A 57,671-nucleotide genomic window follows, 5' to 3' on the forward strand; every position below is an offset into this window, starting at 1 on the left:
ACCATTGCCGTACCGGAGGCTTCCACTTCGGACGAATCCCATTCGGACGGTCAGCTTCCCGCCGCGACTGGAGAAGTCTCCTCGTACCGCGCTCCGCACGGAATCGGGCAGGGGCGTGGCTCGGTGGAGTTCCACGACGAAGCGGCGACCCTCCGGTGGATCGCCGGGTCCATCGCGGCCGAGGTCAACGACCGGCACCGGACGCTGCAGCCCCGGAAGACGTTCCTGGACAAGGTGATTTCGGCGATCAGGGCGGCCGTCCGCGCGGCGACCGCCACGCGGGCGGCACCGGTGAGCACCGCCGAGTTCAACGAGCGGGCGATCGCGGACCTGTTCGGCCCGGATGCGGACAGGTCGCCGAAGAGCGCGCTGGACGCCATGCTCAACGGCGGCCTGACCGTGCGCGTGCAGGTGCGGACCCCGCTGGGCGTCGTCGGTCAGGACGTCGTCGTGCGGGCGACCCTCGGCCCCGGCGCCTACCGGGGCGCCCGGCGCGGGATCCGGCAGTCCGCGCCGACCTCGCAGAGCTGGTTCACCAGGCTCACCGCAGGACTGTTCGCGGCGAGCTCCGGCCCCAGCACCGCTGCGGATGCCGAGGTCGTGACGGAGGAGCTGGCGGAGTTCAGCCACGACCTGCGGATCAACCTGCACGCGCCGGAAGGCGAGTTCAGCCGCGAGGTGGTCATCCCCGGCGCGGTCGACTCCGCCGTCGCGGCAGCGGAGGCGCTCCCGGCACCGGCCGTGGGCGAACCGGTGCGCGTCGGGCCGAAGCCGCTCCGCAAGGCGCGCACGGGAGCCGGGGTCAGGCCGTCAGCCCACATCGCGGCCACCCCGGCACCCGCCGTGGAACTGCACCGAACCCTGAACCGGATCTTCTACCCGGCGGACCCGCCCGGCCGCGACGGCAGGACCCGGCCGCCAGCCGGAGTCCAGAGCATCCGCCGCGCGATGGATGCCACCGATCCCAGCCGGTTGTGGCAGCACCTGCGCGAGGCCCTCTCGGCTCGGGGCTACGTCATCGCGGGCAAGGGGGCGCTGTCGGAGCTGGCGGTCAAGGTCGATCTCCACGACCGGCAGCTGCTCGGATCGTTCGAAGCACCGGACGGCAGCACCCGCTACCGCGTCCGCGCCACGCCCACCTGGGAGGTCACGCCGTCCTACAAGTCCTGGCCGGACAACGCGAAGTGGTCCACGACGCTGCGCAGCGAGCCGGACCAGCCGGTCGAGCTGGAGGTCGACGAGGAAGGACTCGTCGACCTCGGACTCGCTGAGACGACGGATACCGGCGAGGTGAGTCCGGCCGCGGACGTCCTGCGCGGAATGCCGGACTACCTCGTCGACGGCGAGGGATTGGGCGAAGCCGTCCAGTACCTCCCGGTCGACGGGATCGAGGTGGGCCCGGCGTTCCGCAGCATGCTGCCGCCGCGGCCGCGGACGCTGACCAAGTCGGCACCCGGCGGTGGCGGAACGCACCGGCTCCGAGGCCTGCGGCACGTCCAACGGGCCATGCGGAACGAGGTGGCGAGCCTGCTCGGCGACGGCCGCCGGTTCGGCGTGAAGGTCGACGGCAAGCCCCACGAGCTGATCGTCCGGGCCCGCCTCGACTGGGACGAAGCAGTTGCACTGGAGGGAAGACCGCGCTGGACCTATCCGCCGGAGACCCGCTACCGGCGCTTCCACGAGGCGCATTCCGAGTACTCGGCGGAACCGTCGGCCACGGTGCCGGTGCTGATGACGGCGTCGCCGCCGATGGTGTTCCTGGCGACGTTGTCGGGCACCACCAACGTCAACCGCCAGACCCAGCGGGACGTTTCCGAGGAGCACAAGCGGGCCGCGCTCGTGCTGGACCTGGACGTGCGCAAGTCCGAGGCCCACGTGTCCTACGAGCTGGAGCTGCGAGACGCGCGCGGCACGGTCGTCGGCACGACCGGGCACGGGGAACAGCCCGGGCTGCGCGGCAGGTTCCGATTCGGGCATCCCAAGACCGCGCGGTCCAACTCGGGGCAGGGGCTCAAACCCGTCGCGTCGGCCCCGCCGAAGGACTTCGCACTCGAAGAGCTGCTCGTCGACACCCCGGCGGGCTCGTCGTTCTTCGACCAGGTAGCGCGGATGCTCCCGGAGCACGTGACTGCGATCGGCGCGCCGGGTCGCGAGGCGCTGCAGGAATTCCTGCACCGGACGAACATCAAGGCAGAGCTGACGGGCATGGTCGCGGCGGACCCGGCCGGCTCCCCGGACAGCGGCTGGCGGCGCTCGCAGCCGCTGTTCGCCGGGCCGGACAGCCCGCCGGTGGACCAGCTGCGCAACGGGTCGGTGGTCGAGATGCGCGCGGTGCCGAGCCGCGTGGAGATCATCGAGGAGACCGACGACGCGCCGTACCTGCTCGACTGGGACAACACGAAGACCGCCCGCACCGACGGCAAGAAGGCCAAGCGCCGCACCGGTTTCAGCCTGTTCTACGGCGGATTCATGACCATCGGCGCGTTCCTGGTGACGCTGGGCGGCGCGATCGACTTCAGCCACCAGCGCATCTTCGGCAGCCGGTTCAAGCGGGAGACCGGCATCCGCTTCGAGCACGACTTCACCGGCCGGCTGGTCCGCTACCGGACCGTCTACCGGCTGCAGGTCCGGGTGATCGGCCGGCCGCCGGTGTTTCTGGAGGGCGATCTCAACGGCTATCAGTGGGCCACCCGCGAGCGGGCGCTGGCTTCGGGCCTCATCGACCCGGCCGGACCGGACGAGCACGCACCCGAGTACCGGCCGAAGGACGCGCGCGAGCGGTACGCGCCTGCGCACCTGGAATCCGGCCTGTCGACCGCGGGCGCCAAGATCCACGCGTTCCGGGGCCGCGACCGGATCTACGCGGCGATCGCCGACACGCTGCGCAAGGTCCCCGACCACCGCCTGTACCACTTCAGCTCGTCGGAGTTCATCAAGCATTTCGACGACCCGGACCTGGCTGCCGGCCTGAAGCCGCTGATCAACGACATCACCCGGCGCCAGCGCAAGGCCAAGTCCCGGATGTCGGACAAGCAGCTGATGCAGCTCGTCGACCGGATGCTCGGGCCCGGCCTGGTCATCCCGCTGGTCAAGCAGGGGACCTTCACCGACACCGTGGTCACCGTCCGGCTCAAGGCCACGATGCGGGACCTCGTCGACGGCGATCTGCAGATCGGCGTGCACGACTCCACGACGGAGACCAGGACCAAGGAGTACGAGACCCGCGGGTTCTCCGCGAACAGGTCGACCGCCGCGGGCATCGGGCCGCACGGCCGGCTCACCAACGTGCTCGGCAAGGCCACGAACATCCTGTTGGCCACCGTCCGCCTCGGCCGGACCTGGTCGAGTGCGGTGGACGTCGGCAACGACACCGGGAAGGTCACCGAGCACAAGCACGGCGGCACCTTCGGCCCGACCGGTGGGCAGGGCGAGACGCCGCTGCGCCACTTCAAGGCCGACCTGGTGATCACCCCCGAGCTGGACTCGCACACGCGCACCACGAAGCTCCTGCGCCGCCTCACCCCCGGCCGCCCGGGACGGGACCGGCTCGACGTCCGGCCGGTTCGCCTGGTGGGGGAGCACCGCGGCCTGGGGCCGGACCACGAGCAGCGGGTACCGGTCGAGCTGCTGGTCCCCGATCACCTGACCACCGCCGAGGCACCCGCCGAGCTGGTCGTCGAGCCGGCCGCGGTCGAACAGCTGCCCACCGGCACGCTGATCGACGAGCTCCCGAAGGGCGATCGCGCGTTGGAGGGGGCCGACGTGCTGACCGTCGCCGGCACCGAGCACCTCGTCGACGCCGCCTACCGGATGCTCGGGCAGGCCACCGGCGACGAGGTGTTCCTGGACCGCGTGGGGTCTAACGCCGAGCTGATCGAGGAGAAGCTGTCGCCGGAGGCGTTCCGCAAGGATCCGCGGATGTTCGGCAGGCACACCATCGAGGGGCTGCACCACGACCGCCGCCGCGCCGACACCCACGCCCGGATCGGCGTGACGCTCAAGCCGATCCGGCCGCGCAGGCTCGGGCCCGAGGAGTACCAGCGCACCAAGAACACCACGGTTGGCGGCACCTCGGTGGCGGCGTCGAAGGGCGGCCAGGTCACGTTCGAGCCCGACGTGACGAACTTCGACCTGATCAGCGGCGATGCCGCCCAGCTCTCGGACGACATCAAGGGCGCGCCCTCCGGGGTGTTCATCTTCCGGTTCTCGCCGTGGAACGCGCGGTGGGGCAGCCAACGCGCCCTGGCCCTCCGCGGCACGTCGAAGACGCACTTCACGCCGCTGCCGTCGAGGCGGTTCCTGTTCTCGGTCGGTGTCGAAGCGTCGGTGGTGGCCGAGTCGCAGGCCCGCGGCAACGTGGACACCTTCGAATTCGTGGGCCGCGAACCGGTGAGCTCGGCGGGCGAGCGGTTCGAGCTGCCCGACTCCGTGCTGCTGTGGTTGACCCAGGAGCAGGCCGACGCGCTGGCGGACATCCCGCGCGAGGCCCGGAGCCCGGCGCCCGCCGAAGGGGGAGAAAGCCGCGAGCTGCCTCCGCCGCCATCGCTGGTGGGCAACGGCGTCTCGCTCGGCATCGGTGCGGTCGACGGGCACCTCGACATCAGCGAAGTCCTGCCGTTGCTGCGGGAGCAGGTCGTCACCGCGCTGGGCCCGGAAGCCGCGGACGAGTTGCTCCCGCGCTCGCCGCTGACCAGCGCCCACGACAACACCAGGGTCGCCGACGAGCAGTTGTCCAATGTGGACAGGATGTTCGCCGCGGTGATGAACGGCGGCTCGTCAACGCCGCTGCGCCTGGAACTCCGCTTCCGCGGCCGCACCTACGTCCTCAGCATCGAGGGCGGCTGGGCCGAGCCGCCCGCCGGGGGCCGGGTCGAGATCGTCCGCAAGCTCGCGGCCCGCGACATCGTGTCGATCGAGGAGACCGGGCAGGAGCAGTCCGGCCGGAACATCCTCGACGTCACCGGGGTGCTCCGCGGTCAGGGCGAGTTCAAGCAGGCGGACTCGTCGCCGAGCTCCGGCGTGCTGGCCCCGGGCGGCTCGGTCGGGTACGTCCACGTGTCGCAGGATCACTCCGAGACGTCGGTGCAGAACCACACCGCCGGTTCCTACGGCGCGATCCGCGGCCCGGTCGGCGTCTTCGACGGGAACGTCCAGGTCACCGTCAAGATCGTCCGCAAGCTCGGCTTCGACGCCGAGCAGCTGACCGACGTCCACGGCGAGGAGATCGCGAAGGTCGTCGTCGCGCGGCCGGTCGAGGTCCGCAAGATGGCGGAGGAGACGTTCCTGCCGCCGGGCAGCACCGAATCCCTCGGCGCCGAGCACGGCATCCGGGCGCTGCCCGCCGCGGCCGGGAATCCCGACGACCTCGCGAAGTGGCGGCAGGACGCGGAACGCAGCCTCTCGCTGCCCGGCTCGGGCGACTACTCGATCGAGCACTACTTCGGCATGGTCAAGACGCTCCGCGCAGCGGCGAAGCTGGCGCTGGTCGACTCCGGGGTGAGCATCGACACCCGGATCGCGCTCGCGGTGGACAACGCCATCACCCCGGCCACGGTGAAGGCGGGCCTGCCCACCATGCGGTCGGGGCGCTTCAGCTTCCCGGTCGCCGGTCTCGACCGGATCGTCGAGCTGCATGCCCGCCTCAAGCCGGACCCGAAGCTGGCCTCCGCCAGCGGACGGGTCGAGATGGACAGCTTCCTCGGGGAAGGCGAAAGCGACGCGGTCGGACTCAGCGCCGGCAGCACCTACTCGTCCACCGTGTTCGCCCGCGGCGGAGGCGGCTCCGAGCACCCGCAGGGCGAGCAGGAACCTTTCGGTTCGGTGCAGGTGGTCGGCGTGGCGGAGCGATCAGGCCCGGCGACTCGGCCGGATCTGGTGCTCAACGCTTCGGCGACCACCGAGAGCACCACCGGCCGCGATCCCAAGGCCACGCACCGCGTGACGCACCCCGACCTCACCACCCGCGGCCTGCTGGCCGACGTCGAATTCCGCGCCGTGGCGAAGAAACCGGGCGGCGGCTCGGAGACCGGCGTCGCCGAACTGGCCGTCGACAACGCCTACCTGGTCCGCATGCGGGACGCGGCGGCCGAGCAGCTGGCCGGGAAACTCCCGTCGGCGCTGGCGAAATCCGTCGCCGACCTCGCCCGCGCGAGCAAGGCGTGGGCGGACGCGGTCGACGCGGTCGAATCGGCGCTCGCCACGGGCGCGGACGTCGCACAGCTGCGCGCGGCGGCGGGCGAGGCGGAAACCGCTTGGTGGGCGGCGAAGGCGAAGTACCACGAGGACCTCGCGGCCGCGCAAGAGCTGGAGCGGCACTCCGCGCTCGATCTCGCCAGGTCTCAGCAGTCCGCGGAAGCGGAGGAACGCTTCCAGGGTGTCACCGGCGCGATCCGCCCCATCGTCCCGCCGCCGTTCCTGGCCGGCCTGGACCACCGCGACCTCGCGCCGGACCGGCAGGTGGCCTTCTTCGAGGCGCTCGACCTCGGTCGGCCCGCTCCCGAGCGCAACACCGTCGCGCCTGCTTCGCGGCCGGACACCGTCGTTGCGACCGCGGACCGCGAGCTGGTGAAGGCCGTCCACGTCCCGATGCTGGGCGGGCCGGTTGTCGACGAGACGACGTGGGAGAACCTGGAGATCACCGCGCGAACCGCGCGCGAGCAGGGCTGGACCCCGGTGCTGCTGACCGACGTTCCCCGCGAGTTGTTCGCGGCGGCCAGGACGGTCGCCACCGAGCTGGACGCCATCCGTGCCATGGACCGGCGCGCGCACGAGCTGGGTTTCGTCGTGGTGAACGTCGACGAGATCTTCAGCAGCGAGTCGCCGATGTCGGCCCAGGACGCGTTCTCGGCGGCGCTGGACAACGAGGTCGACGCCGGACGCGATCTGGCGCGCTCGCTCCTCGCCACCGAGGTGCTGCGGCGCTTCGGCGGCGTGGTGGCACCCGGCGAGTACGCGATCGGGGACCTGTCGTCGCTGGCCGCGGCGGTGGACACGACCAAGGGCTTCAAGATCGCCGCACCTGCGGCGGACACGGCGCCGGTGGTGATCGCCGCATCGCAGGGCAACCCGTTCGCCGACTTCTTGGAGCGCGAACTCCTCCGCGCCGCCCGCACCGGCCGCGCGCAGACGGCGGTGGAATCGGCCGTTGCCGCCGCGACGAGACTCGGCGACCTGGCAGTGGCCGACGGCGCCGAACACCGCGCGGCACCGCAGGAACCCGACCGCGTGCCCACCAAGGAAGACCTCGACACCCTCGTCGGCGAGGTCGTGGAGACCTTCGCGCGAGGTCTGCGGGCACGCGGGGATCTGGACTTCGCGGGTGTGAGCCGGTTGTTGGGCGACCATCCGCGCGGGGCGGTCGTCCTGGAGGCCGCGGTGGCCACCGTGGCGCGGAAGGCGGCGTGGCGAGACGCCATCCGCACGGTCACCTTGCCCGTTCGCGCCGACGGCGCGGCGAACGTGTCGACCGAGGCGGAGAAGTGGCTCGCGATCCTCCCGGAGTCCCGGCTGACCGACCGGGGCCTGGTCGCGGGAGCGAGCTTCCACCCGGATCCCTCGCACGGCGACCTCGAATCCGGCGCGCTCGATGCCGGGCCGACGCTGCGCGACCGGGCGGCGGAGCTGGCCGTGCTGGTCCAGCACGCGCCCGAGGACCGGGCCACGAGCTTGCGTTCCACCGGCCTGATCCCGGAGTCCGACGCCGAGGGCACGCTGGTTCTGGCGTTGCGCATCCGCGCCGAGCTGCGCGAGGACATCGACCGGGCGGGCGAACTCCGGCTGGACAAGGTGGTGTCGCTGGCGAACCGGCACGCCGAGCCGGGCCTCGTGCTGCGCGCCGCGGTCGCGGCCATCGCCGCCGACGCCGACTTGGCCGAACGCGTCAGGACCGTGGCGATCCTGCCGGTGGGGAACAGCCCCGTCATCGAACTGCTGGACATGCTGGTCTTCGCCGGGGGCCGGCCGGGCGACTTCTGGTTCGATGCCACGCTTGTGCCAGCCCCGGAGCAGCACGCGCAGTTCCCCGGCTCGCGGCGCTCCGTGGCGCACGACTTCGATCCGGGCACGACCGCGCCGGCGGACCTGGATCGGCTGAACACGCAGGCCGAGCAGATCGCGGATGCGATCCTCGCCCGGCACCGGGCCGGGCTGGCCATGCCGGTGGTCGTGGTCGAGGGCGGCGGCCCGGAGCTGGGGCGCGCTCGCCGCGAGGCCGCGGCGGCGGTGCTGGCCCTCGCGATCGACCACAACTTGGCGGCGGCGCAGGCGGATCTCGACCCGAGCGCGCGCATCGGCCGCGGCCAAGTCCGGTTCGGCATTGCGGTCTCGGCCGCCTCGGTCCCGGCCGAGCAGGTGATCGTCACCGTCGACGGTTCCCAGGCACCTGAGCAAGCGGCTCCGGCGGACGTCGCGCGGCCCCGGCGGGTCAGGTTCGCCGACGAGGCCGAGCAGCACCCGGCGCCCGTCCCGGAACCGCCGGAGACACCTTCGATCGCCGCGGAGCTGGTCGTCGAGTTCACCGACGACGGTGACGTCGACTCGCCCGCCGTGGACGAGTTCTTCGCGCACCTGGTGACCTCCGGTGCGACGGACCTGCTGGTTCGCGGCGGCGGTGACCAGGGCGCGGCGCGCCGCCAGAACGTGGCCGCCGCGCTGACGGCGGCGCTGAACCAGCGGCCGGGTTCATCGCCCGGCAAGCCGAGCGTGACGATCGATCCCGCGACGGTTGAAGGACCGGTCACCGTGTTGGCCATCCCGTCGACCGGCCGCGAGATCATCCTCCGGCGAGACGCGACCCCGCCGAGCACGGATGGTTCGCCCGACGTGGTGCTTGCCGACTACCTGACCGCGCACGCCCGGCTGCGGGCGGCTCGCGGCCTCGGGCGCGACCTGGTGTCCCTGGTCGTCGCGGCCCCCGAACCCGGCGGCCGACCCGACACCGCCCTGTCCATTGAGGACGATTCCGAGGATGTCGACATCCGCACCGCGCTGGCGGATTTCGAGCGAGCCGAACACGATCTCCACGAGTCGGGCTACCGCCCCGCAAACACCAGCGGAGCCTTCTCCTCCGACGGGGTCGTGCCGGACATCTCCGGCGGCAGCGGCGTTGCGCGCGATGGCAGGCCGCGGCACTGGCCCGAGGACATCGGCGACACCCGGGCATGGCTGGCGATCGCGGAGCGCCTGCACGACGTGCCGGCGCCCGAGCAGGCGGCGGAGCGAGCCGGGCGGATCGTCGCGATCTACCACGGCGAGCGCGTGATCGACTACCACAACCCCACCGAGCACGACTTGGTGTACGCCCACATCGTCAACCTCGTCGCGCACCAGCTCACCCTCGACGCGGATTCGGCGAGCCCGGAGCGCAACGCCGTTCAGCTGGCGATCTACCTGCGCGGGGCGTTCGGCCCGCTGAACATCAACCGCGACGAGTCGGGCCCGGCCCAGTACGCCACGCCGGAACAGGAGGTCCTCCCGGCACTCGACGCGGACGGCGAGCTCAGCTACTTCGCCACCGGCCAGCTCCGGAGGCGGCCGCTGATCGACAGCAGCGGTCGCGTCCTCGGCGTCGGGTTCGCCCGTGCCGACGACGGCGCGACTGAAGGGTTCCAGCGTCTTCTACAGAGCCCAGGCAAGCCGTACTACGTGGCGCGCGCCTCTGATACCAAAGAACCCGTTTCCGACGAACACCTGCTGAGCGTGCCTGCGCCGCAACTGAAGACGCACGACTGGGGAGAGGTCTTCGCCGTCGCCACCCACGGGAGCCCCCCGGGAGACCGGTTCCGCCTCGCGGAGATCATGGTCGGCGAGGGCGACGAGCCGACGGCCCAGCGGAAGGTCGGTGTTCGAGGTGCCGTGCTGGCCAAAGCCGTGCTGTCGACGCCCGAATTCCAGGCGGTGGCCGGGCTCGGCGGGCTGAGCACGATCAACCTGCTCGTCTGCCACGCGGCACGCGACCGCGATTCCGGTGTAGCGGCCGACTTCTACCGGACGGTGCGTTCGCTGTTCCCCCAAGTCGTTGTCAACGCGTCAACGCACACGGTCGGCGACTTGTCGTACGCCGGAGGCGGCCACGCGCTGCTCGAATCAGCAGGTGGGCTCGTCATCACGTTCGGCGGTTCCTCGCCGGGGCAGAGCCCGACGCTGCAGGACGTCCTGCACGCGATGGTGACCTGGCGGTCCAAGCACGAGGACTTGCGCAAGCATTACGCGGCCGAGCTCCCGCTGTTCAACGTGGTGGATCGCGCGGTGAAGATGCACGACGCGCTTCTTCCGGACCTTCGCGACGACGGCGTGCTGAACCTGCTCCGCGTGCAAGAGCAGGTGAAGGCCGAAGTCGCGGCGTCGGGAAACAACAGCCTGTCGTGGGTCGCCGCGATGTTGTCCCTGCGGCGCACGGCTGCCCTGCGACCCCCGCACACCTTGGTGTACGGCCAGGTGGATCCGGAGACCGGCCGAGCCGTGTCGGTCGCGATTCCCAGGAGCGCGGCGCGCTTCCTGAAAGTCGGATCTTCGAGCCGCCGCCCGGACGGGCACCTCGTCGCAGACGTCCAGTGGGAGCTGAAGGGCATCGCCACCGAGCGCGAGCACAACCCCACGCTCGACGCCGTCCTGGGTGAACTGCGGGCGTGGGGCGCTCTGCACGAGGACATGCGGAAGCTCTACGCGGCCGAGCTTCCGCTGCACAGCGTGGTGGACCGCGCGTTCACGACCTACCACGCATTGCTCCCCGGCCTGCGTGAAAACGGCGTGCTGAACCTGGTCGACATGCACGAGCTGGTGGCAGGCGGGGCTGCTGCGGGGCACACGGACTTGGTCTGGGCCGCCGTGCTCACGGCTTTGCGAGGCACGTCTGGTGTACAGCCGCTGAGCGCCGTGGTGGTCGGTCGAGTGGCGCCGGACACCGGGCTCTACGTGCAGGCGGAGGTGCCGGGTGGCGCGGCGGAGCTGCTGGAGATCGGCCCCGCCGAACTGGATGCGAACGGCTACGGCCTCGCCCCCGCAAGTTGGGCGAGCAGGGCGGAATCCGCCGCCGCATCGGGACAGGAGGGCCCGGTCGGAGCGGAATCGCTTGGTGAGCCGGGGAATGAACACCAGGACTCGTCCGCAGTTGCGGTGAGTTCCGCCGCATTCGATTCGGTCCGTCGGCCATCGCCGGGACTCCTGGACGAAGCGCTGGTTCTGCTGCGCGACGAGGATGTGGTGCCGAATCTCGCCAAGCAGCGCGACGGATTCCCCGCGACGGCCGACGAAGCGTGGGCGAACTACAAGGACGCCTACGCTTTGCTGCGCGAGTCGTACGGTCTGCCCGCCGACACCGCGGATCCGGGATTCGGCGGTGTCACATCGGACTGGACCGGACCGTCGGTGGTTCTCGGCTTCCGCCGGGCGGACGCCGAGGCCCGCAGGTGGGGCTTCGATCCGGCGAACCCGGCCGACGTGGAGGAGCACCTCGCCGCCGAGGCACGCGAAGCAGGCATTGAGCCCGAACCGGTCGATGGGGAAGCGCTGAGCGCTGCCCAGGCCGCGCTCGACGCGAACGAGAGCTGGCGCGAGCGGGAGAGTGAGGCCGAGCAGGCCCAGCGCGCCTTGGAAGCCCAGGAGGCGGACCGAGCTCCTCTCGACGAGGCGCTTCGGAGCGCGGAAGCGGACCTTGAGCGGGCCCGCGCCGCCAGGGTGGCCGCCGCAGACTCGCTGACCGACGCGGAGAACCACCACCAGGACCGGATGGCGGCGCTGGCGGACGCAGAGGCGGACATCGACCGCCGCTTCAAGGAAACGGCCGACCTCGATCCGGCCACGCTCGACGACCTGGCCCGCGAGCTGGACCAGGTCCGGGCCGAGCGGAGCGAATCGGCCGCCGAACTCGCCACGGCGCGGGCGGAGGTGGAGGAAGCCGACGCGCACGTCGACCGGTTGCGTGCCCGGGTGGACCAGGCGGCCCGGGATCTCGCTCCGTCCCAGGACCGGATCGCCGACCTGGTGGCGGAAGTCGAGGACACCCGGCGGTCGGCCGAGGGCGCCCACGCCGCGTGGCGGAACGCGGAGCTGGATCTGCAGCGGCAGATCTCCGATCGCGCGGGCACGTCCACTGTGGACTTCGATGTTCCGCCAGATGGCAACGAGGTGCGGTCGCCGTCCGGGTTCGTCGTGCCGCCCGAGCGGATCGAGGCACTGCGCGAGACCTACAAGTGGGAGCGGACCGCCTTCGACGACCTGCCGTCCGAGCAGCGAGCCGCCCTGATCACCGAAGCCTCGGACGAGGTCGCGCACGTCGCGCAGTTGCCGAAGTTCGACGAGACGGCCTACACGTCAGCGGACCGGAACTACCAGGCGCTGTACGGGCTGGTCGTCCGCTCGGTCGCGGCGAAGTCGCTGGCCCTGCGGAAGGGCGAGCCGGAATCCGCGACCTCGATGACCGAGATCGCGCGGGAGATCGCGCGCACGCTCGGCATTCGCCGGACCAGCGGAGGCATGCCCCCCGGCCGGGGCAGGCGGCCCGACGCCGCGCCGCCGGGCATCGCTCCGGTGGAGGTCGTCTTCGCCTCCGGCGTGATGAGGCTGCGCGAGCAGCCGGCGGACCTCCAGCGGGTGCGGGAGCTCGCCCGGGAGGTCGCCGAGGCGGCCATCCGCGCGGCAGGTGCCGGCCGGCCGCTTCCCCGGATCACCATCACCGGGCATTTCGCGCCCACTCCCGGCAACGCCGCCGCCGAATCCATGCGAAGCCGGTTCAAGGACGTGGAGAAGGAGTTCCGCAAGGAACTCGAACGGGAGCTCGGAGACCGGTCGCGGCACGGCGTTTCCGCCAAGGACATCGCCATCCGGGATCACGCGAGCCAATCCGGCGCCGGCTTGGCCGACCCCCGCCGGACGGTGCGCATCGACGTCGAGGAACTCCCGGCCGTAGTCCCGTCGACGAGCACCTACCGGCCCTGGAGCGGAGAAGCCTGGACCCGGGCTCAGATCGTCTACTCGGAGCGCGCTGCGGAGTTCGAGAGCAGGCTGGCGCGTGTTCTCTCCGGCCTCGACAGCGTGAACCGAGAAATGGGCAAGCTCGTGCGACTGGTGTGGGACGACGTGCCACCCCGGCAGCGACACCTCCTGGCCGGAGGCCGAAAGAACCAACCAGGTGCGGTCCCGCTCACGGTCGAGCACCTCGAAGCCGTGGTCCGCAACGGGAACATCCGGGAACGGATGTGGTTGCTGATGAGGCGCACACGGCTGGTCAACGAGTTGGGTGACTCGGTGTCCAGCGTTCCGCACCGTCTGCAGGAAAAGGCGCAGCACCAGCAAAACGACCGGTACGACGAGCTCGTCAGCATCCTGGGCGACCGAACCCTGAGTCCCCGGGTGCGGAATGCCGCACTCCAGGAGCTCGACAAGATCACCGGCGACCGTCCCCGTGCGGACGAGGTCTTCCCGCCGTTGAGCGAGGCCGAACGGTCCGTCGGGGTGCTGTTGCCCGATGGCACGCTCAACTGGCATGCGGCGCGCCTGGCGAAGCCGGTCATGCTGGGCACCGCCGACGACCAAACCAGCCTGCACCGCCTCGGCCAGCGGTCTGGCGCACTGGTGTGGACCGGGACCTCGGGCACCTCGCTCCGGATGGCGCAAATCATCGAGCAGGTGGCGGCGCGTGCGAACGTCTCCGTCGACTTCGGCCTGCTCCGCCTGGCGAGGCTGGCCACTTCCTTCCCCATGGGAGCGCACACGTTCCACGAGACCATGCGCGGATTCGGCTTCGCGAGGCCCGAACTGGAGTACCGCGACAACTGGGGCCGGTATCGCACACTGCACCCGCTGTCCGAGGACTTCCTGCGCCGCAACGTCGCGGTGGGCGGCAAGTTCCCCGACGAGTACGCGATGGAGGTGCTCGACTGGGCCCAGATGCGGGAGATCACCACGCGGCCCGCGGTCACCTGGCTCTCGGGGACCGACGACCTCGGCGGCGAGCACCGTTTCACCGCGGAACAGGTCCGCTCGATGGAGGTCCCGGCCGCGGACGGATCGATGGTGGGGCTGTCCTTCGGCGACTGGCGGTCGGCGGGTACCGCGGTGGACTGGGCCGCTTCCGAAGGGCTGCACCGCACCCTGCGGCTGGCCCCCGGCGCCACGCCGGCCCGCCCGGGCAGGTGGGCCGACATCGCGTCGCCCTGGACGTACGGGTCGTTCGCGGACACGCGTCCGTTCGTCGTCGACCTCCGCGGCTACGACGGGCACGTGTCGATCCCGGGGCAGCACGAGGACCTCCGAGTCGCGATTTCGCCGGGCACGCTCGCCTCGGCCGTCCTCGGTTCCGGCGCGTTCCGGCGGGCGCTGGCGGATACCGGCGCGCCGCTGGATTCGATCGTCCTGCTCGTCGACGAAGGCATGGGCGGAACGGATTCGCCGAGCCCCGCAGCGGCATTCGCGAAAGCCACGCGGCGAGCGGGTTACGAGCTGTCGGTGTGGGTGCCGACGACGGGTGTGGCGCTGTCGAGCCGGCGGTCGCCGTTGGGGCTCCTGCCACCGGCCGCGGTCATCCGCGGCGGTGGCGAGTGGATGCACACCGGCCGCCCCGCCGACATCTACCAGGTGATGGCGGAGTTGGCCGACCCCGGCACCGTGGAGCTGCCCGAACACCTCCGCCCGGTGGTGCGAAGCGTCCGCGACGCGGTCGATGCCCTGTGGACGACGGTGCGGGAGACCGGGAACCTCGACCTGACGTCCATCTCGTGGGGGCCGGGGCGAGCCGCGAGCTTCCGCTGGACCGCGCTGATCGGTCACCTGAGCGCCGATCCCGAGTTCCGCCGCGCCGTCCGGTGGATGACCGACATGGGCCGCGACGCGAACGGGAACTGGCGGGCGGTCCGGCTCCCCGATGCGGCTCGCGTCCACATCGTCGTCCAAGGCAAGGGGTTCTGGCGGCGAGACGACCACGACGAGGTCATGTCGGTGACGCGCCCGGCGCGGCTGCTCGAACCGGGCCAACCCGAGACGACGCAGGTGAACTTCGCCGGGTTCATCGCGCAGCCGGTCAACGCGACCTTCCAGTACGAGGGGGGAACCGGGTACGAAGTCCGCCCGTCGCAGGAGCTGAGCGCCCTCGCCGAGTGGCTGCTCGAAGCGACGATCGAACTCGGCGTGGACGGATACCACCCGCCCGCGGCCTCGATCACGGCTTACGGCAACGCATCGACGTCAGCGGAGCGAGCCGGTGAGTGGTGGGCCGGTCTGGTCCAGGAACACCTGCGCAAACTCATCGCGCAGAGCGCCAGGCGGTTCGCGATGGACGGCAACCTGCCGACCATCAACGTCTGGCAGATGGTGCCCACCTCCGGAATCACCGGCGGGCAGGTCACCTCGACGCAGGCGTGGGCCACCGTTTCGGCGTCCGTCGCCCCGCAACCCCCGCGCGAACAGCTGTCGGAGGGCTCGTACCCCGCCGTCGATCCGAGGCTGACGAGGCAGTGGGATCACACGTTCCAGCGCGCCAGACGAGCAGTCGACGCACTGCCGCAGCACATGCGCGACCACGTCCTGAGCTCGGCGGCGGGCATCATGGCGCCCCGCCACCAGGCCCCGCCCGTGGCGCGGACGGAGTTGTCGCCCAACGAGGCCGCCTACCGCTGGCTCTACGACCAGATGCTCTACGTGGTTGCCGACCAGGTGTCGTTGTCGGTCGCACACGGGCAGCATCCCTGGCAGGGGCGGGCAGGTGCGGTCTCCGAGGAGCTGCGCGGGATCTTCCGCACGCAACGGACGCGCGGGGCCCCCGGCGCCGGCCGCAGGTCTGAAGCGGACCTGGGGTCGCCGGATGCGGGACCGTCGACCGCCGCGTCCGACTGGGACCTGGCCCGGATCCGGTACTCGGAGGCGGCGCAGGTCTACGAGCGGCGGCTCGCCGCCCACCTGGCGACGTTGCCCGCGGTCAACGCCGAACTGGGCAAGATCGCCGGCCTGATCTGGACGACGACCCCCGAGCGCGACCGCGCCCGGCTGCTGCGCGGCGGCTCACCGTTGCTGCCCGGCAGCGGTCCCCGGACGATCGAACACCTGCGTGCCGTGGTCGAGAGCGGAAACATCCGGGAGCGGGTGCTCTTGCTCTTGAACCGGGCGAGGGTGTTCGCCTACTTCGGCGAGTCGACAACGCGGCTCCCCGGCCGTGCCATCGAGAACGCGCAGCGCCCCATCGACGCCGGCTACCAGGAGTACCTGAACATCCTGGGAGACCCGGAGCTCGACCCCGAGACCAGGGCGCAGCGGCTGGCACGAGTGGACCGCGCCTTCCTCGACAGCCGGATCCACCCCGACGACGTCGAGCCGCCTCTCAGCGCTGCCGAGCGATCCCTCGCGCTGGGGCCCGATGGATACCTGAACTGGCAGATCGGCTTCCTGCTGAAACCGATCCGCATGAAGGAGTCCCTGCAGCAGACCGGTCAGCGCACCGGCGCGCTGGTGTGGACCGGCACGTCGGGGACCACGGACTTCATCGTGCAGGTCGTCGCGCAGATCGCGGCCAAGGCGGGCGTGCCGGTCGACTTCGGGCTGCTGCGGCTGGCCCTGCTGGCGGTGCTCATCCAGACCGGCGGCCACACGTTCCACGAGGTCATGCGCGGCGCCATGTTCGCCCGGCCGGAGCTGGACTACCACGACGACTGGCGCAGGTACCGCTCGCTGGCCCCGCTCACCGAGCAAGAGCTGCGCGAGCACGTGGCGGTGGACGGCAAGTTCCCGGACGAGCACCTGCTGGAATCCCTGGACCTCCCCGACGTGCCCGAAGCCGGCCCGAGCAAGCCGCCGGTCGGCGACATCGGCAGGCACCTGTCCGGCACGGACGAAAGTGGTGCCGAGGTCGGGTTCCTGGCGCACGACGTCGTCTCCGCCGAGCTGGCGGGCGTGGACGGCTCGACCCGCGGCATGACCTTCGGCGGCGCGCCCGAGATCCGGCAGGCCGCCGACTGGATCTCCTCGACAGGTGCGGACCGCACGATCGTCCTCCCCGCGGACTCGGTCCCCGACCGAGGTTCCGGCTCGCGGAGCGAACCGTCACCCTGGACCTACGCCGGGTTCGATCCGATCAGGACGTTCGTGGTCGACCTGCGTGGCGTGAACGGCAGCGTCGAGGTCCGCACCGGCGCGGGGTCGCGGCGCATCCGGCTCGGCCTCGAATCGATGCCCTTGGTGGTCCTCGGTTCCGCGGTCTTCCAGCGCGCGCGGACCGAGGCGGCCGACGCGATCAAGGCGGTCGTCCTGCTCCTCGAACCAGGTGGCCCGGACTCCGCGACCGTGGCTGCGGTGTTCGCCGAGGGTTTCCGGCGGGCCGGCACGCCCCTGACGGTGTACGTGCCGTCGACCGGCGTGGTGTTGTCCGGACCTGACCTGCCGTTCGGGAACCTGCCGCCCGCCGCGGTCGTCGTGGACGGTGGTTCCTGGGTGTCTGCGGGCGAACCGACGGATCTGGACGTCGTGCTGTCCGCACTGGTGTCGCAGGAGTCCGAGCCGTCCGGCGACCTCGGCAACGTCGTCCGGAGCACAAGGAAGATGGTCGAGGGACTGACCTGGCGGCTGGGCCGCAACGGAGGCGCGCTCGACCTCGCGGCCGTGGACCACTTCAACGCGCCGACGGAGGACCGCTCCGCCAGGCTGGCCTGGACCGCGACGCTGATGTACCTGGCGGCGCGGCCGGACGTGGTCGCCGCCGTCGGCGCGGTGATCGACCGCTCGCCGCAGAGCGGCCGCTGGGTTCCCGTCCGCCTGCCAGAGGCCGCCGAGGCCCGGCTGGAGTTCACCGGCAAGGGCAACTGGAAGGCGTCCTCCAACGGTTCCCAACCGGGAGCGTCCCGGCCGGCGCGGTTGTTGCCGCCGGGTGAGCACCGGTCCGCCGCCGCGATTCCGGGTGGCTACGCCAAACCTCAGACGACCGTCCGCTTCCTGGGGACCGAAGTGCGCGTGTCGCGGGAGCTGAACAACCTGGCGACCTGGATAGCCCAGGCCGCGCTGGAACTGGCCACGGACGGCCACGCCCGGCTGCGGGTCGAGATCGAGGGAACCGGGCACGGTTCGCTGGGCCGTCGGCAGACGTCGGGCGTGGAGACCGGGATGAAGCGCGCCACTGCCGTTCGCGACTACCTGCGGGAGCGGATCGAGGACGAGCTCGTGGCCTTCGGGCCTCCGGCCGGGACGGTGCATCGCCCGGTCGACCTGGGCCTGCTGCTGCCGACCGACGCGCTTTCCGGGCGGTACGTGCCGGAGGCCGGCGAACCGGTGGGCGCGACGGTCTCCGTCCGAGTGGTCGCCGCGGACGATCCCGCCACGGTTCCCAGGCGATCCACAGTGGACTACCCGGCCGTCGACCCGGCGGTGGAAGAGCGGTGGGCGGACTCCTTCGCGCTGGCCAAGGCCGCCGTGGACGCCGAGCCCGACAGACAGGACCTGATCGGGCTGGCGGGCCGGATCGTGGCCGAGCGGCACCAGGCACCACCGCACTTCGTGGAGACAGCGCCCGTGTACCACCGCGTGCTCACGGGGATCACCTACCTCGTGGCGAACCGCCTGCGCCTCGACGCGCAACGCCCGGCCACCGAACGGCTGGCCAACGCCCGCGCGGTATCCGAGGAACTGCGCACCGCCTTTGGCTCGCGCCGAGTCAGTGGCGCGACCGGCGGCGCCCGCCTCGACGACGTCGCGGAATCGGAGACCGCCTTGTCGGCTCCGGACCAGGCTCATCCGGAGGAGCGAGACGGCCTTGCGTCCGCCGCAGTTGCTGCGCGACCTGCCATTCGCGCCAAGGTCGACGTCATCGACATGTTCCGGACGGCCGCCCCGCTCAACCAGGTGCGCACGGACGACCCCCGGGGCCCGGTGCGCCTTGACGTGCGACGGATGGAGGTGCGGCCCGAAGCCTGGGTCCGGGAGTTCACCCTCCGGCTGTCCGCGGAATTCGACGCGCAGATTTCCCAAGAGCAGCGGGGAGTGTTCTGGAGCAGACTCGCCTCAGGCGTCGAGGACATGTTCAACAAGCGGACCCGGTTGCCTGCCAGCGGGGATCAGGTGCGTGTGCAACTGATTCCCGTGGAGAAGCGCGATGATGCGCACGCCCACGTGTCCGTCCACCCGGATGGCGCCGTCGGATCCGCCGACCGCACCGCTTGGCGGCTCGACGAGAGAAGGCACGTGCTCGCGCAACACGTCGCCGATCTGCTGGGAGCGTTCGACCACACCGCCGCCGAGCCGTGGTCGGGTGCTTCGTTGACGTCGCAGCAGGTTGCGGCGCTCGAGGACCTCGAAGTCGAGGGTGGGCTGAAGGGCCTGCGGCTGGACGACGTGCAGATCGACGAAGACCAGACCTGGGTTTCGGGGCGGGACGCCGTTCGCACCACCCGCCGGTTCGCCGTCGACCACGTGGCTCGCACGCCCGTGCTGCGTGACGGCGAGCTCGTCGGGACGCTGTTCACGCAGGTGCCGTGGACGCGCGAGTGGATCTCGCTGCGGCAGCGTTCGACCGCGTTGTTCCTGCGGGAATCGGCATCCCGGCGGGAAATGCAGGCCCGGCTCGCCGGGCTGGACGACGATTCCACTTTGGTCTTCGCGTTCCACGGCACCCCCGACGCCGGCAGCATCGAGGTCGACGGCATCGGGAAGGTTCACGTCGAAGCGCAGGCCTTCGCCGACACGCTCGTCGCCAGCGGGATGCTGCGAGACCTCGCGGACGGCGCGCTGGTGGTGCTGGTTTCCTGCTCGACCGCCGGGCACCGGATGGGCGGGTTCGCCCACGACGTCGCGATGCTCCTCCACGCCAGGAATCTCAAGGCCCGGGTGGTGGGCAGCACGCGGGTCATGGAGCTCTGGCCACCACGGCGGGGGCTGCTCGACGGCAGGACGCCGTCGCTCGTCGTCGCCGATGGCGGGCACCTGAACGTCTACGGCGACGCGACCGCCGCAGATGACCGGCTGGTCGTGACCGAGCTGGTGGCGGCGCTGAACATGGGGTGGAGGTACGCGGCGTCGGATCCGGCCCCGGCGGGCCAAGTCGTCCGGCTCACCAGCCGGCATGCGACCCTGGACCTGCTCGGCTCTACTGTGGACGGGCTGCGGCGTCGGCTGCACGAGGGCCACGGAAACCTCGACCTCACGTCGCTCAACGAGGAACTGTCAGGCCGGCACGAACGGCCGGATGTCCTGGTCGCGGCAGCGCTGGTCTACCTGGTGACCCACCGGTTGGACTTCCCCCCGTTCCGGTCGGTGACGGGCCAGGTGTCGCGCGGACAGCGCAGCCTGTGGCAACAGCTGCCGCTGTCCGAGCTCGCTCCACCGTCCTCCCCGGCTCACGACGAGGACGAGTTCGTGCACGACGGCTCCACCGTCCCCACGCACGTCTACTTCGACGAGAACGGCCAGCTCACCCCGGAATCCGAGAGCGTGCTGGACCTCCGTGCCAGCACGCTGGCCGAGCTGGTGATGCGCCTGGTGGGCGCCGGCCGCCCGTTGCCCGCCGCGGGGGTCACCGGATTCTCCTGGACCGCGTCGAAGGCGCCCGCGGACGTCGAGATGGCGAAGCTCGACGGCGAGGTGCGCGCGCACCAGGTGCGGGGTCTGCTCATGCAGAAGGTCGCAGACCACCTGGAGACCCTGCCGCCGCGAGGCATCCGCCTGGTCGACGTGAACAAGCTCGTGCCCGGCACCCTGGTTTCCGGGGAGCTGGAGGCCGCACCCGGCCGCCCCGGGCGGGAACGACGGGTCACGATCACCATCGAGTTCCCATCCGCAGGGCCGGAAGCGCCGTCCGCGGATAGCGCCGGCCCCACGACCTTCGCCGATGTTCCAGCGGATGAGCTGCTCGTGGCCGACGAGGCGACTGAGTCCGTGGCGGAGACCGGCGCCACCACCTTCCCGGAGGTGGCGGTCACGCTCGTCGGCACCGCCGATGGCCGGCACCACGAGTTCCAGGTGGGTGATGTGCGGTTCCGGCAGGTCACCGGCGAAGACCAGCGCATCGGCGGAGTCGCCTTCGGCGACGAGACGTCCGCCGCGCAGCTGGCGGCGTGGCTCGACTCGGGCGGCCTGGACCGGACGATCGTGGTCGGCCGGGTCGACGGCGGGCTGGCGCCGAAGCTCGACATGCCATCGCCCTGGACCTATTCGATGGCGACCGGTTCGCGCGCGTTCGTGGTGGACCTGCGCGGGTGGGACGGCGAACTCTCGGTGGAGATCGACGGCCGGATCGAATCCGTCGAGGTCGACATGCAGACGCTCGCGCGTGCGGTCGTCAAGTCGCCCGCACTCGCCCGGGCGAGCGCGGAGCCCGGCGCCCCGCTCAGGGCGATCGTCCTCCTGCTCGACGAGGGTTCGTCCGAGGCGGCTTTGTTCGCGGATGCCGCCGCGGACGAGGGCCTGCGGGCAACGATCTACGCGGCATCCGCCAAGTTCGAGCCGTCCACGGGGGCACCGGGTTCGGCGCTTCCACCCGCGGCCGTCATCACGGACAACAACTGGCAGTTCTTCGGTGCGGTGTCCGACCTGGAAGCGGTGGCGGTGGCTCTCGCCCGTCCGCAGACCGGCGAAGGCCGAGCCGATCTGGCCCGGGTGATCGATATCGCCCGCACCATCGCCAAGCGGTCGCGGGAGCTGGTGGTCGGCTCCGGCGTGCTGGACCTCGCGAAGGTCGACCGGGAGCTCGGTCGCACTGGGCTGAGCGAGTCCGAAGCGGAACTGGCCTACTCGGCGGCACTCCTGTACCTGTCGGCGCAAGCGGGCCTCCGCGCGGTCGTGCGGGCCGTGGCCGACCGGTGGCGGCACGACTCCGGCTGGATCGAGGTGCCGCTGTCCGGCATGGCGAGATCGCTGCTGAAGATCACCGGCAAGGGCGAGTGGACGAACCGGCTGACCCGCACGGCCCGCTTGGTCCCCTGGGGAGCGCAGGGCGTGACCAGGGTCGACCTCGCGGCCTTCGCCCACCCCGCCGTGACGCTCCCGTCCGACGCCGGAACCGAGGGCGCCAGCCGCCACCTTGGAGCACTGGCCCGCTGGGTGGCCGAGACCGCCCACGAGCTGGGCGGGACTGCGCATCCGGTCGTGACGGTCGTCGGCCGCGGGGCGGACGCGGACAGCGGCAAGCGCAGCGCCGAGGAGACCGCCGACCACCTGCGCGCCCTGCTGGACGCGAACCTGTCGGCCCTCGGGGATACCGCGCCGATCTCTGCGCAGCGGATCGTGCCTGCGGCCGAAATCTCCGGCCAGGTCGAGGGAGACGGCGAGCGCGGCGTCGTGGTCACCGTGCGCGTCGTGGACCGGAGTCTGGCCGCGCTCGAAAGAGGTTTCGGTGCGGTGGCGCGTCCTCGGGCGGACGTCGAGGTGGTGACCGACGCCGAGATCGACGTGGTCCGGGCGCACGCGCCGGTCAACGAGTTCCGCGAGCCCTCGCCCGGTACCGGGAACCCGAACCACCACCGGGTGCGCCGGATCGAGGTCCGACCGGGGGTCTGGGTGCGGGAGTTCGCCCTCAAGCTCTTCATGGACGTCGCACCGGGCGCCACGCGGGGAGACGAGCAGCGGTTCTGGGCCACTCTGCTGGCGACCGTAGCCGAGCACTTCAACCAGGGCGTCGAACTACCCGCCAGCGGTGATCAGCTGCGGTTGAAGGTCGCGCGGGCGGACGATGTCGGCGCCGCGGACTTCCGCGTGCCGCTGGAAGCCCCCGGGTCGACCGCGCGGCCGAAGCGCGATCGCTGGCGTGCCGACGACAGCCCATCCGTGCTGACCCAGCGCCTCCTGAGCCTGCTCGGCGTCTCCAGGGCCGCGGCCGGTAGCCCGATATCCGTCGACCTGACCTGGTCGAACCTGCTCGAACTGGACCTCCAGCATCCCAGGGACGCGCTGCGGAGCCTGGCGAACCGAGACATCCCGGCCGACTCGGACGCACATTTCTTGAACGTCCGCGACTACGCGGCGCGCGATCGGAGGATCACCGCTCAGCAGCTGGTGTCCCGGCCGCTGACGTTCCGCGGACAGGTCGTGGGCGCCAGCTTTACCGGCAACGCCAGGAGCGTTCCGGAGGGAACGGCTTGGGTGGGCAGCCGGGAGCGCGCCAATGCCGTGTTCCTGCAGGAATTCGGCCGGACCGGCCGATACCTGCCGATCCGGCTGCCCGGACTGGACTCCACCGACGCGCGCATCCTGATGTGGCACGCCAATCCGCGCGAAGGCACCTTCTACGCCGACGGCATCGGAGACGTCGTCATCGATGGCGCGACCAGCGCGCAGGTCGCGAGATCCGTCGATGCCGTCCGAAGCCAACCCGCAGGCGGGCTGGTCCTGCTGATGGCGTGTTCGGCGGGGGCGCTTCCGGGTGCAGGAGGGTTCGCCCACGACTTCGAGGCGGCATTCGCCCCGGGCAGCGGGCGGCGGGTGGTGGCGGGCTCCTCGCTGGTGGCCGTCGCCCGGGGCATGGGCCTGGCCCGCGACGGTGCCCCGCTGATGTTCGTCCAAGACGGTGGCCACTTCAACATGTTCGGCACGGCCACCACCGAGGACGACGACGCCGTGGTCGTCGAGCTCGTCTCGGCGCTGCTGGCGGATTGGCAGTACGCACCGAGCGGTAACCGCGATGCGGGCGCGAAGATCCCGCTGCACGACCGAGCGGCCACAGTGGACCTGATGCGTGGCATCGTCGGTGGCCTGCTCGACTCGGTGCCGGACCGAGACGGCGACCTGGACCTGGTCGCACTGCACGCCGAGGCGGCGGGCCACGACCGGCCCGACCTGGTGGTCGCAGCATTGCTGGCATATGTGGCCTCGAATTCCGCGGTCTTGCCGGAAGTGCATTCGGTCACGGATCGCAAACTCGGACCGGACAACACGTGGTCGCCGTTGCGCCTGGGCGAACTCGCCCGATCCCGCTACACCGTGACCGGACCGTCGACGTGGGATTACCGCACGGGAGAACACCGGCGACCGGTCGAACTGGTGCCGCTGGACAGGTCGATGCCCCTGCGGTCGCACGGTATCGACCAGGCGGACCAGATCGAACCGGTCGGCATCCGCTTCGAGACATCGACCGAGCGGATCAAGAACCCGTCCGATCTGGAACGGCTCGCCCGCGAACTGGCGGAGACCATCGTCGACGACCACGCGGACGGCGTCACGCCACCGATCGTCCGGGTCACCGGGTTCGTGAGCGCGGCGCAGGCCGAAGCGTCGCCGGAGCCTGCGAGCTACACGGGCCAGCGGCTGGCGCAGCTGGTGGCGAGCGACCTGCGTCGGCTGCTCGCCTCCGGGCTCGAAGAACTGGCCCCGGTAGGAACACAGCCGATCGACGCGAGCCGCATCGTGGACGAGGAGTACGTGACCGGGCAGGCGCTGCCCGGATCGACCGGACGCGGGGAAGCCGCCCAGGTCGTCGTCAGCGTCGTGCCGCAGCCGACGCCGCCCGTGCACGGCCGGGCTCACGATCTACCGCGAGTGGTCACCTCAGCCCACGAGGACGCCCAGCAGCTCTCCGGAGCGCCAGGCGACGACCGAGGTGACCTGCCGGGAGGGCGGCGTCCGCGGGAAGAAGAAGCCGACGATGATCAGGCCCAGGGACCGGCCCGCAAGAAGACCCGCAACAGGTGGAGTTCGGCGGAGTACGCCGCGGCGGTCCGCAGCCTGGGCGAGTGGACGCCGGCGTTCCCCGGCGAGAACCGGCCGCTGCCGACGAAGAGGCGCAAGATCGACGTGGGAGGCCGGTCGGTGCCGATCGGGCAGCACCTGCACAACCTCCGGAAGGACCCGGAGCACAACCCGGACTTGCAGGTGCGGCCTGAGCTGTGGGAAGCGTTGCAGGAGGGCGGTTTCGGTTGGCTGCTGGTCAACAAGCGGCCCGTCGAAGCCGCTGCTCCCCGTATCGGCCGGAGCGCGAAGGACTACACCGCGGCGGTTCGGGCACTGGGTCGGTGGGCTCCGGCTTTCCCCGGGGAAGAGCGTCCGCTACCGGACGTGGACCTGCACGTCGAGGTGGAGAACAGACTGGTTCCGCTCGGCGAGTACCTGTACGACCTCGCGGGCGATCCGGGCATCAAGGTGTCGCCCGGACTGCGACGCGTCTTGCAGGAGAGCGGTTTCGGCTGGTTGCTGCCTGATCGGCGCCCCGCCGCACCGCCGGTCGGCGGCAGGTGGAGTTCGGCGGAGTACGCCGCGGCGGTCCGCGGCCTGGGCGAGTGGACACCGTCGTCGCCCGACGAAATGCGACGACTTCCCAAGGAGAGCACCGAGATCGAGGTGGCAGGCAGGCTCGTGCCGATCGGTCGCCACCTGTTCCGCCTGCGCGCGGACCCCGCCGCGCGGGTGGGCCCCGAGTTGTGGGCGGCGTTGCTGGAAAGTGGTTTCGGGTGGCTGTTGGACAATCGGCGCCCCGCGGATGCGCCTGTGGTCCGAAGCATGTGGAGTTGGAAGGATTACGCTGCGGCGCTTCGCGCGCTCGGTGAGTGGACTCCGGCGTTCCCCGGGGAGAATCGTTCACTACCGGAATGGGGCTTGGCCGTGGAGGTGGGGGACAGGCTGGTTCCGCTCGGTGAGCGCCTGTACGACATCGTGGGCGATCCGCGGTTGACGGTGCCCCGGGAGTTCCGAGACCTGTTGCGGGAAAGCGGGTACGGCTGGATTCTGGACATCAGGTCTCGAACCGCGGGGCCGACCGCTCACAACAGGTGGAGTTCGGCGGATTACGCTGCGGCGGTCCGCGCGCTGGGCGAGTGGACTCCGGCCTTCCCCGGCGAGAACCGCAAGCTGCCCGAGCAGGATGCCGAGGTCGAGCTGGAGGGCAGGCTGCTACCCATCGGGGAGCACATGAACTCGCTCCGCAAGAACCCGCGCTTGCGGGTGGGGCCAGAAGAGTGGGAAGCGCTGCAAGAGCGGGGATACGGCTGGTTGCTCGTCGGCCGACTCACCTCCGGCACCCGCGGCGAAGCGTTGCCGGAGATCGTGGCTCCAGCCATCCACGACGGGGAGAGCTCCGGAGAAAGCGTCGCCGCTGCGGCCCTGGTCCAACTGGGCACGCGCGCCCTTCAAGGGCCGACGGACAAGCGCCGCCTCCCCAAGAAGGACACGACGGTCGAGGTGGGCGACACGGTCGTACCCGTTGGGCAGATCCTGCACGATCTCCGCGACGATCAGAGCCGGCGGATGGGGCCCGTGCTCCGCGAAGCGCTGCGGCGGACCGGTTTCGGCGCGCTGCTCAACGGTCGCGAATCGGCGGAACTCCCGCTGCCGCAGGCGGAAAGCCTGGTGCGGAACGGGCTGCTGGCCGTCGACGTCCTCGACGACGGGGACTGCTTCCCGTACGCGCTGACCATCGCGGCGGGCTTGACCGACGAAGCGGGCTGGCCCCGCACGGCGTCATCGATCCGCCGGCAGGTCGCGCAGGCGTTGCGGGACGACCTGCAAGCGCCGCCGCAAAGCCGACTGCTCTGGAGTGAGGGGCTCGACGCCGACGTGCAGAACCTGCCCACCGGCGACACGAGTCCTCAGCCAGGGCTTCCGGGCCCGACGGACGAGCAGCGCGAACGGTTCATCCAGCTGATCGCCACCGACGGCTCGTACCGCAACATCGCGGGCGACCACTTCCCGGCGCTCGCGGCCCGCCTGTTCGGGCTCGATCTCCGCGTCCACAACCACGACGGCAGCACCACCCGGCTGGCGTACTCCGACGACGCGCGGCCGGTCCACCTCGTCCGGCTGGACGAGCAGCACCACGGTGTCGACCACTGGATGGGCACCTTGTCGGTGGCAGAACCGGGGGACCAGGCGCCGGTGCAGCAGGAGGTCCAGATCGGGGAACGCCAGGACCTGAAGCGGGGGTTGCGAATACGGGCCTGGGAGGTGCTCCTGCCTGACGATCCGCGCGGCGTTCGCCCCGCGCTCACCCGGTGGCGATCCCGGCTCGCGACCATCATCGATGCGCTCGCCGCGTTGCCCGCAGCGCAACCACTGATGAGGTCGCGGGAAAGGGGACGCGTCGAGGTGACCGGATACGGTCCGCTGGGTGCCGTGCACGCCGGCGCCGTGGCCGACTCGCTCAGAGCCTGGGCTTCGAGCTCTGTCCGCCCTCGAATCACGTCGCGAAGCGAGCAGTGGCTGCAGGATGGTCCGACCGGAGTAAGCCCGCGCAGATGGAACCTGCACCGCGTCCAGGTCGTGCTCCGAATTCCCGCCCCGACGTCCCAATTCAGCGTAAGTGCTCCGAGCGGAGCCGCCCCGGCGTCCCCGGCGTCCCCGGCGTCCCCGGTGTCCCCGGCGTTGCCGTCGCGGCCGGACGGGCAGCACTTGCCGCGCTCCGGCCCCGTGACAGCGGCGCACGACAACTGGCTGGAACGGCTTCTTCAGGGCCATCACTCACCCGACGAGGACGATCTGTTCGGGGACGATCTGGCTGACGAGGACGATCTGTTCGGCGACGACCTGCTCGACGACGATCCGCCTGCGGAGACGGCGGAGGAGAGCCAGGACCGGCAGGGCGACGACGTGGTCGCCAGGTGGTCGGCGGGGTTGTCGCGGCCTGCGGACGCCTTGGACACCGCAGGGTGGGATCCGGAGGCATGGGCGGCCGCGATCCAGCACGATCTCGAACGATTGCAGGCCCAGGGCGACACCCAGTCCCTTGAGGCGATGAACCTGTTGCTGCAGGACCTGTTCCGCGATCCCGGCGAGCCACCGCCCTGGCAGCCACCGCAGTAGAAGGCTTGCGGGAAGTGAAACCTGCAATGGACTACGACGAGAAGAGCTCGACATGACGACACCGGCAAACGACGACCGGTCCGCCGAGGATCAGTGGGTGTTCCTGATCGACCCCGCCTGGCAGGCGCAGTTCGCCGAGAACGCCCGGGAAGGCGACGCGACGGACGAGGCGTCCGACGGCCCGGCGGAGCAGGAGGTCCAGGGGCCGCCGCTCGAAGCGGTCGTCGGCGGGTGGCTGGTGACCGCGGACGGCACGGTCGGGAGGTTTCGCGCGAACCCCGACTACGTGCCGTCCCAGCCGGGATCGCCGACCGACCCGGTGGACGCGACGCTCCAGCTCCTGGTGCGCGGCGAGGTCGACTCGGACGGGTTGTTCGCCGTGCTGAAGGAGAGTGTGTTCGACGTGGCGCTCGACGAGGCCGGACGGCCCATCATCGCGCCGTCCCCGGACGACGTGCCGTCGCTGCTGGTGTCCACCGCCCCCGCGCAGCGGCACCGGGTGAACGCCGACGACTGGCGCGCCGAGGTCACCGCGGTGGAGCTCAGCGACCTGCTGCAGGAGCACCAGGTGGACGTGCTGTTCAATCCCGGCGGGCCCGCGTCGGTGCGGCTGGTCGGCGAGATGTTCACCGAGTACGTCACGGCGGAATGACGCACCGTATACGCGACGTATGCGCATCGCCGCCTGTCGTCGACGAAACATCCATCCGCCCTGGATAGCGTGGGCCCGAGAGAACCGAATCCCGAAGGAAACCGATGAAGCCCTTCCCGACCTGGGACGAGAACTCCGACATGCTGCTGGTCCGCACCGACTTCAGCGACGACGCCGTGTGGCGGTCCGTGCTGAGCCGGATGCAGGGCCCGACGCCGGAGGACGAGGACGAGTTCACCGCCGAGTACCTGATCGTCGACGACCCCGCCTACGCCGGGCTCACGAAGGAGCAGATCTACGAGCTGACCGACCCCGAACGCGGGGAGATCTTCGTCGTCGACAAGACCACCATCACTGACCCCGAGCATCCGGTGTGGATCGTCAGCGTCAGCGACGAGAACGAGCGCATCGACTTCCGGTGCCTGCCCGAGGAGGCCATCGGCATCGAGAACAACCTGTCGATGGCGAACATGGAGCTGGAGGAGTTCCACGAGGCCGCCGATTCCGACGGGGTCTTCCGCGGTTTCAAGGACTGAACCCCAGACCGCCTGCTCGTCCCGCATGGAGGCAGACCATGTCCACATCCACCGGTATGCCCGCCGATCCGGCGGCGAGCCACCGGGCCATCGAGAACCTGATCGCGCGTTACGCGGAGCTCGTGGACGACGGGGACTTCGCCGGGCTCGGCATGCTGCTGGCCGATGCCACCTTCTCGGGAAGCCGAGCGGAGGTGAGCGGTAGCGAAGCGATCGAGAAGATGTTGCAGGACACCGTGATCGTCTACGACGACGGCACGCCGAGGACTCAGCACGTCGTGTCCAACATCGCGATCGAGGTCGACGAGCGGGCGGGCACGGCGGTCTCGCGCTCGTACGTGACCGTGTTGCAGGCACTTCCCGATCTGCCGTTGCAACCCATTGCGGCCGGCCGGTACCACGATCGCTTCGTGCGTCGTGACGGGCGATGGCGGTTCGCGGAGCGATGTGTCCGCATCCACTTCGTCGGCGATGTGAGCCGTCATCTGCGCTAGGCCGCTAGTGGCGGAGCAGGCGCTCCAGCCAGGATTCGCGAGCCGCGATGCAGGCTCGGGCCAGCGCGGAATCCGGTGCTATGTCGTGGAATCCGTGAAAGGCTCCGCCCCAGACGTGGAGTTCCGCATCGCCTCCGGCGGCCCAGATCGCGCTCGCGAAGGCGACGTCCTCGTCCCGGAACACCTCGGCCGAGCCGGCATCGATGAACGTCGGGGGAAGGCCGCTGAGATCGGTGGCCCTGGCCGCCGCCGCGTACTGCGAGACGTCGGCGGTGCCCCGCCGCTCGCCCAGGACCGCGCTCCACGCCGTCAGGTTGCTCGTCCGGTCCCAGACGCCGATCCCGTCGTACTGGAGCGATGACGTGGTCTCGTTCCGGTCATCGATCATCGGGCACTGCAACAGCTGGCCGAGGAGCTTCGGGCCGCCGCGGTCGCGAGCCAGCAGCGTCGTTCCGGCGGCGAGGCCACCTCCTCCGCTACCGCCGAAGATCACCAGGCGATCGCGGTCGAAGAGCAGCTCGTCCGAGTTGTCCGCCATCCACTGCAGGCCCGCGTAGCAGTCCTCGACGGGAATCGGGTCGGGGTGCTCAGGAGCCAGCCGGAATTCGACCGTGACGGCGACGGCGTCGTACTTCAGCGCCCAATCGATGAGCGGGTGCACGGAGGAGAAACGATCTCCCATGACCATGCCGCCGCCGTGGATGTGGTAGATCCCGGGCCCGCGGCTGCAGTGGTCCTCGCGGGAGATGACGGAAACCTCGATCTCCGCCCCGCCGTAGCCGGGGATCGTGCGGCTGACGCATTTGACGGGGCGGTCGCCGATCTGCTCGTCGATGCTGGGGAAGCGGAGCGCGCGGAAGTGCTCCAACCGGTCCGGCGTCATGCCGACCGGAACGTGCCCTTCGAGCGCCGATAACACGGGGACCAGTTCGGGATCGAACGGCTGCCGAGGTTTTTCGTGCGTCATGGATCGCTCCTGGAAGTCAGCGCATCCTTCACCGCTCGCCGAGACGGGTGCGCGTGGCGGTGAACCCGCGCAGCATGCGACCGCGCCGAATCGGAACGTTCGGGGGCGAAGGTGTGTTCGGTGGTAGGGCGTCGCAAGCCGTCAGCGGCTCTGCGACCGGAGTCTGTCCACCTCGATGAGCATGCGCGGAAAGCTAGCACGGCTCCACGGCGAAGCCACGGCCCGATGCCCGAAAGTGCCGCCCGGCTCATCGCGGAACGACTCGTGCGGCCACTGCTGCTAGTCTCGGGGAGAAGTCATTCCGAAGGAGACTCGACGTGGTGGGTGAAGACGACATCTCCGGGTGATCCCCGGACTCGCGGGCTCTCGGCACGCTGCGAACAGCGACGCCGCAGGGTCATGTCGTCGTCCATTCCTCTTCTGCGGGACGAAGTCCTGCCTGCACCCACCAACTGAGGTCTCACCCCATGTCCGACGATCGCATCGTCGTGTCCGGCCTGTCCTTCTCCTGGCCCGACGACACCCCCGTCTTCTCCGGGCTTTCCTTCACCGTTCCCAGCAGCCGCGCCGGTTTCGCGGCCTCGAACGGAGCCGGGAAGCCGGCGATGTTCAAACTCATCGCCGGGCGGCTGGAGAGTGCGCTCAACGCCTTCCGCGGCGCGTTCGTCGTCCATGACGAACGCATCCTGGGCGAGATCCGGGTGGACCGCGGGCTGCTGGAAACTGCCGCCCCCACCGCGACCCGGTGAGCCGGGCCACGGCAATGGTCGAAGCAGCTCTGATCGCGCACGACGTCGTGCGCGTGCTCGGTGATCGGCGGGTGCTCGACGGCATCTCGCTCACGGCGGCTCCGGGCCGCAGGATCGGGTTGATCGGTGAGAACGGCGTCGGGAAGTCCACGTTGTTGCGCGTGCTCGCCGGGGTCGACCGGCCCGACCGCGGCAGCGTGCAACGCCCGCCGGATCTCGGTTACCTCCGCCAGGAGATGCCGTTCCACTCAGAGTCCACAGTGTCCGGTGTGATCGACGACGCGCTCGCCGACGTCCGCGAAGATCTCGCCGAGATCGACCGGCTTTCCGGGCTTCTCGCGGACGCGCCGGATGACGGCGATCTCCTCGCCGAGTACGCCGAGAGCCTGGAACGGGCGCAGCGCCACGAGGCGTGGGACGCCGACCGCCGGGCGGAGATGGTGCTCACCGGCCTGGGCCTCGGCTCCGTCGCGCACGACCGCGCCCTCGCCTCCCTGTCCGGCGGCCAGCGCGGGCGGCTGGCGCTGGCCGCGCTGGTGGTCCGCAGGCCTTCTGCGCTGTTGCTCGACGAACCGACCAACCACCTCGACGATGACGCGGCCGAATTCCTGGAGGAGCAACTGCGCAGCCAGCCGGGAACCGTCGTGCTGGCCAGCCACGACAGGGCGTTCCTCGATGCGGTCTGCACGGACCTGATCGACCTCGACCCGGCCGTGGACGGCCCGGCCCGCTACGGCGGCGGCTACAGCGACTACCTGGCGCAGCGGCGGGCTGAGCGGGAACGCTGGCAGCGGCGCTACGCCGAGGAGCAGGAGGAGATCGCCGCCCTGCGAGACTCGCTCGGCGTGACCACCCACCAGGTCGCGCCGAATCGCGCCAAGCGCGACAACGAGAAGATGGGCTACGGACACCGAGCCGGGCGGGTGCAGAACCAGATCGCGCGGCGCGTGCGCAACGCGGCACGCAGGCTTGAAGAACTGGAACGCCACCAGGTTCCTGCGCCGCCGCAACCTCTGCGGTTCCGCCCGGACTCTCTCGCGGAGCATGCAGAAGGGGAACTCCTAGTGGCGTTGCGCGACGTTCACGTGCCCGGGAGGCTTTCGGTCGGGCACCTGGACGTTTCGGTCACCGAACGGCTACTCGTGACCGGGCCCAACGGTGCGGGGAAGTCGACCCTGCTGCTTGTGCTGGCCGGCCGGCTCGACCAGGAGGGCGTGCGGTGGCGGCCCGGGATTCGCGTCGGCCTGCTCGGCCAGGACACCGAGTTCGACCAGCCGGGACGCACCGCGCGGGCGACGTACGAGGCGGCGGTCGGCGCTGCCCGGGCGGAAACCGTCCCGCTCGGCTCGCTGGGATTGCTGCCGGAACGGGACCTGGACAGACCTGTCGGGGAGTTGTCGGTGGGGCAGCGTCGACGGCTTGCCCTGGCTCTGCTGGTCGCACGCCCTCCGCACCTGCTCCTGCTCGACGAGCCCACCAACCACCTGTCACCCAGCCTGTGCGACGAGCTGGAGGACGCACTGGGCCCCGGACCGGGCGCGATCGTGGTCGCCAGCCACGATCGCTGGATGCGCACACGATGGCGCGGAGTCGAAGTTCGTGTCGACAGTGGACGACTGCTGGACGCGAACCCTGTGGCAGGTCAGCAGGAATTCGTGATGCGATTGATCCAGTAGGGTCACCTCGAAGGCCCGCTGCCCTCACCGGCAGCGGGCCGTCTCGGTGTCATCTCCCTCGTAGGACCGCCGGAGCGTCACCCGAGCCGAGATACTTGGCGTGGAGCTGTCCGCAGGCGGCGTCGATGTCGGCACCGAGCTGGCGGCGCCTGGTGGCGTTCACCCCGCGGGCGATGAGACCGTTCACGAACTCGTCGACGCGCCTGGACGAAGGCGCGCGATAGCCCGGAACCGCGCCTGTCGCCTCGTTGTAGCGGATGACGCTGACGTGGAACAGCTCCGGCCGAGATCGCCGGCGCACCAGCTCGGCCACGGCCGCGAGGTGGTCGTCGCTGTCGTTGACACCGGCGATCAACAGGTAGGCCAGGTAGACTTTGCGCCTGCTCGCGGCCGCGTGCCGATCGAGGATGTCGAGGTTCCGCGCGAGCGAGAACCGGTCTTCCAGCGGGATGATTCGTGCGCGCTGCTGGGGGAACGGTGAGTGCACGGACAACGTGATCGTCACCTGGGGGTGCTGTTCGACCAGCCGGGCGAGGTTCGGCGCGACTCCGACGGTCGAGACGGTCAGCCGTCGCGGGGACATCCCGGCGTAGCCGGGGTCGGTGAGGAGGGTGAGCGCGTCGAACAGGTGCGGGTTCGCGAGTGCTTCGCCCATTCCCATGAACGCGACGCTCGTCGGCCGGGGAAGACCCGTGCGCGTCCAGTGCGGGTGCATGACCTGGGAGGCGATCTCGTCCGCGCTCAGGTTGCGGACCAGACCCACGGCCCCGGTCGCGCAGAACGTGCAGCCCAGACCGCAACCGGCTTGGGAGGAGACGCACATGGAGTCCCACCCGGCCCGGTAGTGCGAGACGACGGTCTCGATCCGCGCCCCGGTGTCCGAGGCGAACAGAACCTTCTCGACCTGCTCGCCGTGCTGCACCTCCAGCGGCGTGAGCGTGTGCATCCGCGGGCCGAACCGCTCGGCCAGCTCGGCGCGCAGCGCCGCCGGGAGCACATGCACCTCAGCGAACGTCTCGGCGGTCGAGTTCTGCCAAGCGTCGATCAGCTGCCGGAACCGGAAAGCGGGGGCTCCCGCCTCGGCGAGATGGTCGCGAATCCGCATCCAGCGGCTTCTCGGGGCGAGGACGGCGCTCATCTGTCACCGTCCAATGCGGATAGAGCCTCTCGGCCGCGGTAGAAGCCGCAGTGCGCGCACACCCGATGCGGCGGGGTGGGCTTTCCGCAGGCGGGATTCGCGCAGGCGGCGAGCGCCGGGGCGCTGGCCTTCCAGCGCGCGCGGCGATGACGGGTGCGGGAACGGGACGTGCGGTGCTGCATGTGCCGGCCTTTCTGGAGGATGCGGATCAGCGGAGCTGACGGCGCAACCGACCACAGGCCAGGCGTCGATGCGGTGGCGGAGTCGATGCCGGGGCGATGAATCCGGCAATACGAGATCGACATCGCGCGTTCGCAAGCACGGACTCGTGGCCGAGGTCGGTGCGGCGCGAACGTGCCGGTGAAGTTCGCGCAGGGAAGTCACAGCCTCGAACAGGCGGATCTACAGCCCTGCGCTGGGGAAGGTCATCCACGGACCCGGGAGCCATGCTTCCGCGGGCGGGTGAAGGCCACCGGCAGTTCGGTGGCTAGATTCTGTCGACCTCGATCACGTTCGACATGCTAGCAGCGCGGAACGTCGCGCTGTGTAGCGACGTCCGGGACGAGGGCCGGAAGAAGCACTGAGCCAGCCCGGAAAGGAGCTGTCAGGCTTGCACGCCGCGGTAGCTGACCGGGCTGTCGGTGGGGGCGGCGTAGCGGCCGAGGCGTGTGCGGGGAGCTTCCGGGTTCCTCTCGCGGGCGGCTTGCAAGAGGGCGAAGAAGGGGATGTCGCCTCCTCCTTCGCGGACGGCCGGCTGCACGACGTGCGGGCGGAGGAGGTAGATGTTCCTCTCCACTTCCTCCGGTGGGAGCCCTTCGGCCGGCTCCCGGTATCGCCAGGCGCCGGAGCGGTTGCGGATCCCGACCTCTCCGGCGTACCAGATGGCGCCTTGCGCGAAAGGTGCTTCCTCGTCCCGCTCGAACGCCTCGCCGCCGGGGTACCGCTCGGTGACCAGGCGCCCGAGGACGTCCAGCGATGCGGGGGAGAAGTCCCACGCGGCCTTCTCGACGCCCGTGTCCGCCACCCACGCGTCGAACTGCGCTGTCCGGGCTGCCAGCCATCCTGCCAGCCACGGGTGCTGGTCCTCCGAACCCCACGGGTCCAGACCCGGGGTCGGCTCCTTGACCGGCTTCCACCCCGGATGCTCGGCCTGCCGTTCGAGCACGGCGTCCCGCAGCATGTCGGCAGCACCGGTGAACACGCCGAACACCGGGCTTTCCAGCGCTTCCACGATGAGGTTCAGCGGGTCGACCGGCTCCAGGTGCAGTTCCGGAGCCGGAAGCACCACGGGCCGCTCGTCGGCGGCCCAGCCCCACTGGCCGCCGGCGATCATCATCAACGACTCGCCGAGGTAGGCCATCGCGCCGCGCAGGAAGTCCGCGGCATCGGGGCCGCCCTCGGGGCGGTAGGAGTTGACGAGTGCTTCTTCCAGCACCAGCAGGGAATCCGCGGACATGTCGGGCTGGAACTCGAATTCCTGGTCCACGTGCCAGGTCTCGAGGCGCATCACCAGGGGCTGGACATCGTTGATCCACTGGTTCAGCTCGTCCCCGGACGTGCTCGGGGCCGCGGCAGTGCTGTCGGGCATGACGATCACTCTAGGGACGCTCGCCGACATCCCGGGCTGAATCGGCCGATGTTGCGCTACTGGGGGCCGCAGCGGGCCAGGCCGCGGAGCGCTCGCGCCCTGGCGACCGGGCTAGGGGCGCTCTCGGTCAGCTCGACCGCGGCCAGGAACTGCTTCCTGGCGTCCGAAGGGCGGCCTGCCGCGAGGTACGCGTCGCCGAGGTGGTTGCGGATCTCGATCGTGGTCTCGACCGCGTCGGCGTCGACGGCGTCCAGCGCGGCGAGATGCCGGGCGATCGCGGTGTCCAGGTCGCCGGACTGCTCCGCCACGGTGCCCAGGTGGGTCAGCGCGAACCCGCGGATCAGGACATCGCCGGTTCGCTGCGCGAGATCCAGCGCCTCGGCGAGCACCTCGCCTGCCTCCTGCGTGGCGCCGACCCGGCACAGCTGCTCGCCGAGCGCGCACACGGTCATCGTGCGCATCCGCGGATCGTTCAGCTCGGCCGCGAGCACCGCCGCGGCGCGCAGCTGTTCCAACGCGACGTCGTGCCGGCGCATCTGGCCGTGGAGCATTCCGAGGTTGGACAGCATGAGGATCCGGAGGCGGTCGTAGCCGAGGTCTTCGGCGACGCCCAGCGCCCGCGTCAGGTACCCGGCGGCCTCGTCGTGCCGGCCCAGGGACCTGGCCGCGGCGCCCAGCCCGCCGAGCGCCCGGGTCTGGCCCTCCTCGTCGTCCAGCGCCCGGTATCCGGTGAGGGCCTTCTCGAAGCAGTCCCGCGCCTGCTGGTAGGCGCCGCGCATGCCGTGCACGTTCGCCAGGCTTGTCCACAGTGGAGCGGTCCGCCGCGGATCGGTTTCGGCGGCGAGCACGCACTCGTGCATCCGGCGGGCATCGGAGAACCAGGTGCGCATGGTGTACGGGTCCACGATGGCGGAGGTGATCCGCCCGGCCGCCGCCAGGTGGCCGGTTCGCGCGGCGTGCTCGACCAGTTCCAGCAGCGTCACCCGGCATCCGGTCAGCCAGTCCGCGGCGCTTTCGGCATCGGTGAACGGGAATCCGCCCCGGTCGTCCGGTTCCGGATCCGGTTCACCGGTCAGCAGGACCCTGCTGCGGCGGGTCGCCCGCTGGTAGTGGTCCAGCACCCGTTCCAGCGCCCCCGGCTCCGGCGCGGACTCGGCCAGCCTGCGGGCGTAGTCGGTCGCCAGGTCGTGCAGCCGGTACCGGTCGATCGCCGCCACGTCGAGCAGGCCGGCGTCGACCACCCGCTCTAGCAACTGCCCGGCCTCCGGCGGTGCGACGTCGGCGAGCGCTGCGACGCAGTACTGATCCGGTGCGATGCCAGGAATCTCGCCCAGCAGGCGGAAGATCCGCTGCTCGGCCGCGGGCAGCCGGCTGTAGGACAGCGCGAACGCCGCCTCGATGCTGCGGTCGCCGACCGCGAGCTCGGACAGCCTGCGATTGCCGTCCGCGAGCCGGCTCGCCAGGTACGCGAAGGTCCACGCCGGTCGGCTGCGCATTCGGGCCGCGACGATCCGGAGCGCCAGCGGCAGGCCTCCGCACGCCCGCACGACGTCGCGCACGGCGCCCGGCTCGGCCTCCGCCCTGACCGCACCGATGAGCCTGGACAGCAGGGCGGTGGCGGCGTCGTCGCCGAGCGCATCGAGGGTGACCTGGTGGTCGACGTCGAGGTCGACCAGCCGGGTCCGGCTGGTCACCAGCACCCGGTTGCCACCCCCACCCGGCAGCAGCGGGCGGACTTGCTCGGCTGACGCGGCGTTGTCGAGCACGACCAGCAGTTGGGCGTCGGCGGTCGCGGCGCGCCACACCGCGGCCCGCTCGTCGACGTCGTCCGGCACATCCCGGTCCGCCACGCCGATCGTGCGCAGCAACCGGCCGAGCGCGTCCGCCGGACCGAGCGGCGACCGGCCTGCCGTGTGCCCGTGCAAGTCGAGGAACAGCGCGCCATCGGGATAGGCCGGGCGCAGCTGGTGGGCGAGGTAGACGACCAGCGCCGACTTCCCGACCCCGGCGATGCCGTCGACGGCGACCAGGTGCGGTGCGCCATCGGCACGCGGTGACAGGTGCTCGGTGAGCGCGGAGATCTGGTCCGCTCTGCCTTCCAGGCGAACGTTGTCGGGCGGCAGCTCGACGCGTCCGGCGCCGCGCCGCACGGGCGGAGCGATCCGCTCGCCGAGACCGATCGTGACGTCGTCCTCGCGCAGCACGGCTTGGTGCAGCGCGCGAAGCTCGTGCCCCGGCTCCACGCCGAGGCCCCGCACCATGCGATCGCGCAGATTCCGGTAGTCCTGCAGAGCGTCGGCCACCCAGCCACCGCCGTACCGGGCCCGCATCAGCAGCGCCACGCTCGGCTCGTCGTAGGGGTGCTCCGCGATGAGTGCGCTCAGCGCGTCGATCGCGGCGGAGTGCCGGCCGCTGCGGATCCACAGATCCGCGAGTCGTCGCCACGCGGTGAGACCGCGATCGAGCAGCCGCTGCCGTTCGGCCGCCGCGTGGCCGCCGGGCAGCCCGGCCAGCGGTTCTCCGTCGAGCAGTGCCGTGGCGCTGGTGAGCGCGGCCTCGGCGTCCACCTGCCGGTCGGCGGCCAGCGCTGCGGTCGCCCGGTCCACCAGGCCGTCGAACTCGGCGGCATCCAGGTATGCGGACGCGGTGATCTGGTAGCCGGCCCCGTGCCGCCGGATGACGTCGTCGGTCGCCCCGGCGGCGCGGAACGCGGCGCGCAGTCGGTAGAGGTAGACGGAGACGACATTGGACCCGCTGGCCGGCGGCTCCTTGCCCCAGATCGCCCCGAGCAGCTCGTCCGCAGTCCGAACCGCGTTGCGGTTCAGCAGGAGCGCGGCGAGCACCGCCTGCTGGCGGACCGGGCCGAGCCCCACCGGCTCGTCGCCGCACCAGGCCCGCAGCGGCCCGAGGACGGCGAACCGCAGCGCGGGAGTGCCCTCGTCGCTGGCGATCGCGCCCTCCTTCGACCGGACGAGGTCGCTCACCCGAGCGACGGCGTTCCATCGGCGCACACCCTAGCCGCCGGTCCGCCGCGCGGAGGCGTTCCCGCGCCGTGGGTCGAGCCGGTGAAGTTCGCCGCCAGAACGCGCGGTCGCGGACGCATCCGTGGCCCGCGTCCAGAACGACGCGGGCCACGGAGATCTGTTCCTCGGTCGGCAGGGGTTCAGTAGCCGGCACCGGCCTCCTGCAGCGCTTGCCAGAACCCGTGGACGATCTGGTCACCGGGCAGGCCGAACGAGTTCAGCACGTTCGCCCAGGCAATGGTGTCTCCCGACTGCGTGAGACCGTCCATCACGCCCTTGTAGATCTCGTTGTCGTTCAGCATTTCCCGTGGCATCGGGGCCGGGAATGCGGCCGGGCCCCAGGTGATCGGCGCGGACGGCGGGAGCAGCAGGTGCCCGACGTTCGCGAAGTTGGCCGGCCTGGCCCAGAAGCTCAGGTTCGGATCCGCGTCGCCGTAGGCACCGTGCGCGGTGTTGAGCCGCTGTAGCTGACCGGAGAACGCCTGCGCGTTGGAGATCGGGTTCGCGGCGTTGCAGACGACGTCGTCCTCCCGGCAGATGCTCGCCACCTCGATGTCGCGGAAGTCGTGCGGCCCAGGGGTGTGCATGCCCGGGCCGTCCGGAGCGACCGACATGATGCCGCCGGAGGGCCCCTGCGCGCCGGTGTCGGCGACGCCGCGGCGCGGATCGGCGATCAGCATGGCGTTGACCAGGTGGTGCGGGACCTCGTTCTTGCTCGCCAGCAGCTCGATCGCGTCGCCGGAGATCAGCGCGCCGAACGAGTAGCCGACGAGGGTGATCCTCGAACCCGGGCAGGCGCGGTGGAAGTCGACGACCCGCTTCTCCAGCGCCGGGGCCGCCACCCGGCGCGTGTTGTCCAGGCTGTGCGGGTGCACGCCCGGGACGATCCCGTCCTCGTACCGGAACTTCTCCATGTGCGCCCCGGCCGGCACGGCCGTTCCGGCGTCGTCCCAGGTCCGGCCGGTCAGCCCCCGGCCCCTGCCGTCGGTCAGGAGGTAGAGATGACTGCAGTCCGCCGTCACCGCCGGTTCCGGCGCGGCCGCCGCGATCTCGACACCACCCAGACCCGCGGCCAGTGCGACGCCCGCCAGCGCCAGACACGCCTTCTTCACCAATCGCATGGAATTCCTTTCCATCTGCGCGCAGCATCGACCGCACATTCCGCGGAAAGTGCGCGCGCTGCGCTGAGGAGGAACGAAAACGGTTGAACCGGGCCCGGATACGGTGAGCATGATCGTCGGGCGGCGATCACGGGGTCAACCCGGATCAGGCGGGAAATCCATTCGCGCCGCCCGATTTCATCGCCATTTCATCGATGCGGGAACGGGCGCCCGGGAATCGCGGATACCGGCCGGGTTTTCGGTGAGGCGGCGCGCAGGAACGGGCTACGGCTCGATGAGCCCGGTCCGGATGGCGTAGCGGGTGAGTTCGAGGCGGTCCCGCAGCCCGAGCTTCTGCAGCAGGTTGGCGCGGTGCCGTTCGACCGTCTTGATGCTGATGACGAGCAGGTCGGCGATCTCCCTCGACGAGTGGCCCTCGGCGACCAGCTTGAGGATCTCCTCCTCGCGGCGGGTGATGACCCTGGTGCTCGACTCCTCATCGGCGGCGTGGTCGAGGTAGTTGCGGATCAGCGCCGTGACCGCGCCGGGGTAGAGGAAGGGTTCGCCGCGCATGGCGGCGCGGCACGCCTCGACCAGGTCGCGGTCCGCGACGGATTTCAGCACGTACCCGGACGCACCGGCCTTGAGGGCTTCGAAGAAGTACTGCTCGTTGTCATACATGGTCAGGATGAGGATGCGCAGATCGGGGTGGCGGCGGGAAAGCTCGGCGGTCGCCTGCAATCCGGTGAGCCGGGGCATGGCGATGTCGAGGATGGCGAGGTCGGGCTCGTCGGTGCGGGCCTTCTCGATCGCCTCCGCGCCATCACCCGCCTCGGCGACGACGACCAGGTCCGGTTCGTTGTCGAGGATGAGGCGGACCCCGCGGCGGACCAGGGCGTGATCGTCGGCGAGCAGGATGCGGGTCTTCGTCGCGTCAGACATGCGCAGGCGCTTTCGTCGCGGTGGGCACGTGCAGGCGCACCTCGGTGCCGCCCCCGGGGCGGGGGCCGAGGGTGAGCTCGGCGCCGATGAGCAGCGCCCGCTCCCGCATGCCGCGAATGCCTGCGCCTTCGGCGGCGTCGCCGATCCCGCGGCCGTTGTCGCGGACGTACAGCTCCACCGCGGTCGGGCCGCGCAGCAGCGAGAGATCGAGGCGGGTGGCGCGGGCGTGGCGGACCGTGTTGGTGAGGCCTTCCTGCGCGACCCGGTAGAGGACCAGTTCGACGGCGCCGCCGAGATCGGGCAGGTCGTTGTCGACGTGGCAGCGCGCGGTGAGCCCGCTGTGCGGCAGGACCTCGGTGGTGAGCGCCTTGAGCGCGCTGACCAGCCCGAGTTCTTCCAGGACACCGGGGCGCAGCCGGCGGGCGATGCGGCGGATCTCCTCCAGGCTGCCGCGGGTGATCTCCTGGACGTGGTGCAACGCGGTCGCGACGGAGTCCGGGGAGTCGTCCGCGACCCGCTTGAGTTCGAGCAGGACCGCGGTGAGGGTCTGGCCCACCTCGTCGTGGAGTTCCTGCGCGATGCGGTGGCGCTCGGCTTCCTGCGCGGACAGGGCGACCGCGCTGCTGGTGGCGCGCTCGGCTTCGAGCCGGTCGAGCATGGTGTTGAAGGTCCTGATCAGGTCGGCGACCTCCCCGCTGCCGGTGACCTCGGGGCGGGAGCCCGGGCGCAGCGGGTCGATCGCCCGCATCGCTCGGGCGAGCCGCCGCAGGGGCGCCAGCCCGGCGCCCAGCAGGACGGCGTTGACCAGCAGCATCGCCGCGAGGCCGGCGGCCAGGATCAGGGCCTCGGTGACGAAGAACGGGGTGGAGACGGTGGCCGGCCCCCACAGGAGCAGCGCGGCGCCCGCGATCAGCACCGCGGTGTTGAGCAGGAACAGCCTCCAGAACAGGGACACGATGCCCGGCCTCCTCGCCTGTCGCTGTGCCCACTATCGCGCAAGTTCGTGCGCCCGTCGTGCGCTCGACCAGCGCCTCCGCTCGCCAGTGCGCCCCAGCTTGTCGGCGTCGCGACGGTGCTGTCCATCCGGGAGCTCACCCACGCCGCGCACCGGGCGGACCACGGAGGCGGACCCGATTGCATGATCGGCACCCCGGGAAATGGGTGTCGCCCGGGATGGCGTCCATGCCGGGCGGTCGGAGAGCCTCAGAACGTCACCGCCACGCGCGAGACGAAGGAGCGCTCTCGGGGGAAGGACCAGCCATGGCACCCATCGGATCACGGCGGCCCGCAGGTCCCGCGAAGCAGGCCGCCGGCCGCCCACCAGCGGCGACCCGTCCGGAACACGACCACCGGCCGACGACGGACCGGATCGTGCTGGTCATCGCGCTCGGGGCGATCGGGGCGGGTCTCGTGCTCGGACACGCCTTGCTCCTCGCGGGCGGCCTCGTCCTCGCCGCCTCCATCGGGCACCTCGCCTGGCGGCCGAACCGCTGACGGGCACGAGCCCGGGGCGAACAGTGGGACGCGCCGACACGGGCCCGGTCGACCGGGTGGCTCCCGTCGCGGATGACGGGGAGGCGCGGTCGTGACCACCGCCTTGACGATCCTCGTCTTCCTGACCGCGTTCGTGCTGATCGCCACCGAACGCATCCACCGGGTCGCCGCCGCGCTCGGCGGGGTCGCCGTCATGGTGCTGCTGGGCGCGGTGGACGCCCACAGCGCATTCTTCAGCGAGAAGACCGGCATCGACTGGAACGTGATCTTCCTGCTGCTGGGCATGATGATCACGGTCAGCGTGCTCAAGCACACCGGGGTCTTCGACTACCTAGCCATCTGGTCGGCCAAGAAGAGCCGCGGCCGGTCCTTCCGGCTGATGGTCATCCTGGTGCTGTTCACCGCCGTCGTCTCGGCATTCCTCGACAGCGTCACGGTCATGCTCCTCATCGCACCGATCACGCTCGCGGTCTGCCAACGACTCCGGCTGCCGGTCGTGCCCTTCCTGATCGCCGAGGTCCTCGCCGCGAACATCGGCGGCACCGCCACCTTGATCGGCGACCCGCCGAACATCATGATCGGCAGCCGGGCGGGCCTGTCGTTCGCCGACTTCCTGGTCAACCTCGCGCCCATCACCGTCGTCCTGCTCGCGGTCTTCATCGCGCTGTGCCGGGTGCTGTTCCGCAAGGCGTTCCTGGACGCGGAAGAGCACATGGCCGAGATCATGGAGCTGGACGGCAAGGACTCCATCCACGACCACCGGCTGCTCCGGCGCTGCCTGGTCGTGGCGGGCGCGGTCGTGATCGCGTTCGTCCTGCACGGCCCGATCGGCATCGACCCCGCGTTCGTCGGACTGCTCGGCGCCGGGCTCATGGTGCTCGTCTCGGGCACCACCACCAAGCAGTTCCTCCAGGAGGTCGACTGGTCCACCCTCGTGTTCTTCATGGGGCTGTTCGTGATGGTGGGCGGGCTGGTCGACGTCGGCGCGATCGACACCCTCGGCCGCGCCGCGATCGACCTGGTCGGCGACGACTACCTGCTGGCCGCGGTGGGGCTGATCATCGGTTCCGCGGCGGTCGGCGGCATGATCGACACCATCCCGTTCGTGGCGACCACGATGCCCATCGTCGAGGAACTCGTGGCCACCGTGCCCGATCCGGACACCGGCCGGGCGCTGTGGTGGTCGCTCGCGCTCGGGGCCGACCTCGGCGGCAACGCCACCGCGATCGGCGCGAGCGCCAACGTCGTCGCCATCGGCTGGGCGGCCCGCAACGGCCATCCCATCGGCTTCTGGGAGTTCACCAAGTACGGCCTCGTCGTCACCGCGGTGACCATCGCCCTGGCCACGCTCTACGTCTGGCTGCGGTACTTCGCGCTGTAGGCGGTGATCGCTGTCGGCTGTGCCGGCGACGAGCTCGCCGCGACCGGCGCCATCACGGTCGACCGACGCCGGGTGCTGGGGCTGGTCCCGGTGAACGTCGTCCTGGACGACCCCGGGCAGGCACGAGCCCTGCGGGACCGGGTGCGGACCGCGGTCCTGGGCGGCCACGACCCGGCCACCGCTGGGATCGAGGACCTCACCCTCGCCGCGTTCGCCGCCGAAGGCGACGTCCGGACCGCTTTCAGCGGCCGGGAACGCCACGCGCACCGGGGATGAGTTCCGGGCGTTCGCCGACCACGTCGACGCGGTGCTTCCTGGACTTCGGAAGGCGCTGGAGTGGTCCATCGCGGCGCGCCGAGGGGCTGCGGCCAGCTGAGCCGGCCGCCGCGCGACCCGCGGCGAATGCCCGGCCCAGCACATGATGAAGGCCCGCCGGGGGAGCGGCGGGCCTTCATCGGTTCTCGGTGATGGGTGCTGTTCGTCAGGCGGCGTAGCCCTTGGGCTCGATCAGCGAGGCGAGCTGGTCGAGGCTCAGCCAGTAGTCCTCGATCCCGCTGAACCGCGCCGGGTCGGAGATGTGCACCGTCTTGTCCGCCGCGTTGTAGCCGACGATCGCCACGTAGTGGTAGATCGTCTGGCTCGACGGGTAGCCGGGCGGCTGGTTGCCGGGCGCCGCGACGATGTTGGCCACCATCGCCTTGCCGTCGGTGACGTTGCGGACGGTGTCCGACCACAGCTGCTCGGTCATCTCCGGCGTCAGCGCGCGGTCGCTCCAGTCCCGGGCGACGTACTGGGTGCCGGTTCCCGCGAGCTGCTTGTTGAGCCCGTCGACGACCTGGCCGATGGTGTCCGTGCCGTTCTCGGTGGTGCCGAGTTCGGCGGCCAGCGCGCCCTGGTCCGGCAGCGCGTCGGTCTTGCTGGACAGCGCGATGCGGGCCGCCGTGGGGCCGCACCAGTAGCTGGTCTTCTGCGCCTGGTAGTCGACGTCGAGGGACTTGGTGACCGGCGGCGGGGCGGCCGCCGGGGCCGGGGCGGCCGGAGCCGGGGGAGCGGCGGGGGCCTCCGGGGCCGGAGGGGCCGCCGGGGCTGGGGGAGCGGCCGGGGCTTCGGGGGCGGCCTGGGCTTCGGGCGCCGGGGCGGCGGCAGGGGCCAGCGGAGCTTCGTTGTCGACGGTCCGGATCTGCGCGGGGTGCGGAGCGGCCTGCTCCGGGCCCGCGCCGGCCAGCAGCGGCTGACCGACCATCACGAGCGCGCCACCGGCGACGACCACCGGGAGCACCTTGCCGGACACCTTGCCGATGCGGGCGGCACCGTCCGCCTTCGGGCCGAACTTGTCAACGAGTGCGCGGACTGCGGCCTTCGGGGTGCGGCCGCCCGCGTTGCCATGCTTGTGCACGTGCGCCTTTCCGGGTCGGGGAAGGATCCGGGCAACACCGCCGGGGTGCGGTGGCCTCTCGGGGCGAGGCGTCGTGACCGGACCGTGATGTACAGCCACTAGCAACGTAACTAAGAGTCACCGAGGCTTCAACGTGTCACCTGATCAGGTCGGTATTTGACCCGCTTTGACTCCGCTCCGTAGTGGTTGGCGTTGATCGGTCGATAACTCCCCGGCAATTCCCGGAAGCGGCCGCCCCGGGATCCCGCGCCATCAACGCCGCTGGCGACATTTGCACTGGTGAGGAGCCTGGAAACCCGCCGCGCGGAGAGGGTCGAAGACACCGGCTCCCGGCTCGTCAGGGCCGAGATCGGTTCCTCGCGAGCCGACCCGCGAAGATCGGCCAAAATGCGATCGTGAGCCTGGGCACAGGGGCTGCGGTGACCGGTCGGGCCTGCAAGCGTCGTCGTGTGTTCGCCCGGAGTTGATCTCACCGGCTGCGCCGGGCTCACCACGGACTGGGCCCGGGTGCGGCCGGGTCCTCGGTGGCCCACGCCACGTGGCCGTCCGGCCAGATCAGCGCGGCGCGGACCGCCGCCCAGCCCGGGCGGTGCCCGGCGAGTTCGTCGCGGCCGCCGGCGAAGTCGAGCTCGACGTGACGCCCGGGAGGAAGTGGCGGTGAAATGGTGGGGCTTCTGGATTCAGTGCACGGCGGTGGTGTCGGAGGCGTTCTCCGGTGCTGGGACGTGACCGGTGGCTTCGTGCCGGCTGGTCAGCAGCGGGACGAGCGCCAACGCCAGCAGCGCCAGCACCGGCTGCGCGACCAGGGCGGCGATGAACGCCTGGCTGTAGGCCGCCGGCGCGGTGTCGGCGCCGAGGACGGTGAAGAACACCAGCCCGATCACGGTGACCCCGAACGCCATGCCGACCTGCATGATCGTCTGGATGACGCCGGAGGCCGCGCCCGCGTCCTTCTCCGGGACGTCGACCAGCACCGCCGCCACCAGCGGGCTCATGCCCAGGCCCTGGCCGAGGCCGATCACCGCCATCGACGGTGCCAGCATCCAGCCGGTCATGCCGGCGCCCGCGTTGATCGCCGTGAACAGGATGGCGACGTTGCCGAGGACGTTGACGGCGTAGCCGAGGCTCAGCACGTGGTTGCCCAGCCTGGGCTGCAACTTCGGGGCGAGCAGCGAACCGATCGTGAACGTCGCCGCCAGCGGGGTGAAGGTGAGGCCCGCGTACAGGGCGGTGCGGCCGAGACCGGCCTGGAGTTGCAGTGGTAGCAGGAAGAACAGGCCGCTGTTGCCCGCGAAGAACAGGAGAGCGATCGCGTTTCCCGCGCTGAAGCTGCGGATCTTGTACAGCTGTTGCGGCACCAGTGGTGAGTTGTCGCGGCTGGCGACCCGCCGTTCCCACAGCAGGAAGACGACCAGCGCCGGGACGGCCAGGACCAGCAGCGTGATGATCCACGACGGCCAGCCCAGTTCGCGGCCCTGGATCAGCGGGAAGATCAGCAGCACCAGGGTGACCGTCAGCAGGCCGACGCCCAGCGAATCCAGCCGCGCCTTGGCGGTGTCGGCGAGCTTCGGCAGGGTGGCGGCGGCGATCGCGATGGCGATCAGGCCGACCGGCACGTTGATCAGGAAGATCGGCCGCCAGGTCAGGCCGAACAGGTTGGCGCCGATCAACACGCCGCCGATGAGCTGGCCCGCGATGGAGGCGAGCCCGATCGTCGCACCGAACACGCTGAATGCCTTGGCGCGCGCGCGACCGGTGAACGTCAGCTGCAGGATGGACAGCACCTGCGGGTAGAAGATGGCGGCGCCGAGCGCCTGCACGATGCGGAACACGATCAGCAGCGCGGGATCGGGCGCCAGCCCGCAGGCCAGCGATGCCAGCGTGAACAGGCCGCTGCCCAGGAGGAACATCTTGCGGTGCCCGAAGATGTCGCCGAGCCGGCCGCCGGTCACCAGCACCACGCCGTAGACCAGGATGTACCCGCCGATGATGAGCTGTACCTCGGCGAAGCTCGCGCCCAGTTCGTCGCGGATGGCCGGGGTGGCGACGTTGACGATGAAGTCGTTGAGCATGGACAGGAACGTGCCGGTCATCACCGCGACGAGCATCAGCCACTGCTGGGCGGAGAGCTTCCCGGTGTCGGCCTCGGCCGGCGCAGTGCCCGGGGATTTGGGCGGTGCCATGAACGTTCAACCTTTCGGATCAAGGACTTCGTTCGTGCGTTCGTGGTCGAGAATCGGCTCGAACGGGCGGGGGAACAACGCCGAACTGCGGTAGGTTCGCTAAGGCACGTTTAACGATGGGGGCGATCGGGGTGGAGTTCCGCGAGTTGGAGACCTTCCTGGTGCTGACGGAGGAACTGCACTTCGGGCGCACCGCCGAACGGCTACACGTGTCTCCGCCGCGGGTCACCCAGAACCTCCAGTCCCTGGAACGCCGCATCGGGGGAAGGCTGTTCGACCGCACCAGCCGCCGCGTCGCACTCACCCCGCTGGGCAAGCAGTTCTGGCAGGACGTCAAGGACGCCTACCGGCAGCTGGACCGCGCGGTCGAACGGGCTTCCGCCACTGCGCGCGGCATCGAGGGCGTCCTCCACGTCGGCTTCCTCGGCTCCGGTGCCAACGAGTGGACCGCCGAGCTGGTGACCGAGTTCCGCACCCAGCACCCCGGCTGCGAGCTGCGGATGACCGAGGTGCACTGCGCCGACCCGCTCGGCCCGCTGCGCATCGGCGACGTGGACGCGCTGATCACCAGGTTGCCCGTGGCGGAGCCGGACCTGACGGTGGGGCCGGTGCTGCTGTCGGAACCGAGGATGCTCGCGGTCCCGGTCGGTCACCCGTTCGCCGGGCGTTCCTCGGTGTCGGTGGAGGACCTGGCCCGGGTGGAGGTCATCGACGTGGTGGGCCCGGCACCGGACTACTGGTGGGAGTTCCACGTCCCGACCACGACGCCGGGCGGCCGGCCGATCAACCGCCGCCAGGCCGTGCGCACCTTCCAGGAGCTGCTGACCGCGATCGCCAACGGGCAGGGCGTGTCGCCCGTGGTCGAATCGGTGTCCCGGTACTACGCGCGTCCGGACATCGCGCTCGTGCCGCTGCGCGGCATGCCGGACTCAGAGGTTGCGCTGGTGTGGCGCACGGCGGGGGAAACGGCTCGGGTGCGGGCGTTCGCAGAAGCCGCCGAGCGCGTTGTGATCAGTCACGACGACGAGAAGGCGCTCCGATTGGCGTGACACTTGGACGGATTCCGATTCGACCTGGCCGGCGGACTCACCCGTGGTGCGGACGGGCCGGTGCTGGAACAGCCGCCGGTGCTGTGGGAATCGAACCGTCCGGAATGCTCAGCGAAACCAAGCTCATCGCTGAGCGGTAGCCGGAACAGTGCTCGCCGGTGTCAGCTGGTCATGCCGCCGGCGAACGGCATCGCCTGCCAGTGGGCGACGGCAGGCTTCAGGTACTCCTCCAACACGGGCAGTTGCGGCACGAGCGTGAGGGTGGCGATGACCCGCAGCATCCCCACGGCGTTCACGAACTTCATGACTTCGTCGTTCAACGGCCGCAGGCCGTTGCGCTGCGCGCCGCGGTTGTAGGCGGCTTCGAGGTCGGGGCCGAGCGCGGCCAGGTCCCACTCGACGGGGCCCAGCGTGACCAGTTCGAAGTCGGCGAAGAGGTGCCCGGCCACCCCGGCGAAGATGTTCGCGGGCGGGGAGTCGCCGTGGATGGGCTGGAGGTCGACCCCGGGGAACGCCCCTTCGAACGCGGCGCGCGAGCTGACCAGCGGTTCCAGGACCTGCCACTCCCGGCTTGCGCGATCGAGCTCGGCCGGACCGATGAGGTCGGGGCGCTTTTCCAGCAGGGCAAGGCTTTCCGCGACGAACTGCGGTTCGGCCGAGGACAGGAACGACAGCGGGCCCGGGTATGCGCGCAGCGCGGCGTGCAGGTCGGCGGCGAGCTCGGAGTTCGCCACGTAGTCAGGTTCCCCGTCCTGGGCCTCCTCGACGAACTGCCAGAACGTCATCGAGAACCCGTCGCGCTGAACGGGTTCCCGGGGCACGAGGGGGCTGGGCGGGATCACGGGCGTTCCCTGATCTGCGAGCCACCGCGTCACATCCAGTTCCGCCTGCTGGCGGCGCACCAGGGAGTCGAGCCCGGTGTTGTGCGGCAGCACGGTGGGAATCCGGGCCACGACCGGTGCGGGCGCGAGGTGGACGACGACGGAGAACAGGTCGTGGAGCACCCGGGCATCGGTCACGGTGAGCCCCAGGTCGCGTCCCGCCCCGACGGCCGCGTCGACTGCGGCGGAGGTGCGGTGGGCGATCTGCTGCGGCGACGCGAACTCGGTCATGGGCCCGATTGTTCCATTTCGCACGGCCGCCAGGTGACGGTGGTTCCGCGGGCGGGAACCGGGCTGCCGCACGAAGGTGTCCACCACGTACCTGACCGGCACGCTCCTGCTGGCGGTGGTGGCCGGTGCCGCGGCGGGCGGGATCCTGCTGCTCGCGTTGCCGCTGCTACCGCTGGCGGCCCTGGCGGTCGTCATCGGCGTCGCGGCGCTCCACCACCGTGCGGTCCGGCGATCCGGCCGCGCGGAGGAGTGATCCGCTGGTGTCCACAGTGGCCAGTTGATCGGATCGTCCGGTCGGGTGCAGGCCGTGGCAATTTCGCCGTCCGGTTGCGACGCGGGTTACCGCGGCCGGTCGGCGCGCCATTCCGGGTCGGTCGCTGGAACCTCGTCGCCCGGCGCGGCTTCACGGTGCCAGAACCACTCGACGACACCTCGCGCACGCCGCACACCGACCGCGGTCGTCCGGTTCCGGCCGTCGACACCTGCCGTCGTGAGGGCTTCCTCCAGATGGATCTCGGTGAGCGACAACGCGCTCAGCCCGGCCGTGGCACCCGGAGTCCGGTCCAATTCGTCCAGGTACCGGGTCAGCAGGTGGCCGGGCAGGCTCAGCCGAGGCCGGAACGGCAGCGGGGTGCCGCCGTGTGCGGTCACGCGGTAGTTTCCGGGGCCGCCGGCTTCGACCGCGAATCCCCGCTCCCGGAGGGAGCGCACCAACGCCGTTTCGGGGTCGGGACGATCAGTGGTCACCGGACAACCCTATCGCCGCCGGCACCGATGGCCATGCGATTGCACAGGACGTAGGTCATCCGGGGCACCAAGCTGCGGCCGTCCAGCCCTTCGGCTGCTGTGCAATAGCAGTGGCGGCAGACGTCCTCTGCGAGTACACCGCGGGAGATTAGCCCGGGCCTCCAAGCCGCCTGCCGTGTGAGGAGGTGGTGCGCGCCCGGCAGAATCCGGGGCATGACGACGGAACGCCTTTTGGAGCAGCAGGAACTCATCAACGGCGAGGCTCGCCGGGTGGCCGCCGAGCTCGACCTGATGGCCGTTCTCAGCGCGGTCGGTGAGCCGGTGCAGGTCGGCAGCTCGGCCCTGGGGGTCATGGTGCGGCGGGATCTCGACGTCACCGTCGTCTGCCGGGAACTGGACCGGGACGTCCACCTGGCCGTCGCGCGCATCGGCGCGGAACTCGCGGTGCTGGAACGGGTCCGGGAGGTCCGGTTCCGCGACGACACCGGGATGTGGAACACCGACCCCCGCTACCCGGACGGCCTGTACCTGGGCGTTTCCTACCGGGCCCTGGACGGCGCGGACTGGACGCTGGACATCTGGTTCGTCGATCGTCCCGACCGGCAACCGGACCTCGAACACCTGCGAACCCTCGCGCCCAGGCTCGACGACGACCACCGGGCCCTGGTGCTGGCCATCAAGGAAGAACTCGCGAGGAGACCGGCCGACGGCGTCGCCAGCTACGAGGTGTACCGGGCCGTGCTGGACCACGGCGTGACCACTGCGGAGGAATTCGACACCTGGCGAGATGACCAGCGATGACACCGGCGTCGGGGTGGACGGGCCGCCCACCCCCTGCCGCTTCGCCGAACGTCAAGCGGTTCGCGAGGCCGCGGCCACGCCGGTCGTCGCGGCGGTGGTGAGGTCCTTGACGACCACACCGTCCTTGACGACGAGTTCGATGGCATCCGGGTCGGCGAGGGCGGCGATGTCGGTCAGCGGGTCGACCGACACGGCCACGAGGTCGGCGATCTTGCCGACCTCCAGCGTGCCCAGTTCGCCGGCGAGCCCCAGCAGCCGCGCCGCGTTGGCGGTGCCGGCGACGATGGCGTCCGACGGGGACATGCCCAGGTCCACCAGGTGTGCCAGTTCGAGCAGGTTGCGCGCGTGCGGGCAGACGCCGGCATCGGTGCCGAGCGCGACCTGGACCCCGGCCTGGATGGCCCTGGCGAGGTTCTCGCGGGCGATCTCCGACCACCGCACCTTCTTCTCGTACAGGTACGGCGGCACGAGCGCCGGATCCGGTACCCGCAGGGCAGCGCTGAGCGTCGGAACCAGGAAGGTGCCCTTGTCGAGCATCAGTTCAATGCCCTCGTCGTCGATCTCGTAGCCGTGCTCGACGCTGTCGACGCCGCCGCGGATCGCCGCCAGGATGCCTGCAGTGCCCTGCGCGTGCGCGGCGATCTGGCGGGGTCGCGAATGGCGTTCGAGCTCGGCGCGGATCAGCGCGATCTGGTGCTCGGTGATCCCGAGGTCGTCCGGCTGGTCCGTCGGGCTCGACACCCCGCCGGTGGTGCAGACCTTGATGATGTCGGCGCCGGAGCGGATCAGGGTGCGCACCGTGGTGAGCACTTCCTCGTCGGTATCGGCGACGCAGAGGCTCGGAACGTTCACCAGCGGCATCACCTTGCCGTTGGGCAGGGTCAGGTCGGCGTGGCCGCCGGTCGGCGAGATCACCTGGACCGCGATCCGGGCCCGGGGGGCCGGTGATCAGCCCGTCGTCGAGGGCGCGCTGCATCCCGTGGTCGAGCCCGCCGAGATCGCGGATCGTGGTGATGCCCGCGTCCAGCGTCTGGCGCAGCCGCCGGGCGGTCTTGAGCGTCGCGTAGCTCCCGGCGTCGGACACCACGTTCCGCGCGTTCTCCTCGACCGCGATGGTGGCGTGCACGTGGGTGTCGAAGAAGCCGGGCAGCACGGTGCGGCCACCCCCGTCGACCGTCCGGACCGGCGTGACCTCGGCGTGCTCGCGCCGGGGACCGACGTAGGTCAACCGTCCGTCCGCCGCAACGACCTCGCCGTCCTCTACGGGGGAGCCGCCGGTGCCGTCGATGATCCGTACGTTGGTCAACCGGATCGTTCCGCCGTGACTCATGGTTCCTCGCTCTCGCTCGATTTCCTCGGCAGGCGCCGGAATCGCGGGCATCCCCGTCGATTCCGGCGCCTGCCACGTGGCTGCCTTCCGGTCACTCCTGGGCGAACGCCTCCTTCGCCTGCCGCAGCAGGTCAGGCTCGGTCAGCAGCTGGATGGTGGTGGTGGCCAGCAGCGTCGCTCCGTCCAAGGCGACCTGGTCGCCCGCCGCGGCACCGGCCGCCTCGGCGGCTTCGTGGGTGTGCATGGTGACGCCGGGGACGAGCTCTAGGAGCGGGTGCGCCGACGGCACCACCTGGCTGACGTTGCCCATGTCGGTGGAGCCCCCGGCGCGGTTCGGCAGCTCCGCACCGGGTTCCCGGCCCATCGCGACGAGCGTGCCGGTGATGAGTTCGGCGAGCACGGCGTTGCTGCGCATGGCGGCGTAGGCAGGCGCGGACCGGCGGATCTCGACGTCCGTTCCGGTGGCCAGCGCGGCTCCGCGCGCGCAGTCGTGGACCGCGGGGACGAGCCGATCGGTGAGGTAGCGGGTGTCGGGGGAGCGGACGAAGGCCCTGATCGCCGTGCGCTCCGGGATGATGTTGGGCGCCTGCCCGCCGTCGGTGATGATCGCGTGGACGCGGGATTCCGGGCGGATCTGCTGGCGCAGCAGGCCGATGGCGTTGAGCGCGAGGGTGGCGGCGTCCAGGGCGTTGCGCCCCTCGTGCGGGGTGTCGGCGGCGTGCGCGGGGACACCGGTGAACACGAATTCCACGGCCTCGCGCGCCAACGAGGGCATGTGGACGCGGTTCGCGCCGGTCGGGTGGACCATCATGGCGGCGTCCACTTCGGACAGCACGCCCGCCTCGATCAGGTAGGCCTTGCCGCCACCGCCTTCCTCGCCGGGGCTGCCGACCGCGAGGATCCGCGCGGCGGTGCCCGGGTGGTCGGCCAGCCAGCGCTTCGCGGCGATCGCGGCGCCGAGCCCGGCCGCGGCGATCGTGTTGTGCCCGCAGCCGTGCCCCAAGCCTTCCAGCGCGTCGTACTCCAGGAAGATCGCGACCGTCGGCAGGTGGCCTTCGTGGTCGCCGGCGTTGGTGAACTCGGCGACGAACGCGGTGTCGAGGTCCGCGACCCGCTCCCGGACGTCGAACCCGTGCGCGCTCAGCGAGTCGCGGAGCAGCTTCGCGGCGTGGTGCTCGGTGAAGCGGATCTCGGGCCGGTCGTGGATCCGGTGGCTGACGTCGAGGATCTCCGGTCGCAGCGCCTCGACCAGGCCGGTGACGGTGTCCAGCAGGGCGGTGCCGGAATCGTGGGTGGACAGGACTTCCTCCTAGATGGGTGGGGGGTGGGTGGTCAGCGTCCGATGTGGAACGTCTCGCCCGGCCCGATCGGGATGCCGAGCGCGGGCCACACGACGAAGAACAGCAGCCAGCTGGCGTAGAACGCGGCGGTGTAGGGCAGCATGAGCGAGAACAGCGTGCCCAAGCGCGCTTTCTTGTCGTAGCGCTGGATGAAGCCGAGCAGGATGGCGATGTACGGGCTCAGCGGCACCATCATGTTGGTCGAGGAGTCCGCGATGCGGTAGGCGGCCTGGACGTAGGCCGGATTAACGCCCTGGAGCATGAACATCGGCACGAACGTCGGCGCCTCCAGCGACCACAGCGCCGATCCGCTGGCGATGACCAGGCTCAACGCGGCGGTGAGCAGGCTGAATCCGACCAGCCCCAGGATGCCGCCGATGCCGAGGGACTTCAGCAGCGCGGCACCGTGGACCGCCAGCAGCAGGCCGAGGTTGGACCAGGTGAACCAGGCGATCGCCTGGGCCGCGACGAAGATCAGCACGAGGAAGCCGGAGAGTTCCTTGATCGACTTGCTCATCAGCGCGGGGATGTCGGAGGTGCTGGTGATCGTGCGGGCGGTGACGCCGTAGGCGATGGCGGTGCTGACGAAGAACATCAGCAGGATCGGCACGATCCCCTCCAGCAGCGGGGACTTGAGCAGGCCGCCGGTTTCCGGATTGCGGAGCGGGGAACCGGGCACGGCGGTGACGATCGCGACCGCGAGCAGGTACAGCACGGCGGTGATGCCGGCGTTGCGCAGGGCCTTGCCGTTCAGGGCGGGCTCCGCGGCCGGGCTTTCGGCGTCGTCGTCCGGATCGGGGGTGTAGGTGCCCAGCCTGGGCTCGATGATCTTCTCCGTGACGATCGTGCCGACGACCGCGAGCATGACCGCCGATGCGGGCATGAAGAAGTAGTTCGCCAGCGGCGACACGGTGGTTCCGGGTGCGACGATCCCGGCGGCCGCGGTGGTGATGCCGGACAGCAGCACGTCCGTGCTGGTGATCACGAAGTTCGCCGTGAACGCCGCGCCGGTGGCGGCGAAGCCGGCGGCGAGCCCGGCCAGCGGATGCCGGCCCATCTTGAGGAAGACCATCGCCGCGAGCGGCGGAACGATGAGCGCCGAGGCGTCCGAGGCCAGGTGGCTGATGATGCCCACCAGCATCACCGTGAGCGTCACGTAGCGGGGCTTCACCCCGGCGAGCGCCCGGCGCAGGACCGCCTCGATGAGCCCGACCTGCTGGGCGAGGCCGATGCCGAGCATGAGCACCACGACCAGCGGCAGCGGCGGGAACTCCACGAAGTTCTTCAGCGCGCTGGTCACCACGTACGTCAGCCCCTCGCCGGAGAGGATGCTGTGGATCATGACCTGCTTGCCGGTCCCCGGGTGCACCACCGACGCCCCGAGCCAGCCGGCCACGGCCGACACCGCGGCGATCAAGATCGACAGGTACACGAACAGCATGAACGGGTGGGGCAACGCGTTGCCGACCCGCTCCACGACGTTCAACGTCGCAGCCAGAGCCCTGCTGCCGGCTCCTGGCGTCGTTCTCACCTTGGTCCTCGCCACTGAGTCCCCTAGTACGTCCGGGTGGTCTTTGGTGCGCACATCCTGGGTACTGTTTTCGGCCGACCGGGCTAAGCTGCGGGAAAGTGGTTCTCAGGAAGATCGAATGCGCGAACTTGCCAATCTCGACGAACTGGATCTGGATCTGATCAGCGCCCTGCAGATCGCCCCGCGCGCTCCGTGGGCGCTGGTCGGCGAGGTGCTGCAGGTCGACGCGGCGACCGCGGCCCGGCGCTGGGAGCGCCTGAGCGAGGCCGGGGCGGTCTGGCTGACCTGCTATCCCGGCCCGTACTACCCGGAGCCGGTCTGCATGGCCTTCATCGAGGTCGACTGCGCCCAGGGGCAGGTGCTGGCGGTGGCCGAGCAGGCCTCGCGGCTACCGGCCGTGGTCACCGCGGAGCACGTCACCGGCGGCCGCGACCTGTACTTCACGGTGATGGTCGGCGATCTCGGCGAGCTGACCGAGTTCCTGCTCGGCGACCTGCAGCGGATCCCGGGCGCGCAGACCACCCGGGTGCAGGTCGTCACGGAGCTGTACGCCCAGGGCGGTGACTGGAACCTCGGCGGGCTCGATGCCGCTCAGCAGGAGCGGATCAGGCGCTCGCGGCCCGGCGGCAAGGGCTTCTCGATCCAGGCGCTCCGGCCGGTCGACCGAAACCTGCTGCGGTTGCTGGCGAATGCGCCGCGCGCGTCGTACACGGATCTCGCCAAGGGGGCGGGGATCAGCGTCAGCACGGCGCGCCGCCGCGTCGACGCGTTGCTGGCGTCCGGGATGGTCGGCATGCGCTGCGAGGTGTCCCGGGTGCTCGCCGAGGTCCCGATGTCGGCCACGGTCTGGGCGAACGTGCCGCCCGCCGACCTGCCCGGCGCGGCCGCGCTGATCGCTTCGTTGCCCGAAACGAGGGTGTGCGCCGGGATCACCGGCGGCATGGCGAACCTCTTGTTCAGCGTGTGGCTGCGCAGGCCGAAGGAGCTCCAGCTCATCGAGCGCCGGCTCGGCGACCTGTTCCCGCAGGTGAGCATCGTGGACCGGGCACTCTGCCTGCGCCACGTGAAGCGCGCGGGGCGCCTGCTGCACGACGGCGACCTCGCCGGCGACATGGTCCCGCTGGCCATGTGGAACGACTGATCACGCCCGCCATCACCCGGGTGCGCCTTGCCCTCGTCCGGTGGCCGCCCGCCCGCGCCACCCCGCAGATCCGTCCGGGCGCCGGCCTAGTTGGGTGCCGGTAAGAAACGTGTCATGAGCCCCAAACGGCGTTGATCTTGCTGTGACTTGGCAGAATGGCTCCGCCCGGCTGATCCCGAAGGCGCCGGTGCCTGACGCTAGATGGCGATTTCGCGCGAAATCGCCGCCCGGCGTTAGCGAGGTTTCGGGAGGTGTGCCGTGGCCAGCCAGCCGCGGCCGGCGTCGGCGCGGGCGGGATCGAACGCGGGTGGAATCGGGCGTTCGCAGGCGGCCGCGGCCTCGGCGATGCCCGTCACGGTGGGCTGCCAGCCGCGGCGGGTTAGCCAGGCATCAAGGTTCTCGGTGGGGCCGCCGCGCCACAGGTCGACGAGTTCGGCGGCGATGTCCGCGCGGGCGCTGCGGAGCAGCTCGGAGTCCTCCATGTGATCCAGGGCGAGCACGCTTGCTGGGGCGGAGAGGGCGGTGATCCGGTCGAGGAGCAGGTCGGCGGCTTCGGGCGGCAGCGCGTACAGGATGCCCTCGGCCAGCCAGGCGGCCTGCCGCTCCGGGTCGAAGCCGGACTCCGTCAGCGCGCGCGGCCAGTCCTGGCGCAGGTCGGTGGCGACCTCGACGCGGTGACACGCGGCGGTCGCGCCGCGGCCGTCGAGCACGGCTGCCTTGAATGCGAGCACGTCGGCGAAGTCCAGCTCGAAGACCTTGGTGCCGGGCGGCCAGGCGAGCCTGAACGCGCGGGCATCCATGCCGCACGCCAGCAGGACCACCTGCTCGCATCCTCCCTCGGCGGCATCCAGTAGCGCGCGATCGAGGGACTGGGTGCGGATGGCAACCTGCTCGGCCATGATCTGCAGGAATCGTGCGGTCGCCGGAGAAGGCCCGGCGGCCCAAGGGCTGATGGCCGGATCGACGGCCTGGAGGAAGTGCCGCGCGTAGGGATCGTCGAACAGCCGGTCCGGTCGGCTGCTCTCCTGGGCGCGCAGGAGAGCTACGCCCAAGGCGGTCGCGCCGATTCCGGCCAGGCTTTTGGGGGCGGTCGGTTCTTGTGTCACGGGGTTGTCCAACTCCTCTTCTCGGCAGGCGGTGTCACGGGCGGGCGCCCAGGGCGCGGAAGTAGTCGCTCACGGGTGCGAAGTCGACGTTGTCGCCGCGGAAGCCGACGTACTTGTCCGGGCGGATCAGGTACAGGCTGGGGCGGCGAACGCCGTAGCGGTTGTGCGCCTCGCTGCGCAGGTCGGCGAAGACTCCGTCCTCGGGGTCGTGCGGCAGGTGGCCGCGGGTGATGACATGGACCTCGCCGTGCCCGGTCATCGCCTCGTGTGCGGAGGCCTGCCAGGCGGCCAGGGTGGCGGAGTCCGTCGCGTCCGCCGCGAACAGGACGAGGTGGTGGCCCGGCGTCCGGAGGATGTGCCGGAGCGCCACCGGCCCCTCACGGTTCTCGACGTAGACGTCCCGTACCAGCTCGCCGGCTTCCGGTCCGGTACAGGCGACGTCACTCCACGCTCTGGCCTGCGATTCGTGCCAGCGTTCGGAGACGAGGTCACTGTCGCGGTAGTGGAC

General features: G+C 70.9%; 31 protein-coding genes and 1 pseudogene (2 of these 32 cut by a window edge). 14 read left to right on the forward strand and 18 right to left on the reverse strand.

Annotated features, from left to right (window positions below; all coding sequences use genetic code 11):
- The 4 genes from E1288_RS04830 to E1288_RS04845 all read left to right on the forward strand — a co-directional run.
- On the forward strand, positions 1 to 27,687 hold the 3' portion of the coding sequence (locus tag E1288_RS04830; RefSeq protein ID WP_235883368.1) for a WXG100-like domain-containing protein. 10,992 nt of this gene lie to the left of the window's left edge; 27,687 of the gene's 38,679 nt are visible here — the last part of the coding sequence; the start codon falls outside the window, past its left edge; it ends in the stop codon at positions 27,685 to 27,687.
- Positions 27,688 to 27,739: 52 nt separating this feature from the next.
- The gene (locus E1288_RS04835; protein WP_132481392.1) at positions 27,740 to 28,339 is read left to right on the forward strand and encodes a type VII secretion system-associated protein; all 600 of its coding nucleotides are present in this window, start codon (positions 27,740 to 27,742) and stop codon (positions 28,337 to 28,339) included.
- A gap of 104 nt (positions 28,340 to 28,443) precedes the next feature.
- Positions 28,444 to 28,875: a DUF6924 domain-containing protein gene (locus tag E1288_RS04840; protein WP_132481395.1), complete on the forward strand. Its 432-nt coding sequence runs from the start codon at positions 28,444 to 28,446 to the stop codon at positions 28,873 to 28,875.
- A 38-nt stretch (positions 28,876 to 28,913) separates the two neighbouring features.
- Positions 28,914 to 29,369 (forward strand): nuclear transport factor 2 family protein, encoded by a 456-nt coding sequence (locus E1288_RS04845; protein WP_132481398.1) that lies wholly within the window; start codon positions 28,914 to 28,916, stop codon positions 29,367 to 29,369.
- 4 nt (positions 29,370 to 29,373) lie between these two features.
- Here the strand turns inward: E1288_RS04845 and E1288_RS04850 are convergent, their stop codons facing one another.
- The gene (locus tag E1288_RS04850; protein WP_132481401.1) at positions 29,374 to 30,336 is read right to left on the reverse strand and encodes an alpha/beta hydrolase; all 963 of its coding nucleotides are present in this window, start codon (positions 30,334 to 30,336) and stop codon (positions 29,374 to 29,376) included.
- 467 nt (positions 30,337 to 30,803) lie between these two features.
- On the opposite strand from E1288_RS04850, the gene E1288_RS50290 reads away from it, so the two are divergent.
- On the forward strand, positions 30,804 to 31,085 hold the full coding sequence (locus E1288_RS50290) for a hypothetical protein (RefSeq protein WP_207954174.1): 282 nt from the start codon (positions 30,804 to 30,806) through the stop codon (positions 31,083 to 31,085).
- A 14-nt stretch (positions 31,086 to 31,099) separates the two neighbouring features.
- Positions 31,100 to 32,761: an ABC-F family ATP-binding cassette domain-containing protein gene (locus tag E1288_RS04860; protein WP_132481404.1), complete on the forward strand. Its 1,662-nt coding sequence runs from the start codon at positions 31,100 to 31,102 to the stop codon at positions 32,759 to 32,761.
- Positions 32,762 to 32,810: 49 nt separating this feature from the next.
- On the opposite strand, the gene E1288_RS04865 is transcribed toward E1288_RS04860, so the two are convergent.
- The 7 genes from E1288_RS04865 to E1288_RS04895 form a co-directional block, all read right to left on the reverse strand.
- Complete coding sequence (locus E1288_RS04865) at positions 32,811 to 33,866, reverse strand: radical SAM protein (RefSeq protein WP_207954175.1); 1,056 nt, start codon at positions 33,864 to 33,866, stop codon at positions 32,811 to 32,813.
- Positions 33,867 to 33,895: 29 nt separating this feature from the next.
- On the reverse strand, positions 33,896 to 34,204 hold the full coding sequence (gene rpmF, locus E1288_RS50100; protein ID WP_328592437.1) for a 50S ribosomal protein L32: 309 nt from the start codon (positions 34,202 to 34,204) through the stop codon (positions 33,896 to 33,898).
- 299 nt (positions 34,205 to 34,503) lie between these two features.
- Entirely contained in the window at positions 34,504 to 35,487 is a 984-nt protein-coding gene (locus E1288_RS04875) for a hypothetical protein (protein ID WP_132481410.1), read from the reverse strand.
- A 56-nt stretch (positions 35,488 to 35,543) separates the two neighbouring features.
- Positions 35,544 to 38,471 carry an AfsR/SARP family transcriptional regulator gene (locus E1288_RS04880; protein ID WP_165967984.1) on the reverse strand — a complete coding sequence of 976 codons (2,928 nt, stop codon included), beginning with the start codon at positions 38,469 to 38,471 and terminating at the stop codon, positions 35,544 to 35,546.
- A 179-nt stretch (positions 38,472 to 38,650) separates the two neighbouring features.
- Positions 38,651 to 39,631, reverse strand: coding sequence for a cutinase family protein (locus E1288_RS04885; protein WP_165967985.1), 981 nt, complete (start codon positions 39,629 to 39,631; stop codon positions 38,651 to 38,653).
- A gap of 264 nt (positions 39,632 to 39,895) precedes the next feature.
- Positions 39,896 to 40,552: a response regulator gene (locus E1288_RS04890; protein WP_132481419.1), complete on the reverse strand. Its 657-nt coding sequence runs from the start codon at positions 40,550 to 40,552 to the stop codon at positions 39,896 to 39,898.
- Entirely contained in the window at positions 40,545 to 41,507 is a 963-nt protein-coding gene (locus E1288_RS04895) for a HAMP domain-containing sensor histidine kinase (RefSeq protein ID WP_132481422.1), read from the reverse strand. Before E1288_RS04895 ends, E1288_RS04890 begins: the two co-directional genes overlap by 8 nt.
- 305 nt (positions 41,508 to 41,812) lie before the next feature.
- On the opposite strand from E1288_RS04895, the gene E1288_RS04900 reads away from it, so the two are divergent.
- The 3 genes from E1288_RS04900 to E1288_RS04910 all read left to right on the forward strand — a co-directional run bounded on the left by E1288_RS04900 (position 41,813) and on the right by E1288_RS04910 (position 43,703).
- The gene (locus tag E1288_RS04900) at positions 41,813 to 42,046 is read left to right on the forward strand and encodes a hypothetical protein (protein WP_132481425.1); all 234 of its coding nucleotides are present in this window, start codon (positions 41,813 to 41,815) and stop codon (positions 42,044 to 42,046) included.
- Between the two features lie 91 nt (positions 42,047 to 42,137).
- A complete protein-coding gene (locus E1288_RS04905; protein WP_132481428.1) occupies positions 42,138 to 43,427 on the forward strand; it encodes an ArsB/NhaD family transporter in 1,290 nt (429 codons plus the stop codon).
- 3 nt (positions 43,428 to 43,430) lie between these two features.
- Positions 43,431 to 43,703, forward strand: coding sequence for a GPP34 family phosphoprotein (locus E1288_RS04910; protein ID WP_132481431.1), 273 nt, complete (start codon positions 43,431 to 43,433; stop codon positions 43,701 to 43,703).
- Between the two features lie 205 nt (positions 43,704 to 43,908).
- Here E1288_RS04910 and E1288_RS04915 read toward each other — a convergent pair whose 3' ends face one another.
- Positions 43,909 to 44,823: a C39 family peptidase gene (locus tag E1288_RS04915; protein ID WP_235883340.1), complete on the reverse strand. Its 915-nt coding sequence runs from the start codon at positions 44,821 to 44,823 to the stop codon at positions 43,909 to 43,911.
- 538 nt (positions 44,824 to 45,361) lie between these two features.
- Between E1288_RS04915 and E1288_RS49780 the strand changes: the two genes are divergently transcribed.
- On the forward strand, positions 45,362 to 45,484 hold the full coding sequence (locus E1288_RS49780) for a hypothetical protein (RefSeq protein WP_268951793.1): 123 nt from the start codon (positions 45,362 to 45,364) through the stop codon (positions 45,482 to 45,484).
- 19 nt (positions 45,485 to 45,503) lie between these two features.
- On the opposite strand, the gene E1288_RS04920 is transcribed toward E1288_RS49780, so the two are convergent.
- The gene (locus E1288_RS04920) at positions 45,504 to 47,006 is read right to left on the reverse strand and encodes an MFS transporter (protein WP_132481434.1); all 1,503 of its coding nucleotides are present in this window, start codon (positions 47,004 to 47,006) and stop codon (positions 45,504 to 45,506) included.
- Between the two features lie 116 nt (positions 47,007 to 47,122).
- Between E1288_RS04920 and E1288_RS04925 the strand changes: the two genes are divergently transcribed.
- Complete coding sequence (locus E1288_RS04925; RefSeq protein ID WP_235883341.1) at positions 47,123 to 48,055, forward strand: LysR family transcriptional regulator; 933 nt, start codon at positions 47,123 to 47,125, stop codon at positions 48,053 to 48,055.
- 161 nt (positions 48,056 to 48,216) lie between these two features.
- On the opposite strand, the gene E1288_RS04930 is transcribed toward E1288_RS04925, so the two are convergent.
- On the reverse strand, positions 48,217 to 49,167 hold the full coding sequence (locus tag E1288_RS04930) for a phosphotransferase (RefSeq protein WP_132481437.1): 951 nt from the start codon (positions 49,165 to 49,167) through the stop codon (positions 48,217 to 48,219).
- Between the two features lie 76 nt (positions 49,168 to 49,243).
- Between E1288_RS04930 and E1288_RS46730 the strand changes: the two genes are divergently transcribed.
- On the forward strand, positions 49,244 to 49,420 hold the full coding sequence (locus tag E1288_RS46730) for a hypothetical protein (protein WP_165967986.1): 177 nt from the start codon (positions 49,244 to 49,246) through the stop codon (positions 49,418 to 49,420).
- 86 nt (positions 49,421 to 49,506) lie between these two features.
- Here the strand turns inward: E1288_RS46730 and E1288_RS04935 are convergent, their stop codons facing one another.
- Positions 49,507 to 49,914 carry a hypothetical protein gene (locus E1288_RS04935; protein WP_132481440.1) on the reverse strand — a complete coding sequence of 136 codons (408 nt, stop codon included), beginning with the start codon at positions 49,912 to 49,914 and terminating at the stop codon, positions 49,507 to 49,509.
- A gap of 213 nt (positions 49,915 to 50,127) precedes the next feature.
- On the opposite strand from E1288_RS04935, the gene E1288_RS04940 reads away from it, so the two are divergent.
- Entirely contained in the window at positions 50,128 to 50,715 is a 588-nt protein-coding gene (locus E1288_RS04940; protein ID WP_132481443.1) for a hypothetical protein, read from the forward strand.
- A gap of 51 nt (positions 50,716 to 50,766) precedes the next feature.
- Here E1288_RS04940 and E1288_RS04945 read toward each other — a convergent pair whose 3' ends face one another.
- The 4 genes and pseudogenes from E1288_RS04945 to E1288_RS04955 all read right to left on the reverse strand — a co-directional run bounded on the left by E1288_RS04945 (position 50,767) and on the right by E1288_RS04955 (position 54,916).
- Complete coding sequence (locus E1288_RS04945) at positions 50,767 to 51,576, reverse strand: amidohydrolase family protein (protein WP_408012978.1); 810 nt, start codon at positions 51,574 to 51,576, stop codon at positions 50,767 to 50,769.
- 49 nt (positions 51,577 to 51,625) lie between these two features.
- Positions 51,626 to 52,096, reverse strand: a pseudogene (locus tag E1288_RS50295) (amidohydrolase family protein); the annotation flags it as partial.
- Positions 52,097 to 52,136: 40 nt separating this feature from the next.
- Positions 52,137 to 53,345, reverse strand: coding sequence for an amidohydrolase (locus tag E1288_RS04950; protein ID WP_132481446.1), 1,209 nt, complete (start codon positions 53,343 to 53,345; stop codon positions 52,137 to 52,139).
- Between the two features lie 32 nt (positions 53,346 to 53,377).
- Positions 53,378 to 54,916 (reverse strand): AbgT family transporter, encoded by a 1,539-nt coding sequence (locus tag E1288_RS04955; protein WP_207954177.1) that lies wholly within the window; start codon positions 54,914 to 54,916, stop codon positions 53,378 to 53,380.
- Positions 54,917 to 55,034: 118 nt separating this feature from the next.
- Between E1288_RS04955 and E1288_RS04960 the strand changes: the two genes are divergently transcribed.
- Entirely contained in the window at positions 55,035 to 56,057 is a 1,023-nt protein-coding gene (locus tag E1288_RS04960; protein ID WP_165967987.1) for an Lrp/AsnC family transcriptional regulator, read from the forward strand.
- A gap of 233 nt (positions 56,058 to 56,290) precedes the next feature.
- On the opposite strand, the gene E1288_RS04965 is transcribed toward E1288_RS04960, so the two are convergent.
- Both E1288_RS04965 and E1288_RS04970 read right to left on the reverse strand, forming a co-directional pair.
- Complete coding sequence (locus E1288_RS04965; protein ID WP_207954178.1) at positions 56,291 to 57,163, reverse strand: SAM-dependent methyltransferase; 873 nt, start codon at positions 57,161 to 57,163, stop codon at positions 56,291 to 56,293.
- A gap of 34 nt (positions 57,164 to 57,197) precedes the next feature.
- Positions 57,198 to 57,671, reverse strand: the final stretch of a protein-coding gene (locus E1288_RS04970) for an FAD-dependent monooxygenase (RefSeq protein WP_132481452.1). The gene runs 1,152 nt beyond the window's last position; 474 of the gene's 1,626 nt are visible here — the last part of the coding sequence; its start codon lies off the right edge, out of view; its stop codon occupies positions 57,198 to 57,200.

It is taken from the genome of Saccharopolyspora elongata, assembly GCF_004348985.1.
GTDB lineage: Bacteria > Actinomycetota > Actinomycetes > Mycobacteriales > Pseudonocardiaceae > Saccharopolyspora > Saccharopolyspora elongata.

Coding starts and splice junctions, on each gene's coding strand:
- E1288_RS04875 (WP_132481410.1), bottom strand. CDS start 35,487: ATGCCCGACAGCACTGCCGCGGCCCCGAGCACGTCCGGGGACGAGCTG.
- E1288_RS50290 (WP_207954174.1), top strand. CDS start 30,804: ATGTCCGACGATCGCATCGTCGTGTCCGGCCTGTCCTTCTCCTGGCCC.
- E1288_RS04850 (WP_132481401.1), bottom strand. CDS start 30,336: ATGACGCACGAAAAACCTCGGCAGCCGTTCGATCCCGAACTGGTCCCC.
- E1288_RS04960 (WP_165967987.1), top strand. CDS start 55,035: ATGCGCGAACTTGCCAATCTCGACGAACTGGATCTGGATCTGATCAGC.
- E1288_RS04945 (WP_408012978.1), bottom strand. CDS start 51,576: ATGCCGCTGGTGAACGTTCCGAGCCTCTGCGTCGCCGATACCGACGAG.
- E1288_RS04845 (WP_132481398.1), top strand. CDS start 28,914: ATGTCCACATCCACCGGTATGCCCGCCGATCCGGCGGCGAGCCACCGG.
- E1288_RS04835 (WP_132481392.1), top strand. CDS start 27,740: ATGACGACACCGGCAAACGACGACCGGTCCGCCGAGGATCAGTGGGTG.
- E1288_RS04900 (WP_132481425.1), top strand. CDS start 41,813: ATGGCACCCATCGGATCACGGCGGCCCGCAGGTCCCGCGAAGCAGGCC.
- E1288_RS04930 (WP_132481437.1), bottom strand. CDS start 49,167: ATGACCGAGTTCGCGTCGCCGCAGCAGATCGCCCACCGCACCTCCGCC.
- E1288_RS04865 (WP_207954175.1), bottom strand. CDS start 33,866: ATGCGGATTCGCGACCATCTCGCCGAGGCGGGAGCCCCCGCTTTCCGG.
- E1288_RS04940 (WP_132481443.1), top strand. CDS start 50,128: ATGACGACGGAACGCCTTTTGGAGCAGCAGGAACTCATCAACGGCGAG.
- E1288_RS04860 (WP_132481404.1), top strand. CDS start 31,100: ATGGTCGAAGCAGCTCTGATCGCGCACGACGTCGTGCGCGTGCTCGGT.
- E1288_RS04920 (WP_132481434.1), bottom strand. CDS start 47,006: ATGGCACCGCCCAAATCCCCGGGCACTGCGCCGGCCGAGGCCGACACC.
- rpmF (WP_328592437.1), bottom strand. CDS start 34,204: ATGTCGATCTCGTATTGCCGGATTCATCGCCCCGGCATCGACTCCGCC.
- E1288_RS04925 (WP_235883341.1), top strand. CDS start 47,123: ATGGGGGCGATCGGGGTGGAGTTCCGCGAGTTGGAGACCTTCCTGGTG.
- E1288_RS04885 (WP_165967985.1), bottom strand. CDS start 39,631: ATGCGATTGGTGAAGAAGGCGTGTCTGGCGCTGGCGGGCGTCGCACTG.
- E1288_RS04890 (WP_132481419.1), bottom strand. CDS start 40,552: ATGTCTGACGCGACGAAGACCCGCATCCTGCTCGCCGACGATCACGCC.
- E1288_RS04840 (WP_132481395.1), top strand. CDS start 28,444: ATGAAGCCCTTCCCGACCTGGGACGAGAACTCCGACATGCTGCTGGTC.